Annotated in this window: 44 protein-coding genes and 7 pseudogenes; 28 read left to right on the plus strand and 23 right to left on the minus strand. The window is 61.2% G+C overall.

Annotation, left to right across the window (positions count from 1 at the left end):
• Positions 1-634: 634 nt before the first annotated feature.
• The 6 genes from tig (at position 635) to IQK56_RS21880 (ending at position 9,164) form a co-directional block, all read left to right on the plus strand.
• The gene (gene tig, locus IQK56_RS21855; RefSeq protein WP_099586642.1) at positions 635-1,945 is read left to right on the plus strand and encodes a trigger factor; all 1,311 of its coding nucleotides are present in this window, start codon (positions 635-637) and stop codon (positions 1,943-1,945) included.
• 91 nt (positions 1,946-2,036) lie between these two features.
• Entirely contained in the window at positions 2,037-2,672 is a 636-nt protein-coding gene (gene clpP, locus IQK56_RS21860; protein WP_083357884.1) for an ATP-dependent Clp endopeptidase proteolytic subunit ClpP, read from the plus strand.
• 111 nt (positions 2,673-2,783) lie between these two features.
• On the plus strand, positions 2,784-4,067 hold the full coding sequence (gene clpX, locus IQK56_RS21865) for an ATP-dependent Clp protease ATP-binding subunit ClpX (protein WP_003238279.1): 1,284 nt from the start codon (positions 2,784-2,786) through the stop codon (positions 4,065-4,067).
• Between the two features lie 173 nt (positions 4,068-4,240).
• Positions 4,241-6,637: an endopeptidase La gene (gene lon / locus IQK56_RS21870; protein WP_122306535.1), complete on the plus strand. Its 2,397-nt coding sequence runs from the start codon at positions 4,241-4,243 to the stop codon at positions 6,635-6,637.
• Positions 6,638-6,786: 149 nt separating this feature from the next.
• Positions 6,787-7,059, plus strand: a complete 273-nt coding sequence (locus IQK56_RS21875; RefSeq protein ID WP_099586644.1) for an HU family DNA-binding protein — start codon at positions 6,787-6,789, stop codon at positions 7,057-7,059.
• A gap of 230 nt (positions 7,060-7,289) precedes the next feature.
• Positions 7,290-9,164, plus strand: coding sequence for a SurA N-terminal domain-containing protein (locus tag IQK56_RS21880; protein WP_122306536.1), 1,875 nt, complete (start codon positions 7,290-7,292; stop codon positions 9,162-9,164).
• Positions 9,165-9,228: 64 nt separating this feature from the next.
• Here the strand turns inward: IQK56_RS21880 and IQK56_RS21885 are convergent, their stop codons facing one another.
• Positions 9,229-10,395, minus strand: a complete 1,167-nt coding sequence (locus tag IQK56_RS21885) for an MFS transporter (protein WP_193864230.1) — start codon at positions 10,393-10,395, stop codon at positions 9,229-9,231.
• A 119-nt stretch (positions 10,396-10,514) separates the two neighbouring features.
• Here IQK56_RS21885 and IQK56_RS21890 point away from each other — a divergent pair, with 119 nt between their 5' ends.
• Positions 10,515-11,414 carry a LysR family transcriptional regulator gene (locus IQK56_RS21890; protein ID WP_150760607.1) on the plus strand — a complete coding sequence of 300 codons (900 nt, stop codon included), beginning with the start codon at positions 10,515-10,517 and terminating at the stop codon, positions 11,412-11,414.
• Positions 11,415-11,503: 89 nt separating this feature from the next.
• Positions 11,504-12,289, plus strand: a complete 786-nt coding sequence (locus tag IQK56_RS21895) for a DUF2242 domain-containing protein (protein WP_122306538.1) — start codon at positions 11,504-11,506, stop codon at positions 12,287-12,289.
• Position 12,290: 1 nt separating this feature from the next.
• Here the strand turns inward: IQK56_RS21895 and IQK56_RS31435 are convergent.
• From IQK56_RS31435 to IQK56_RS21905, 3 genes and pseudogenes are all read right to left on the minus strand, one after another.
• Positions 12,291-12,392, minus strand: a pseudogene (locus tag IQK56_RS31435) (transketolase-like TK C-terminal-containing protein); the annotation flags it as partial.
• A gap of 283 nt (positions 12,393-12,675) precedes the next feature.
• Positions 12,676-13,710, minus strand: coding sequence for an AraC family transcriptional regulator (locus tag IQK56_RS21900; RefSeq protein ID WP_122306539.1), 1,035 nt, complete (start codon positions 13,708-13,710; stop codon positions 12,676-12,678).
• 4 nt (positions 13,711-13,714) lie between these two features.
• Complete coding sequence (locus IQK56_RS21905; protein WP_150676650.1) at positions 13,715-14,845, minus strand: carbon-nitrogen hydrolase family protein; 1,131 nt, start codon at positions 14,843-14,845, stop codon at positions 13,715-13,717.
• A 212-nt stretch (positions 14,846-15,057) separates the two neighbouring features.
• On the opposite strand from IQK56_RS21905, the gene IQK56_RS21910 reads away from it, so the two are divergent.
• Both IQK56_RS21910 and IQK56_RS21915 read left to right on the plus strand, forming a co-directional pair.
• Complete coding sequence (locus tag IQK56_RS21910; protein WP_193864231.1) at positions 15,058-17,097, plus strand: NADPH-dependent 2,4-dienoyl-CoA reductase; 2,040 nt, start codon at positions 15,058-15,060, stop codon at positions 17,095-17,097.
• A 57-nt stretch (positions 17,098-17,154) separates the two neighbouring features.
• A complete protein-coding gene (locus IQK56_RS21915) occupies positions 17,155-18,045 on the plus strand; it encodes a 1-aminocyclopropane-1-carboxylate deaminase/D-cysteine desulfhydrase (protein ID WP_193864232.1) in 891 nt (296 codons plus the stop codon).
• Here IQK56_RS21915 and IQK56_RS21920 read toward each other — a convergent pair.
• The 3 genes from IQK56_RS21920 to IQK56_RS21930 form a co-directional block, all read right to left on the minus strand.
• Positions 18,035-18,592 (minus strand): cytochrome b, encoded by a 558-nt coding sequence (locus IQK56_RS21920; protein WP_150676647.1) that lies wholly within the window; start codon positions 18,590-18,592, stop codon positions 18,035-18,037. The two genes, IQK56_RS21915 and IQK56_RS21920, sit on opposite strands and share 11 nt — an antisense overlap.
• Positions 18,593-18,706: 114 nt before the next feature.
• The gene (phnX, locus tag IQK56_RS21925) at positions 18,707-19,534 is read right to left on the minus strand and encodes a phosphonoacetaldehyde hydrolase (protein ID WP_193864233.1); all 828 of its coding nucleotides are present in this window, start codon (positions 19,532-19,534) and stop codon (positions 18,707-18,709) included.
• Positions 19,531-20,658 carry a 2-aminoethylphosphonate--pyruvate transaminase gene (locus IQK56_RS21930; protein ID WP_150676645.1) on the minus strand — a complete coding sequence of 376 codons (1,128 nt, stop codon included), beginning with the start codon at positions 20,656-20,658 and terminating at the stop codon, positions 19,531-19,533. Before IQK56_RS21930 ends, phnX begins: the two co-directional genes overlap by 4 nt.
• A 113-nt stretch (positions 20,659-20,771) precedes the next feature.
• Here IQK56_RS21930 and IQK56_RS21935 point away from each other — a divergent pair, with 113 nt between their 5' ends.
• Complete coding sequence (locus IQK56_RS21935) at positions 20,772-21,632, plus strand: LysR substrate-binding domain-containing protein (RefSeq protein ID WP_150676644.1); 861 nt, start codon at positions 20,772-20,774, stop codon at positions 21,630-21,632.
• Here the strand turns inward: IQK56_RS21935 and IQK56_RS21940 are convergent.
• Positions 21,602-22,497: pseudogene (locus tag IQK56_RS21940) on the minus strand (LysR substrate-binding domain-containing protein). The gene IQK56_RS21935 and the pseudogene IQK56_RS21940 sit on opposite strands and share 31 nt — an antisense overlap.
• Positions 22,498-22,753: 256 nt before the next feature.
• Between IQK56_RS21940 and IQK56_RS21945 the strand changes: the two are divergent.
• Together IQK56_RS21945 and IQK56_RS21950 are read left to right on the plus strand one after the other, a co-directional pair.
• Positions 22,754-24,077: pseudogene (locus tag IQK56_RS21945) on the plus strand (MFS transporter).
• 109 nt (positions 24,078-24,186) lie between these two features.
• On the plus strand, positions 24,187-24,894 hold the full coding sequence (locus IQK56_RS21950; protein WP_122306558.1) for a YebC/PmpR family DNA-binding transcriptional regulator: 708 nt from the start codon (positions 24,187-24,189) through the stop codon (positions 24,892-24,894).
• Between the two features lie 121 nt (positions 24,895-25,015).
• Here the strand turns inward: IQK56_RS21950 and IQK56_RS21955 are convergent, their stop codons facing one another.
• Together IQK56_RS21955 and zapE are read right to left on the minus strand one after the other, a co-directional pair.
• A complete protein-coding gene (locus IQK56_RS21955; protein WP_193861820.1) occupies positions 25,016-26,314 on the minus strand; it encodes a protein kinase in 1,299 nt (432 codons plus the stop codon).
• 39 nt (positions 26,315-26,353) lie between these two features.
• Positions 26,354-27,448: a cell division protein ZapE gene (zapE, locus tag IQK56_RS21960; RefSeq protein ID WP_193861821.1), complete on the minus strand. Its 1,095-nt coding sequence runs from the start codon at positions 27,446-27,448 to the stop codon at positions 26,354-26,356.
• 214 nt (positions 27,449-27,662) lie between these two features.
• On the opposite strand from zapE, the pseudogene IQK56_RS21965 reads away from it, so the two are divergent.
• The 7 genes and pseudogenes from IQK56_RS21965 (at position 27,663) to IQK56_RS21995 (ending at position 33,950) form a co-directional block, all read left to right on the plus strand.
• Positions 27,663-28,162 (plus strand): annotated as a pseudogene (locus IQK56_RS21965) (Csu type fimbrial protein).
• Entirely contained in the window at positions 28,156-28,698 is a 543-nt protein-coding gene (locus IQK56_RS21970; RefSeq protein ID WP_122306561.1) for a Csu type fimbrial protein, read from the plus strand. Before IQK56_RS21965 ends, IQK56_RS21970 begins: the two are co-directional and overlap by 7 nt.
• A gap of 18 nt (positions 28,699-28,716) precedes the next feature.
• On the plus strand, positions 28,717-29,259 hold the full coding sequence (locus tag IQK56_RS21975) for a Csu type fimbrial protein (RefSeq protein WP_122306562.1): 543 nt from the start codon (positions 28,717-28,719) through the stop codon (positions 29,257-29,259).
• Positions 29,259-29,750 carry a Csu type fimbrial protein gene (locus IQK56_RS21980; RefSeq protein ID WP_150676641.1) on the plus strand — a complete coding sequence of 164 codons (492 nt, stop codon included), beginning with the start codon at positions 29,259-29,261 and terminating at the stop codon, positions 29,748-29,750. The genes IQK56_RS21975 and IQK56_RS21980 overlap by 1 nt, the downstream gene beginning before the upstream one ends.
• A 26-nt stretch (positions 29,751-29,776) precedes the next feature.
• Entirely contained in the window at positions 29,777-30,565 is a 789-nt protein-coding gene (locus IQK56_RS21985; RefSeq protein ID WP_150676640.1) for a fimbrial biogenesis chaperone, read from the plus strand.
• Between the two features lie 71 nt (positions 30,566-30,636).
• A complete protein-coding gene (locus IQK56_RS21990; RefSeq protein WP_193861822.1) occupies positions 30,637-32,982 on the plus strand; it encodes a fimbria/pilus outer membrane usher protein in 2,346 nt (781 codons plus the stop codon).
• A gap of 47 nt (positions 32,983-33,029) precedes the next feature.
• On the plus strand, positions 33,030-33,950 hold the full coding sequence (locus tag IQK56_RS21995; RefSeq protein ID WP_122306591.1) for a Csu type fimbrial protein: 921 nt from the start codon (positions 33,030-33,032) through the stop codon (positions 33,948-33,950).
• Here the strand turns inward: IQK56_RS21995 and IQK56_RS22000 are convergent.
• Both IQK56_RS22000 and IQK56_RS22005 read right to left on the minus strand, forming a co-directional pair.
• Complete coding sequence (locus tag IQK56_RS22000) at positions 33,947-34,684, minus strand: anti-sigma factor family protein (RefSeq protein ID WP_193861823.1); 738 nt, start codon at positions 34,682-34,684, stop codon at positions 33,947-33,949. The two genes, IQK56_RS21995 and IQK56_RS22000, sit on opposite strands and share 4 nt — an antisense overlap.
• Positions 34,681-35,187, minus strand: coding sequence for a sigma-70 family RNA polymerase sigma factor (locus IQK56_RS22005; protein WP_193861824.1), 507 nt, complete (start codon positions 35,185-35,187; stop codon positions 34,681-34,683). The genes IQK56_RS22000 and IQK56_RS22005 overlap by 4 nt, the downstream gene beginning before the upstream one ends.
• Positions 35,188-35,384: 197 nt before the next feature.
• Between IQK56_RS22005 and IQK56_RS22010 the strand changes: the two genes are divergently transcribed.
• From IQK56_RS22010 to IQK56_RS22030, 5 genes are all read left to right on the plus strand, one after another.
• A complete protein-coding gene (locus tag IQK56_RS22010; protein ID WP_193901829.1) occupies positions 35,385-36,992 on the plus strand; it encodes an amino acid adenylation domain-containing protein in 1,608 nt (535 codons plus the stop codon).
• Positions 36,985-38,277: a hypothetical protein gene (locus IQK56_RS22015; RefSeq protein WP_193861825.1), complete on the plus strand. Its 1,293-nt coding sequence runs from the start codon at positions 36,985-36,987 to the stop codon at positions 38,275-38,277. Before IQK56_RS22010 ends, IQK56_RS22015 begins: the two co-directional genes overlap by 8 nt.
• A 45-nt stretch (positions 38,278-38,322) precedes the next feature.
• Positions 38,323-39,087, plus strand: a complete 765-nt coding sequence (locus IQK56_RS22020) for an enoyl-CoA hydratase-related protein (protein WP_193861826.1) — start codon at positions 38,323-38,325, stop codon at positions 39,085-39,087.
• Between the two features lie 122 nt (positions 39,088-39,209).
• Positions 39,210-40,292 (plus strand): catalase family peroxidase, encoded by a 1,083-nt coding sequence (locus IQK56_RS22025; protein ID WP_193861827.1) that lies wholly within the window; start codon positions 39,210-39,212, stop codon positions 40,290-40,292.
• Positions 40,289-40,828, plus strand: coding sequence for a cytochrome b (locus IQK56_RS22030; protein ID WP_150676635.1), 540 nt, complete (start codon positions 40,289-40,291; stop codon positions 40,826-40,828). Before IQK56_RS22025 ends, IQK56_RS22030 begins: the two co-directional genes overlap by 4 nt.
• Before the next feature lie 21 nt (positions 40,829-40,849).
• Here IQK56_RS22030 and IQK56_RS22035 read toward each other — a convergent pair whose 3' ends face one another.
• A complete protein-coding gene (locus IQK56_RS22035) occupies positions 40,850-42,001 on the minus strand; it encodes a M14 family metallopeptidase (RefSeq protein WP_150676634.1) in 1,152 nt (383 codons plus the stop codon).
• A gap of 466 nt (positions 42,002-42,467) precedes the next feature.
• Positions 42,468-42,818, minus strand: coding sequence for a DUF6124 family protein (locus IQK56_RS22040; protein ID WP_122306574.1), 351 nt, complete (start codon positions 42,816-42,818; stop codon positions 42,468-42,470).
• Positions 42,819-42,949: 131 nt separating this feature from the next.
• Here IQK56_RS22040 and IQK56_RS22045 point away from each other — a divergent pair, with 131 nt between their 5' ends.
• A complete protein-coding gene (locus tag IQK56_RS22045) occupies positions 42,950-43,585 on the plus strand; it encodes a LexA family protein (protein WP_193861828.1) in 636 nt (211 codons plus the stop codon).
• Here IQK56_RS22045 and IQK56_RS22050 read toward each other — a convergent pair.
• From IQK56_RS22050 to IQK56_RS22065, 4 genes and pseudogenes are all read right to left on the minus strand, one after another.
• A pseudogene (locus IQK56_RS22050) lies at positions 43,582-45,506 on the minus strand (acetyl/propionyl/methylcrotonyl-CoA carboxylase subunit alpha). The gene IQK56_RS22045 and the pseudogene IQK56_RS22050 overlap by 4 nt on opposite strands.
• Entirely contained in the window at positions 45,503-46,309 is an 807-nt protein-coding gene (locus IQK56_RS22055) for a gamma-carboxygeranoyl-CoA hydratase (RefSeq protein WP_122306577.1), read from the minus strand. Before IQK56_RS22055 ends, IQK56_RS22050 begins: the two are co-directional and overlap by 4 nt.
• A gap of 14 nt (positions 46,310-46,323) precedes the next feature.
• Positions 46,324-47,931: a carboxyl transferase domain-containing protein gene (locus IQK56_RS22060; RefSeq protein WP_122306578.1), complete on the minus strand. Its 1,608-nt coding sequence runs from the start codon at positions 47,929-47,931 to the stop codon at positions 46,324-46,326.
• A 12-nt stretch (positions 47,932-47,943) separates the two neighbouring features.
• Positions 47,944-49,106: pseudogene (locus IQK56_RS22065) on the minus strand (isovaleryl-CoA dehydrogenase).
• A 150-nt stretch (positions 49,107-49,256) separates the two neighbouring features.
• Here IQK56_RS22065 and IQK56_RS22070 point away from each other — a divergent pair.
• Positions 49,257-50,893, plus strand: a pseudogene (locus IQK56_RS22070) (AMP-binding protein).
• A gap of 597 nt (positions 50,894-51,490) precedes the next feature.
• On the opposite strand, the gene IQK56_RS22075 reads toward IQK56_RS22070, so the two are convergent.
• From IQK56_RS22075 to IQK56_RS22085, 3 genes are all read right to left on the minus strand, one after another.
• Positions 51,491-52,390 carry a hydroxymethylglutaryl-CoA lyase gene (locus IQK56_RS22075; RefSeq protein WP_193861830.1) on the minus strand — a complete coding sequence of 300 codons (900 nt, stop codon included), beginning with the start codon at positions 52,388-52,390 and terminating at the stop codon, positions 51,491-51,493.
• 16 nt (positions 52,391-52,406) lie between these two features.
• On the minus strand, positions 52,407-52,799 hold the full coding sequence (locus tag IQK56_RS22080) for a MerR family transcriptional regulator (RefSeq protein WP_122306582.1): 393 nt from the start codon (positions 52,797-52,799) through the stop codon (positions 52,407-52,409).
• A 76-nt stretch (positions 52,800-52,875) separates the two neighbouring features.
• Positions 52,876-53,811, minus strand: a complete 936-nt coding sequence (locus tag IQK56_RS22085; protein ID WP_150676630.1) for a LysR family transcriptional regulator — start codon at positions 53,809-53,811, stop codon at positions 52,876-52,878.
• A gap of 165 nt (positions 53,812-53,976) precedes the next feature.
• Here IQK56_RS22085 and IQK56_RS22090 point away from each other — a divergent pair, with 165 nt between their 5' ends.
• A complete protein-coding gene (locus IQK56_RS22090) occupies positions 53,977-55,206 on the plus strand; it encodes an acyl-CoA dehydrogenase (protein WP_193861831.1) in 1,230 nt (409 codons plus the stop codon).
• 133 nt (positions 55,207-55,339) lie between these two features.
• Here the strand turns inward: IQK56_RS22090 and IQK56_RS22095 are convergent, their stop codons facing one another.
• Entirely contained in the window at positions 55,340-56,674 is a 1,335-nt protein-coding gene (locus tag IQK56_RS22095; protein ID WP_193861832.1) for a substrate-binding domain-containing protein, read from the minus strand.
• Positions 56,675-56,795: 121 nt separating this feature from the next.
• On the minus strand, positions 56,796-57,608 hold the full coding sequence (gene xthA / locus IQK56_RS22100) for an exodeoxyribonuclease III (RefSeq protein ID WP_193861833.1): 813 nt from the start codon (positions 57,606-57,608) through the stop codon (positions 56,796-56,798).
• Between the last annotated feature and the right edge of the window lie 63 nt (positions 57,609-57,671).

Consider the following 57,671-nt stretch of genomic DNA (forward strand, 5'->3'; position numbering starts at 1 on the left):
CGAGGGTTCGATCCCCTTCGTCCACCCCATATTCCGAGAAAGCGCCAGATTAATCATCTGGCGCTTTTTTTTGCATCCCAAAAAGCCGGGGCTTGTTTCTGCAGGCATTTGCGGGCATTGAGTCGCGTGAGGGGTTCGCGGATTCGGGGTGTCAAGAAAAAAACAAGCATTCTCAATGCCTTGGCGTTAGAATCGTTGCCGGTTTTGAACGTGTAGAACTGATGCTCGGCTATATAGAGGTCAGCACCGCTATTAAATAGCGATAACGGCGCAGTACCTGGAAAAGGGCTGTGCCGTTTTTGTTTGAGCGTTTCGAGTTTCCAGGGCAGGGCGCTTCGTCGTATTTGTGTTTCGCGATGCTGCGGCCGGCCTGTCGATCTTGTTCGCAAGATCGGCGGCCAGGGTTTGTTTGCGGACCCTTCTATATATAGAAGGGCTGGCGCAGAGCCCTGGCGTGATGAGCTGTATTTGCTAATGGGCGCAGGTGCATGCGTGCACTTGAACCTACAAATGGCCTGCTGTTTTTTTACCCGTTTCCAGTAGGGTGACTTCTTGAGTTTGACCCTCTAGAATGCATGCCCTTGATTCTGGGGTCGGAAACGGCCGGCTAACGTCTGTGCAACGAGGAATATTCATGCAAGTTTCTGTTGAAAATACTACTGCTATTGAGCGCCGCCTGAGCATCACCGTGCCGGCAGAGCGTATCGAAACTGCGGTCAACAAGCGTCTGCAGCAGACTGCCCAAAAGGCCAAAATCGCTGGTTTCCGTCCGGGCAAAGTGCCAATGAGCGAAATCAAGCGCCGTTTTGGTGCTGATGCGCGTCAGGAAGCGGTAGGCGACGTGATCCAGGCTTCCTTCTACGAGGCCGTTGTTGAGCACAAGCTGAACCCGGCTGGTTCGCCTTCGATCGAGCCTAAGTCCCTGGAAGCTGGCAAGGACCTGGAATACGTTGCCGTATTCGAAGTGTTCCCAGAGTTTGAAGTGGCCGGTTTTGACGGTATCGAAATCGAGCGCCTGAGCGCTGAAGTTGCCGATTCCGACCTGGACAACATGCTGGAAATCCTGCGCAAGCAGAACACCCGTTTCGAAGTGGCCGATCGTGCCGCCCAGAACGAAGACCAACTGAACATCGATTTTGTTGGCAAGGTTGACGGCGAAGTATTCGCTGGCGGCTCCGCCAAGGGCACTCAGCTGGTGCTGGGTTCCAACCGCATGATCCCTGGTTTCGAGGACGGCCTGGTTGGCGCCAAAGCCGGCGAAGAGCGTGTTCTGAGCCTGGCTTTCCCTGCTGACTACCAGAACCTGGACCTGGCTGGCAAAGCCGTCGAGTTCACCGTGACCGTCAACAGCGTTTCCGAGCCTAAGCTGCCTGAGCTGAACGAAGAGTTCTTTGCTCAGTTCGGTATCAAGGAAGCCACTCTCGAAGGTTTCCGCACCGAAGTTCGCAAGAACATGGAGCGCGAGCTGCGTCAGGCGATCAAGTCCAAGGTCAAGAACCAGGTCATGGACGGTCTGCTGGCCGCCAACCCGATCGAAGTGCCTAAGGCTCTGCTGTCCAACGAAGTGGATCGCCTGCGCGTTCAAGCGGTTCAGCAGTTTGGTGGCAACATCAAGCCTGACCAGCTGCCGGCCGAGCTGTTCGAAGAACAAGCCAAGCGTCGCGTTGTGCTGGGTCTGGTCGTGGCCGAAGTGGTCAAGCAGTTCGACCTCAAGCCTGACGAAGACCGCGTTCGCGAAATGATCCAGGAAATGGCTTCGGCCTACCAGGAGCCTGAGCAGGTTGTGGCTTGGTACTACAAGAACGACCAGCAACTGAACGAAGTACGTTCGGTTGTGCTGGAAGAACAAGTTGTGGATACTGTTCTGCAGAAGGCTAAGGTGACCGATAAAGCGGTCTCTTACGAAGAAGCAGTCAAGCCGGCAGAAGCAGCACAAGCCGACTGATTGTCCAACTCGTTGGAAATTCAACCATAAGCCAGCCTCGCGCTGGCTTATGCGTTTTCAAGACATGACTATTTGGGAGTAACTGCAGAGCATGTTCCGTAATTCCTATATTCAGCAGAACTCTGATATCCAGGCCGCAGGCGGCCTGGTCCCGATGGTTGTCGAGCAGTCCGCTCGTGGCGAACGCGCCTACGACATCTACTCGCGCCTGCTCAAGGAGCGAGTGATCTTTCTGGTGGGCCCGGTAGAGGACTACATGGCCAACCTGATCTGTGCGCAGCTGCTGTTCCTTGAAGCGGAAAACCCGGACAAGGACATCCATCTCTACATCAACTCGCCGGGCGGTTCGGTGACAGCAGGCATGTCGATCTACGACACCATGCAGTTCATCAAGCCGAATGTCTCGACGACCTGCATTGGCCAGGCCTGCAGCATGGGCGCGTTCCTGCTGACGGCGGGTGCCGAGGGCAAGCGTTACTGCCTGCCGAACTCGCGCGTGATGATTCACCAGCCACTGGGCGGCTTCCAGGGCCAGGCGTCGGACATTGAAATCCATGCCAAGGAAATCCTCTTCATCCGCGAGCGTCTCAACACGCTGATGGCCAAGCACAGCGGGCACACGCTGGAAGAAATCGAGCGCGACACCAACCGCGACAACTTCATGAGCGCCGAAGCCGCACGTGCATACGGGTTGATCGACGCAGTGATCGAAAAGCGCCCCGCTTAATATAAGCCGCTCAAAATAGGGCTGGTCGGCGTGTCCGATCATCGGCGGCTTGAAAAAGCCCGCATAAGCCTTCATCTTGTGTTGCAAGCCTATCGGATTTGGATCGAACGAATGACTGACACCCGCAACGGCGAGGACAACGGCAAGCTGCTCTATTGCTCCTTCTGTGGCAAAAGCCAGCATGAAGTACGCAAGTTGATTGCCGGCCCCTCGGTCTTTATCTGCGACGAGTGCGTCGACCTGTGCAATGACATCATCCGTGAGGAGGTGCAGGAAGCCCAGGCCGAAAGCAGCGCGCATAAATTGCCTTCGCCTAAAGAAATCAGCGGCATCCTTGATCAATACGTGATTGGTCAAGAGCGTGCAAAGAAGGTTCTGGCCGTAGCGGTGTACAACCACTACAAGCGTCTGAACCAGCGTGACAAGAAAGGCGACGAAGTCGAACTCGGCAAGAGCAATATCTTGCTGATCGGTCCTACAGGCTCGGGTAAAACCCTGCTTGCAGAAACCCTCGCTCGTCTGCTGAATGTTCCGTTCACCATCGCCGACGCCACCACCCTCACCGAGGCTGGCTACGTGGGCGAGGACGTTGAGAACATCATTCAGAAACTGCTGCAGAAGTGCGACTACGACGTAGAGAAGGCCCAGATGGGTATTGTCTACATCGACGAAATCGACAAGATCTCGCGCAAGTCGGACAACCCGTCGATCACTCGGGATGTTTCCGGTGAAGGCGTGCAGCAGGCCCTGTTGAAACTGATCGAAGGCACGGTAGCTTCCGTACCGCCACAAGGCGGCCGCAAGCACCCGCAGCAGGAATTCCTTCAGGTAGATACGCGCAACATCCTGTTTATCTGTGGCGGTGCATTCTCCGGGCTGGAAAAAGTTATCCAGCAACGTTCTACCCGGGGCGGTATCGGTTTCAGTGCAGAAGTGCGCAGCAAGGAAGAAGGCAAGAAGGTGGGCGAGTCCCTGCGTGAAGTCGAGCCTGACGATCTGGTCAAGTTCGGTCTGATCCCGGAATTCGTTGGCCGTTTGCCGGTCCTGGCCACGTTGGACGAGTTGGATGAGGCTGCTCTGATTCAGATCCTCACCGAGCCGAAAAACGCGCTGACCAAGCAATACGCCAAGCTGTTTGAGATGGAAGGTGTGGACCTCGAGTTCCGTACTGACGCACTCAAGTCGGTAGCCAAGCGGGCGCTGGAGCGCAAGACCGGTGCACGTGGTCTGCGTTCTATCCTTGAAGGCGTGTTGCTCGACACCATGTATGAAATCCCCTCGCAGTCCGAGGTGAGTAAAGTGGTGATCGACGAAAGCGTTATAGAAGGTAAGTCCAAGCCACTGTATATCTACGAAAACAGTGAGCCGACTGCCAAGGCTGCGCCAGACGCGTAAGCGTTTCGCAGTTTCGGTACAAACAAGGGGCCCTAGGGCCCCTTTGTTTTTTGTGCAGGTTTTTATCCTGACGCGTTTACTGCGTTTAACTGCTGGCAATAAGCTTGTTTTTTTTGCATGCAGCCCCCATCTTGGTTTCAAGCTTATTTTTGAACTGTCATAGAGGCGAAATCATGAAGACAACCATTGAATTGCCTCTCCTGCCGTTGCGTGATGTCGTCGTCTATCCGCACATGGTTATCCCGCTGTTCGTGGGGCGCGAGAAGTCTATCGAAGCCCTTGAGGCAGCGATGACGGGCGACAAGCAGATCCTGCTGTTGGCCCAGAGAAATCCTGCCGATGATGATCCAGGCGAAGACGCCCTGTATCGCGTCGGTACCATTGCCACTGTTCTGCAACTGCTCAAACTGCCTGATGGCACCGTCAAGGTGCTGGTGGAAGGCGAGCAGCGTGGGGCGGTAGAGCGTTTCATGGAGGTGGATGGTCACCTGCGCGCCGAAGTGGCGCTGATCGACGAAGTCGAAGCCCCTGAGCGCGAATCCGAGGTTTTTGTACGCAGCCTGCTCTCGCAGTTCGAGCAGTATGTGCAGTTGGGCAAGAAAGTCCCGGCTGAAGTCCTGTCTTCCCTCAATAGCATTGATGAGCCAAGCCGCCTGGTCGACACCATGGCCGCGCACATGGCGCTGAAGATCGAGCAGAAGCAGGACATCCTCGAAATCATCGACCTGTCGGCCCGTGTTGAACACGTGCTGGCGTTGCTGGATGCCGAGATCGACCTGTTGCAGGTTGAAAAGCGCATCCGTGGTCGTGTGAAGAAGCAAATGGAGCGCAGCCAGCGCGAGTACTACCTGAATGAGCAGATGAAGGCCATTCAGAAAGAACTTGGCGACAGCGAGGATGGCCACAACGAAATCGAAGAGCTGAAAAAGCGCATCGATGCCGCCGGCCTGCCGAAAGACGCCCTGACCAAGGCCAATGCGGAGCTGAACAAGCTCAAGCAGATGTCGCCGATGTCCGCTGAAGCCACTGTGGTGCGTTCGTACATCGACTGGCTGGTGCAGGTGCCGTGGAAGGCTCAGACCAAAGTGCGTCTGGACCTGACCCGTGCCGAAGAAATTCTCGACGCCGATCACTATGGCCTCGAAGAAGTCAAAGAACGGATCCTCGAATACCTCGCCGTGCAAAAGCGCGTGAAGAAAATTCGTGGTCCGGTGTTGTGCCTGGTCGGTCCTCCGGGGGTCGGTAAAACTTCCCTGGCCGAGTCGATTGCCAGTGCCACCAACCGCAAATTCGTACGCATGGCCCTCGGCGGTGTGCGTGATGAGGCGGAAATCCGTGGTCATCGCCGGACTTACATCGGTTCGATGCCAGGAAGATTGATTCAAAAGATGACAAAAGTGGGGGTGCGCAACCCGCTGTTCCTGCTCGATGAAATCGACAAAATGGGCAGCGACATGCGTGGCGATCCGGCATCGGCATTGCTGGAAGTGCTCGACCCTGAACAAAACCACAATTTCAACGACCATTACCTGGAAGTCGACTACGACTTGTCCGACGTAATGTTCCTGTGCACCTCCAACTCCATGAACATTCCACCCGCGTTGCTGGACCGGATGGAGGTGATTCGTCTGCCGGGTTACACCGAAGACGAGAAGATCAACATCGCGGTCAAATACCTCGCGCCCAAGCAGATTTCGGCCAATGGCCTGAAGAAAGGCGAGATCGAATTTGATATCGAAGCGATCCGCGACATCGTGCGTTACTACACCCGCGAGGCCGGTGTACGGGGCCTTGAGCGCCAGATCGCGAAGATTTGCCGCAAGGCGGTCAAAGAGCACGCGCTGGAAAAACGCTTCTCGGTGAAGGTGGTGGCCGATTCCCTGGAGCACTTCCTGGGCGTGAAGAAATTCCGCTACGGCCTCGCCGAGCAGCAGGATCAGGTAGGGCAGGTGACTGGCCTGGCGTGGACCCAGGTGGGCGGCGAGTTGCTGACCATCGAAGCCGCGGTGATTCCGGGTAAAGGCCAACTGATCAAGACCGGTTCCCTGGGTGACGTGATGGTCGAATCCATCACCGCCGCGCAGACCGTGGTGCGCAGCCGCGCCAGGAGCCTGGGGATTCCCCTGGACTTCCACGAGAAGCACGACACCCACATCCACATGCCGGAAGGGGCGACGCCTAAAGACGGCCCTAGCGCTGGCGTAGGCATGTGCACGGCCCTGGTGTCGGCATTGACCGGCATTCCGGTGCGTGCCGATGTGGCCATGACGGGGGAAATCACCTTGCGTGGTCAAGTATTGGCCATCGGTGGTCTGAAAGAGAAATTGCTTGCCGCACATCGGGGTGGTATCAAGACCGTGATCATTCCTGAAGAGAATGTTCGCGACTTGAAGGAAATTCCTGACAACATCAAGCAGGATCTTCAGATTAAACCGGTTAAATGGATTGACGAGGTCCTGCAAATTGCGCTGCAATACGCGCCGGAGCCCTTGCCGGATGTGGCTCCGGAGATAGTTGCCAAGGACGAAAAACGAGAGTCTGATTCCAAGGAAAGAATTAGCACGCATTAATGTGAATAAGCCTGGTGGCTTCCTTGACAGCTTTTTAGAGCCCTTGTTATAAAGCGGCTCTTAAGTGTCTGTAGGCCATTCAGCACTGATTTTTGCTGTTTACCAAAAAACTTAGAATCATACTCAATAGATATATAAGGGGACTTAGAGTGAACAAGTCGGAACTGATTGATGCTATCGCTGCATCCGCTGATATCCCGAAAGCTGCTGCTGGCCGTGCGCTGGATGCAGTAATCGAATCCGTCACTGGCGCTCTGAAGGCCGGCGACTCCGTGGTACTGGTAGGCTTCGGTACTTTCTCTGTGACTGACCGCCCAGCTCGCACTGGCCGCAACCCACAGACTGGCAAAGCACTGGAAATCGCTGCTGCCAAGAAACCAGGTTTCAAAGCCGGTAAAGCCCTGAAAGAAGCCGTCAACTAAGCTTCGATCAAGCCTTTGCTACCCGGGTCGGACGCAGGTCTGGCCTGGCAGCGGAGCGGCAGCTGACCCACCTATCCATTGGGTCGCCACGCCGGGGGTGCAGGTTCAAACCCCCGTCCGCTCCGCCAGTTACGAGAAGGCGCATCCTCGGATGCGCCTTTCTTCTATCCGGACTCTACCCACGCTCCACGGTTGCCAATTTTTGAAGTTCAACCGTTTCTGGGGGACGCATGCTGCAAAATATCAGGGACAATTCACAAGGCTGGATTGCCAAGACCATTATCGGGATCATCGTCGCATTGATGGCGTTCACCGGTATCGAGGCCATTTTCCAGGCTTCGGGTACTAACAAGCAGGACGTGGCCAAGGTCAACGGTGAAGAAATCACCCAGACCGAGCTGAGCCAGGCCGTCGACATGCAACGTCGCCAGCTGATGCAACAGTTGGGCAAGGATTTCGATGCTTCGCTGCTGGACGAAAAACTGCTGCGCGAAGCGGCCCTCAAAGGCCTGATCGATCGCAAGCTGCTGCTGCAAGGCGCCGCCGATTCCAAATTTGGCTTCTCTGAAGCTGCATTGGACCAAGTGATCCTGCAAACGCCGGAATTCCAGGTCGACGGCAAGTTCAGCGCCGAACGCTTTGACCAGGTGATCCGCCAGTTGGGCTACAGCCGTCTGCAGTTCCGTCAGATGATGACCCAGGAAATGCTGATCGGCCAGGTTCGCGCAGGCATTGCCGGCAGCGGTTTCGTCACCGATGCCGAAGTGCTCGCATTCGCCCGTCTGGAAAAACAGACTCGCGATTTTGCCACCGTCAACATCAAGGCCAACCCTGCGGCGGTGAAACTCACCGACGACGAGGTCAAGGCTTACTACGACCAGCACGCCAAAGAGTTCATGACCCCGGACCAGGTGGTCATCGACTATCTGGAATTGAAGAAGTCTTCCTTCTTCGACCAGGTCAACGTCAAGGACGATGAGCTGCAGGCGGCCTACCAGAAAGAAACCGCCAACCTCGCTGAACAGCGTCGTGCGGCGCACATTCTGATTGAGGTCAACGACAAGGTCACCGAGGCGCAAGCCAAGGCGAAGATCGAAGACATCCAGGCACGCCTGGCCAAAGGCGAGCAGTTCGAAGCCCTGGCCAAGGAGTTTTCCCAGGATCCAGGCTCTGCCAACAATGGCGGTGACCTCGGGTTTGCCGGCCCTGGCGTCTACGATCCGGATTTTGAAACCGCCCTGTATGCGTTGAAACAGGATCAGGTCTCGGTACCGGTGCGCAGCAGCTTCGGTTGGCACCTGATCAAGTTGTTGGGCGTTGAAGCACCGCAAGTGCCGACGTTCGCCAGCCTGAAAGACAAGCTGACCCGTGAGCTCAAGACCCAGCAGGTAGAGCAGCGTTTTGTCGAAGCGACCAAGCAATTGGAAGATGCGGCATTCGAAGCGTCGGACCTGGCTCAACCAGCCTCCGACCTGAAGCTCACCGTGCACACCTCCGCGCCGTTTGGCCGTGAAGGTGGCGAAGGTGTTGCGGCCAACCGTGCCGTGGTCACTGCTGCATTCAGCCCGGAAGTGCTGGATGAAGGTGCCAACAGCACCGCCATTGAGCTGGACCCGGAAACCATCATCGTGCTGCGTGCCAAAGAGCACCGCAAACCGGCGCAATTGCCGCTGGAAAGCGTTGCTGCGGCGATCCGCACCCAGATGGCCAAGGAGCGCGCCAGCGCGGCTGCCAAGACTCACGCTGACGAGCTGATCGCCAGCCTGCGTGATGGCAAGACGCCGCTGAACCAGCCGGTTGACGGCCAGGCATGGAAAGTCACTGAAGCGGCTACCCGTAGCGCGGAAGCGATCGATCCTGCCGTGCTGCAAGCCCTGTTCCGCATGCCTAAGCCTGCGGCCAAGGACAAGCCGACCTTCACCACCGTGACCCTGGCTGACGGTAGCCTGGCGATCGTGCGCTTGAACGGTGTAAATGAAGCAGCAGCCCCATCGGACGAAGAAAAGGCGCAATACCGCCAATACCTCGCTTCCCGTGTCGGCCAGCAAGACTTCGCGGCGTACCGCAAGCAGCTGGAAACCCAGGCTGACATCAAGAAGTTCTGATGGCGGTTTGAATAAAAAGCCCCCGGCCTGAAAAGACCGGGGGGCTTTTTTATGTCCGCGTGTTTTATCGGTGCCTGGCCACGGCCAGTAGCATCAATCCCACCACCGCCCACGGGAACGCGCTGACGCCCCAGCGTTGAAGCAGTAGACCGCCGATCAGGCCGCCTCCGGCAATTCCCAGGTTCCACACGGTCACCAGCATCGACTGTGCGGCATCCGCCGATTCCCCTGCTGATTTGGCCAGCGCCGTTTGCAGCAATGCCGGCAGACCGCCGAACGCGAGGCCCCATAACGCGACAGCGATGTAGACCGCCGCTGGCACGTCGATCCAGAACACCAGCGCCAAGCCGATCAGGCCGAACAATGCGCAGCTGATCAGCAGCAGTGTGCGCAGCCACCGGTCAATCAATATCCCGGTCAGCCAGATGCTCAACAGCGCGGCGAGGCCAAACACCAGCAGTACCCGGTCGATGTCGGTGGCAATTGCGGCGGGCACCAGTAATGGAGCGATGTAGGTATAGAGAATGTTGTGGGCCAAGACGTAGGTAAAGGTCACCCACAACACGGGGCGGATGCCGGGCAATGTCAGTACTTGGCGTAATCCCTGGCGCTTGCCCGTCGGTTGACCCGCGAAGTCGGGCAGTTGCCAGCGAGCCCATATCAGCAGCACCAGCGTGAGGCCGGTCATGATCGCAAAGCTCAGTCGCCAGCCAACGGCCGCACCGAGCCAGGTTCCCGCTGGCACGCCCAGGGACAAGGCCAGTGGTGCGCCGAGCATTGCCACCGCGATTGCCCGGCCTTGCAGATGTGGCGCGACCATTCGGCTGGCGTAACCCGCCAGCAGCGCCCAAAGCAGTCCGGCAAACACCCCGGCAAAAAAACGCGCCACCAGCGTCAGCCCATAGTGGCTGGAGAAGGCCGTCACGCTGTTGACCAAGGCAAAGCCGCCGATGGCGATCAGCAGCAGCGGGCGTCTGCGCCAACCTCGGGTCAGCAGCGTAAGAGGGATGGCTGCCAATAACGATCCGATGGCGTAGAGGGTGACCAACTGGCCAACCAACGCTGGCGACACGCCGAGGCCTTCGCCCATCTGCGGTAGCAGCCCGGCGGGCATGGCTTCGGTGAGGATGGTGATAAATCCCGCCGAGGCCAGTGCCAGCAGGCCGCCCACAGGCAGCGATTCATGTCGGGCTGTGGCGGCAGCGTCAGCCAGTGAAGCGTTAGAACTCATAGCGCTGTTTCCATGCAAAAGGGCAAGCCCGCAGAGTAGGGGGCTGTGACCGAAGGAAAAACAGGCTAAGGTTCCGAACTTATCGGACGTGGATGTCCGTAATCAGCTGGGGCAAAATCATGGACAGTTTGGGCAGCCTGTCGGTATTTGTGCAGGTGGCGGAGACCCGCAGCTTCACCGCCGCCGGGCGGGTATTGGGTGTGTCGTCTTCGGCCGTGGGCAAAAGCATTGCGCGGATGGAAGACCGTCTGGGCGTGCGGCTGTTTCACCGCAGTACACGCAGCATTACCCTGACGGGCGAGGGCGCGCTGTTCCTTGAGCGTTCACGGCGGATTCTGGCCGAAGTCGAGGCCGCGGAACGCGAGTTGACCGAAGCCAGCGCCACGCCTCGGGGCAAGTTGCGCATCAGCGTGCCACAAGTGCGCGGCTTGCTGATGCCGGTGCTCAGTGACTTTATGCGTGCGTACCCGGATATCGAGTTGGATGTGGATTTTTCCGACCGCATGGTGGATGTGATCGAGGAAGGTTTCGATGCGGTGATTCGTACCGGCAAGCCGGAAGATTCACGCTTGATGGCCCGTCATCTGGGGCATTACCAACTGGTGCTGGTGGGCACGCCGGCGTACTTCGCGCAGCACGGCACACCGCAACAACCCGAGCATTTAAATGAACACGCCTGCCTGCGTCACAAGTTCTGCGCCACCGGCAAGCTGGAACCCTGGCCGTTGCGCCTGGAACCCGGTGCTGCCGAACTGACGTTGCGCACTCCGCTGGCCAGCACCACTATCGAGTCGCTCAACCATGTGGTCCACGAAGGGCTGGGGATCGCTTGTTTGCCCGACTACATGGTCAACCAGGCGGTGCGCGAGGGACGACTGCAACGGGTGCTGGATGATTATCTGGAGCACCGTGGCAGTTTCTGGATGTTGTGGCCATCAAGTCGCCATGCTTCGGCCAAGTTGCGCGTGTTTATAGACCATATGTGCGCAGGGCTTTTTCCTGCAGCCGCCGTACTGTAGCCCTGTGACGTTTTACCGACAGGAATGTGCGCGCCAAGGCCTCGTTCTGTTGCACAATAACGCCCGGACTGTTTTCTTCAGGATTATCGATGTCGACATCATTTCACTTGCGTAGCCTCGGGCTGGCGCTGGTGTTGGCGGGCGCCGCGGGCTGCTCGTCACCCAAACCCGCTATTTATGAACATGAGAGTTTCGACGACTCCGGCACGTTTTCCAGGGATTACCCGGTCAGTGATGCCGCGGCGTGCGAAGCTGCGCGGCGTGCCTTGCTGAGCCAGGGCTACATCATCACCAGCAGCGATCCCAAGGTTGTCGTCGGTAACAAAAGCTTCCAGCAGACCGGTGAAACCCATCTGCAGATCAGCTTCAACGTGGTGTGTGCCGATGATGGCAAAGGCACCAACCATTCGACGATGTTCGCCAACGCCCTGCAGGACCGTTACGCGCTGAAGAAGGTCAACAACTCCGCGAGCCTGGGTGTGGGCGTACTGGGATCGGTGTCGATGCCGATCGGCTCCACCGATGACTCGATGGTCAAGGTGGCCAGCGAGACGGTGTCCGCGCCGAAGTTCTACGAGCGTTACTTCGCGCTGGTGGACGTGTTCCTGCCCCAGGAAGTGAAGAAGGCGGAGCATATTCCCGAGCAACCCAAGGCTGAATTGGGTGTGCCGGAGCCCAAGGCGGCACCGCTGGTCGAGAAGGTCGAAGCGCCAAAGGAAGCGCCTGCTGCGTCGGAACCCGTGGCACCACCGGCAGAGCCTGCGCCCATTGCGCCGCAGGAAGAGCCGGCACCGACGCCAACGCCAGCACCGACCAATCCGGACCTGCCGGCACCGACCGAAGCCATTCCGCCCCTGCCGACGCCTGCGCAGTAAATCAGACTGCTACGGGGTCGGCCTTGTCGACGTTGATCCCGTAGCGCTTGATCGCCTCACTGACTTTATCGCGACCGATCACGTTGTCATCGGCCAGTGCCTTTTCAGTGCCTACCTGATGGCAATCGCGCTTCAATCTCCCCAGTGCTAAATCCGTATAACGCTGCTACGTTTAATCCTGGAGTGCAGGAACGTCATGACGTCGACATTTTTTCGTCATCACGGCACTTTAGGCTGGCTGTGCAGGTCATTTATTGGCAGCCGCTTTTAATTCAAGACAAGGAGCCCACCATGGACGATTACCAGGAAGAACTGCTTGAGTACCACGCAATTGAGCTGGACCCGCTGGAACCTGCAGACGACGCCACAGAGCTGTAAGACCGACGTCAGGCGGAATGCCGCTGACTGCGGCGAAATTCCCCTGGGGTCTGGTTGTTCCACCGCCTGAAGGCCCGTTGGAAGGCTTGGGCTGAGGCAAAACCGAGCAAGTAGGCGATCTCGCCGAACGCCAGTTCCGTATCGCGAATGTAAGTCATGGCCAGGTCGCGGCGGGTATCGTTGAGAATCGCCCGGAACTGAGTGCCTTCTTCGGCCAGTTTGCGGCGCAGTGTCCAGGTTGGCAGCTTCAAGCGTGCCGCCACTTCTTCCAGGTCGGGTTCCCGACCGCCATTGAGCATCGGCCCGAGCAACCGGGTAATGCGCTCGCGCAGGCTGCGGGTGCGGGTCAACTGCTCCAATTCCCGTTCACACAATTGCAGCAGCAACTGCCAGGTACTCGGGCAATGCTGTGGGTTGCGCAGGCCCAGGGTCGATTGACTCAGGCGCACCTGGTTGGCTTCGGCCCCGAAGTGCACCGGGGTTGCACCCAGTTGGCTGTACTGCTCGCTGTAGTCGGGAGCGTCAAACTCGATCTCGATGCGTTGCACCTGCAACGGTTGTTGAGCCAGGCTGGCGAGCTGATGCAGCCAGCTGGAAATGATCGAGTCCACCACGAAGCGGTTGTAGGCGTTGTAGGGGCTGATGGAGTAGAAACGCAGCCAGGCGCCTTCGGCATCCTCGTGGAAACTCGATTGCCCGCGATAGTTGGCGCCATACAGCGGCTCAAAGCGTGTCAGTGTGCGGGCGGCTTCGCGGACGTTGGGCGCCTGGGCGGCGGTGACGCCGGCCAGGCCCGCCTGGCTCATGCGGCTCAGTTGACCCATGCGCAAGCCCAATCCGGGGTCGCCGGTCAGTTGGATGGCCGCATGGCCCAGGCGCATATAACGTGGGATCGACAAGCGCGCGCCTGCTTCGGCGAGGCGCGCCGGGTCGAGGCCGTATTGCAGCAACAGCGGCTGCGGGTCCAGGCCGTGGCTGTGGATCGCATCGGCCAGGGTGTGCACGAAGCCTACCGACAGATCCCCAAGGCGCACCGGCTTCACCGCGTTACAGCCAGATGTTCAGCAAGCGCGCACCACGGGCGTCGCCGTCGGCGCTGATCTGTCCGTTGTGGCTCAGGAAACTCTGCCCGGCAGTGCCCAAATCCCAGAACTGCCCGCGCAGGAATACGCTCATGCCGGCGCTGGCCTGGCTGATCGGTTGTTGGCTGATCAAGGTCAGGCGGCGCCACGCTTCGCCTTCGCTGAGTTCCTCGGGCTTGAGGCTGATTTCCTGGGGTGTGGAAACACTTTTAAAACCGCGCCATGGGCGTTCCCAGGTGTCGCGGCCGAGCACAAAGGCTGGCACCGCGATCAACTGCGCGCCTTGTTCATTGAGCTTGCGGTAGTTGTCCGGGTACCAGCTGTCACTGCCCACCAGCACGCCGAGGCGCCCGGCCGGGGTGTCGACCACGCTGACGACATTTTCATCACCAGGCTCGATAAAACCGCGCTCGTCGTAGATCGGGTAGAGCTGGCGTTGCAGATCGCCGATGGGCAAGCCATCCGCTGCAAACACCACGCTGGCGTTGAACAGCGCGCCATGGCCGACCTGGAGTTGCCCCTGGCTCACACTCGGGTTGGGCAGGGCGATGGAGCCGGCCACCACCGTGACCCCGAATTCTTTGGCCAGGCCACCGAACAGCACCTGGTAGTCACGCGCCATGGCCGGGGCTTTCATGCGCAGGTAGGCGTCGTTGGTGCGGTCATCGCCCGTGGCGCTGATCCAGGCTCGCAGGAACTGCAGCGGATTGCTGATCGACAGCCAATGCATCGCCTCCTTCACATGCAGCGCCTGGTACACCTCGTTTTTCTCGCCAGTGAGCATCAGCCAGGTGCCGATGTGTTCCGGCAACACGACGATGGTCTTGTCGTTGATCAGGCCTTGGTCCCGGGCGTTTTGCAGGTAGGCCGCGAGTTTCAGGTGCAGACGTTCCAGGCTCTGGTAGTCGGCGGGGAACAGCTCCGGCTGGATACCCAGCAGGTTGCCGCGGTCGGCAGGCTGGCCTTCGTTGACGGCGACGGTGCTGCGCAGGTCCGACAGGTAATGCGCCACAGGGCGCTCCTGGGTCCAGACCAGATAGGCGGCGACGGCGGCAGCCAGGGCCAGGGTGACGGTAAAAGCTAGAAGTTTACGCATGGGGGAACAGACAACAGACCGGGTGCAGGGTTCGCTGACTAGGGTAGGGCCCCGGCAGCGGCTTGCCAAGAGGCGCTGTACATTTGGATCAATAAGTTGTGAGTTTCGGTCATTGAGCGGTAGGGGATGGCCTCTTAGTCTGTGGGACATAAACCGATGGCAGGCCATTCGAGCCTTCCACGTCCCGTGATGATCCGTTGTGGAGCTGTACCATGAGCGCTGCTGCCTACCCGCACCTGCTGGCCCCGTTGGACCTGGGTTTTACCACGCTGCGCAACCGCACCCTGATGGGCTCGATGCACACCGGCCTTGAAGAAAAGCCCGGTGGTTTCGAACGCATGGCCGCTTATTTTGCCGAGCGCGCCCGTGGCGGCGTGGGCCTGATGGTCACCGGCGGGATTGGCCCGAATGATGAAGGCGGCGTGTACGCCGGTGCGGCGAAGCTGACCACCGACGAAGAAGCACAAAAGCACAAGATCGTCACCCACGCTGTGCACGAAGCGGGCGGCAAGATCTGCATGCAGATCCTCCATGCCGGCCGTTATGCCTACAGCCCCAAGCAGGTCGCGCCCAGCGCGATCCAGGCGCCGATCAACCCGTTCAAGCCCAAGGAATTGGACGAAGAGGGCATCGAAAAGCAGATCCAGGATTTTGTCACGTGCTCGCTGCTGGCTCAGGTCGCCGAGTACGACGGCGTGGAAATCATGGGTTCCGAAGGTTATTTCATTAACCAGTTCCTCGCCGCCCACACCAACCACCGCACCGACCGTTGGGGCGGCAGCTACGAAAACCGCATGCGCCTCGCCGTGGAAATCGTGCGCCGTGTTCGCGAAGCGGTCGGCCAGAAATTCATCATCATCTTCCGCTTGTCGATGCTCGACCTGGTGGAAGGCGGCAGCACCTGGGAAGAAATCGTGCAGTTGGCCAAGGCCATCGAGCAGGCCGGTGCAACCCTTATCAATACCGGGATCGGCTGGCACGAAGCGCGTATCCCGACCATCGCCACCAAAGTGCCACGCGGCGCGTTCAGTAAAGTCACGGCCAAATTGCGTGGCGCGGTGCAGATCCCGTTGATCACCACCAACCGCATCAACACCCCGGAAATTGCCGAGCAGATCCTCGCCGAAGGCGATGCCGATATGGTCTCGATGGCGCGGCCGTTCCTTGCCGACCCGGAGTTCGTCAACAAAGCCGCTGCCGGCCGCGCCGATGAAATCAACACCTGTATCGGCTGCAACCAGGCCTGCCTGGACCACACGTTTGGCGGCAAGCTGACCACCTGCTTGGTCAACCCTCGTGCGTGCTATGAGACCGAGCTCAATTACCTGCCGGTCAAGCAGATCAAGAAAATCGCCGTGGTCGGCGCCGGCCCTGCGGGTCTGGCCGCGGCCACGGTGGCGGCTGAGCGCGGTCACCAAGTCACGCTGTTCGATTCGGCCAGCGAGATCGGCGGCCAGTTCAACATCGCCAAGCGCGTGCCGGGCAAGGAAGAGTTCTTCGAAACCCTGCGCTACTTCAAGCGCAAGCTGCAGACCACCCACGTTGAGCTGTGCCTCAACACCCGCGTGGATGTGGCGCAACTGGCGGCCGGCGGCTACGACGAGATCATCCTGGCCACCGGCATCGCACCGCGTACCCCGGCGATTCCTGGCGTAGACAATGCCAAGGTGCTGAGCTACCTGGACGTGATCCTCGAACGCAAGCCAGTGGGCAAGCGCGTCGCGGTGATCGGCGCGGGCGGTATTGGTTTTGACGTGTCGGAATTCCTCGTGCACCAGGGCGTGTCCACCAGCCTGGACCGCGAAGCATTCTGGAAAGAGTGGGGCATCGACACCCAACTGCAAGCCCGTGGCGGCGTGGCCGGGATCAAACCCGAGCGCCATGCGCCGGCACGTGAAGTCTTCCTGCTGCAACGCAAGGCCTCCAAGGTCGGCGACGGCCTGGGCAAAACCACGGGTTGGATTCACCGCACCGGCTTGAAGAACAAGCAGGTGCAGATGCTCAACAGCGTTGAGTACCTGAAGATCGACGATGACGGCCTGCATATCCGCATCGGCGCCGAGGGTGAGCCAAAGCTGTTGGCGGTGGACAACATCGTCATCTGCGCCGGCCAGGACCCGTTGCGCGAATTGCACGACGGCCTCGTCGCTGCCGGCCAGAACGTGCACCTGATCGGCGGTGCTGACGTGGCGGCCGAGCTGGACGCCAAGCGCGCCATCAACCAGGGCTCGCGCCTCGCCGCCGAGCTGTAAAACCCCCAGCGGGGCGGTGTTAGACTACCGCCCCGTTTTCCATACAGTTCCCGTCCGATGGGCCCCTTCGATTGGTTTCCCTATGCACCCCTTGAGCCCTTGGCGCTGGATTGGCTGAACGGCGTCGAGTTGGCCGTGCTGCGCCTGGACCGCATCGACCCGCTGATCAGCGGCAACAAGTGGTTCAAACTCACCGAGCATCTGACCCAGGCGCAACGGGCCGGGGCCAGCGGGGTTATCAGCCTCGGCGGCGCCTATTCCAACCATCTGCACGCACTGGCGGCGGCGGGCAAGCGTTTTGGCTTTGCCACCGTCGGCCTGCTGCGCGGCCATCCGCAAGACACGCCTACCGTCCAGGATTTGCAGGCGTTCGGTATGCAGCTGCATTGGCTGGGTTATGGCGGCTATCGTGCGCGCAATGAACCGGACTTCTGGTTGCCTTGGCGTGAGCAATATCCCCAGCTGTATCCCGTGCCGGAAGGCGGCGGCGGGTTGCAGGGGGCAACGGGCTGCGGGGTGCTGGTCGAACAGGCCCGTGCGCAATTGAGCAACCTGGGCTGGGCCGATTACGACGGGTGGTGGCTGGCGGCGGGCACCGGCACCACGCTGGCGGGTTTGGTGCTGGCAGAGGCGGGTGCCCATCCGGTGTACGGCGCACTGGCCGTGCCGGACGATCATGGTGTGGCGCAAAACGTGAGTGCCCTGGTGGCGGGCGGCTATCAATTGCGGGACGCCAGCCGGGGCGGCTTCGCCAAGGTCGACCCGGTGTTGCTCGACTTTATTGAAAATACGGAGCAGGCCTGCGGCGTGCCGCTGGAACCGCTCTACACCGGCAAGGCATTGCTGGCCTTGAAACAGCAGATCGAGGCCGGCCACATCGCGCCCGGCACTCGCCTGATCTTCGTGCACACCGGCGGCCTGCAAGGCCGGCGAGGGTTTACAGACTAGCGCGCTTACCCGGCATCATCCGCAGCGCCGTGTTATCGCGCATCACATAATGATGAAAGATCCCCGCCAAGGCATGCAGCCCGATCAGCCAGTAGCCGATCTTGCCGAACAGCACGTGCCAGCTTTCAATCTCTTTGGCCAGGGCCTTGTTCTCGCCAATCAGCGGCGGCAATTCCATGCCATAGAACATCACCGAATGCCCCTCGGCGCTGACGATCAGCCAGCCCGCAATCGGCATGCCGATCATCAGGGCGTACAGCGCGGCGTGCATCAGGGTGGCCAGCAGGCTTTGCCATTGCGGCGGTGCCGGTACGATCTTCGGCGCCACCCCCAGGCTGCGCGCAAACAGGCGCAGCCACACCAGCACAAACACCGTGAGACCGAACATAAAGTGCATCTCGACGATCAGTGTGCGGGCGCCGCTGCCTTTGGGGAACTGGCCGCGTAACTCTATGCAGGCGTAGACCACCGCCAGCAGCACCACCATCAACCAGTGCAGCGCAATCGACATGGTGCTGTAGCGCGTATCGGAATTTTTCCACGGCATCGCTGGGTTCCTCATTCATCAGGGCAAGCCTCCGTTCTTTGGCGACGGAGTCCTTTTACTCTATGCCTGTTTTGAACGATTTGCCCGGTGCGAATGCCGTTGTATTGACCTCTATCAGTGGCTTTGCGGCATTTCGCCGCGTGCCAGGCGCTGGTTGATATCGGCGATCACCGCCGGCAGGTCGGTGATGGTGTCGATCAGGTAATGCGGGCGCGAGCCTTCGAACATCGCTTCGATGCGCGTGCGTTCGCTGGCCAGGGTGGTGGCATCCAGGGCTTGGAACTGGTCATGGGTCAGGCCCAGGGCGTTGCCGGAGCAAGTCAGCGCCACGGTCCACATTCCGGCGCGACGCCCTTCAAGGATGCCGGGCACGGTGTCGTCGACCTTCACGCACGCCGCTACATCGTCAATCCCCAGTGCAATCACGTTGGCCAGGGCCTGGGCTGGCCAAGGGCGGCCGTTGGGCACTTCGTCGGTGGCGACGACATGGTCGGCGACGTAGCCATTGGTGGCAGCCAGGGCGACGACCTTGTCCATTACCTGCTTGGGATAGCCGGAGCAGGAGCCGATCTTGATACCTTGCTTGCGCAGTTGCGCAATGGTGTTGAGGGCGCCAGGAATCAGCGCCGAGTGTTCGGCGATCTTCTCGATCTGCAACGGCATGAAGCGCTGGTAGATCGCGGTGACGTCGTCGTCAGTGGGCGTGCGGCCGAACGCCTTGCGGTAACGCTCGGCAACTTGCGGCTGGTCGCAAAGGGTGCGGATGTGGTCCCACTTGCCCATGCCCATCGGGCCGCGGGCTTCTTCGATGGAGACTTGCACGTCGAACTCGGCAAAAGCCTCGACAAAAATCTGTGTCGGCGCGAAGGAGCCGAAGTCGACCACGGTGCCGGCCCAATCGAGGATCACGGCCTGGAGGGTGTTGGGGTTTTGATAGTTCATGCGGGCGCTCCAATGGATGAAAGGGTGATGCCCATGGCCTGCAAAGCCTGAGCGATGGCACTGACGGCGGCGCCCATGTCGGCGGCGTCGACGTGGCCGATGCAGCCGACGCGGAAGGTCTCCACCTGGGTCAATTTGCCGGGGTACAAGATGAAACCCTTGGCCTTGACCCGTTCGTAGAAGTCCTTGAACTGGTAGTGCGGGTCTTGCGGGGCGTGGAAGGTGACGATGATCGGCGCCTGGATGGCGGCCGGCAGGAAGCTGCGCAGACCAAGCTCGGCCATGCCGTCCAGCAGCGCCTGGCAGTTGTCGGTGTAGCGCTGGTTTCGAGCAGGCAGGCCACCTTCTTCCTGATATTGCAGCAGCGCCTCGTGCAGGGCGGCGACCACGTGGGTCGGCGGGGTGAAGCGCCATTGGCCGGTCTTGACCATGTAGGTGTGCTGGTCGAACAGGTCCATCGCCAGGGAATGGCAGTTGCCTTGGGCAGCGGCCAGCGCCTGCTTCTCGGCGAAGACAAAGCCCATGCCGGGCACGCCTTCCAGGCATTTGCCCGAGGCGGCGATCAGGGCTTCGAACGGCACCTCGCGAGCATCGATGGGCAATGCGCCGAAGGAACTCATGGCGTCGATGATCAGGCGTTTGCCGTGGTTTTTGACGACCTGGGCGATCTCCGGTAACGGATTGAGAATGCCCGTGCTGGTTTCGCAGTGGATCAAGGCGACGTGGGTGATGCCCTTGTCGGCTTGGAGCAAACGGTCCACATCGGCGGCAGTGGTGGGCTCATCTTCAGCGGTTTCAAAGGTGCTGAAGTCGCGGCCCAGCACTTCGCAGATCTTCGCCAGGCGCTTGCCGTAGGCGCCGTTGATCAGTACCAGTACCTTGCCGTTGCGTGGAACCAGGGTGCCGATGGCCGCTTCCACGGCAAAGGTGCCGCTGCCTTGCAAAGGCACGCAGTGATGGCTGTCCGCGCCGTGGAGGATCGCCAGCAGTCGGGTGCAGGCGCTGGCGGTGAGTTGGTTGAAACGGTCATCCCATGAACCCCAGTCCACCATCATTGCCTGACGGGTGCGGCTGGATGTGGTCAGGGGGCCTGGGGTCAGCAGGATCGGCGCGGCAGTGGTCATCTCAAGTCCTCGCAAGGCATCGGGGTGTGAAGCTACGGGGCCTAAATTGCAGTTTGGCTTGTTATCAATCAAATTGTTTGTTGTTATGCGAGCTATCAGTGAGGCCGATAACCATGAACCTGTTTCAATTACGCGCATTCGATGCGGTCGCCCGCGAAGGCAGCTTTACCCGAGCTGCTGCGCGGCTGTTTATCAGCCAGCCGGCGGTGACCGGGCATATCAAGGCGCTGGAGGAGTACTACCAGATTCCACTGTTGCGTCGTACGGCACGGCGGGTGGAATTGACCGAGGAGGGCGCACGCCTGGCGGCGATCACCCGGGCGATCTTCGGCCTGGTGGACGAAGCGCAGGCGCTGTTGGAGGCCAATCGGCAGTTGCTCACCGGTCGCCTGGAAGTGGCGGCGGACGGTCCGCACCTGGTGATGCCGATGATCGCCAGCCTGCGTGCGCGCTACCCCGGCATTACGGTCAACCTGCGCCTGGGCAATGCCCAGGAAACCCTGGCGGCCTTGCTGTCCGAGCATGCGGATGTGGCGGTGCTCACTGAAGTGGAGCCGCGCAATGGCCTGCACCTGCAACCCTTGAGCGAGTCGCGTATTTGCGCACTGGTGCCGGCCAGTCACCCGTGGGCGATGCTGCCCGAGGGGATTCGCCTGGCGCAATTGCACGAGGTGATCATGGTGCTGCGTGAGCCCAGCTCCATCACCCGGCGCACCTTCGACGACGCCTGCCTGGCTGGCGCTGTGCAGCCCAAGGTGTTGCTGGAGCTGGACAGCCGTGAAGCGGTGACCGAAGCCGTCGCCGCCGAGTTGGGCGTGGGGGTGGTGTCGTCGATGGAGGTCAGCCAGGACCCACGGGTGCGGGCGGTGCCGATCCAGGGCGACGGGCTGCTGAACCGGCACATGCTCGGCTGCATGGAGCGGCGTCGGTCGTTGCGCTTGATTCAGGCGTTCTTCGAGTTGGCGCCGGGCTGAAGGCTGTCGCGCACGATGTCCAGGAACGTCGCGACGATCCGGCGTGAACTCTGTTCCTTCAGGCACACCAGGGTTTCCTTCATGCGCTGGGTGCAATCACGGATCGGCATGGCGTACACCCGTGAGTCGCGCCGAATTCCGCCGCCGAGACCACGCCTACGCCAATCCCTACCACCACCGCTTCACGGGCGGCTTCGCGGCCTTCCACCTGGATCGCCGGGCGAATCCGCAGCCCGGCCTGGCTCATTTCCCGTTCAAGGGTCTGACGGGTGACCGAGCCGATTTCCCGCAATACCAACGGCGTGTCATCCAGATCGGCCAGGCAGATCGACTCGCGCCCGGCCCACGGGTGGTTGCGCGACACAAATGCCAGCAGTTGGCCGTCGGGCAGCGGCAGGGACAGCAACCGTTCATCGTCGACATCCCGCCCGAGCAGCGCCAGGTCGGCCTGGTAGCTGTACAGGCGAAGCAGCGACTCATCGGTGTTGCCGGTCTCGATCTTCACGGTGATGCCGGGGTACAGCTGACAGAAACGCGCAATCTGCGGCAGCAGGTGCACGGGGGCGTCCACCGCCAGGGTCAGGCTCCCGGTTTGCAGGGCGCGTGAGTCTTGCAGCAGCTCCTCGGCTTCGGCTTCGATCACGAACAGGCGCTGGGTGATGCCCAGCAAGCGCTCGCCCAAGTCGGTCAGGCGCACTGAGCGTTTGTTGCGATGAAACAACAGCACACCAAAGCGTTCTTCGAGCTTGCGCACCTGGTCGGAAATGGCCGGCTGCGTGAGGAACAGCCGTTCGGCCGCCTGGGTAAAGCTGCCGTGTACGGCCACGGCATGGAAGGCTTTGAGCTGGGCGTGGGAAACCGACATGGCAGATCCTCTTACAAGCTGAGCTTATATTTGAAATACGATAAATCGATTTTACCTATTAGTCAGCCATTGCTTTGATACCCCTCAGCCGCCGTAGGTTGAGTCCTACAACTTCCGCGGTCATGGAGGCTGGCCAACAGCATCCATCTGACCAATACCGCGCCGTCTCAGGCCGCTATTGCAGTGCTCAACAATAAAAAAACAGGCGTTTTCCTTCGATTCTGCCGGCACACTCACACCTGAGGTCAGAACCACCATGAATATCCCTATGGGTAGCATCAAGCGTTGGCGCGTGCAGATTTTCGCCATCACCTGGCTGGCGTACGCAGCGTTCTATTTCACTCGCAAAGCGTTTTCCGTGGCGAAGCTGGGGATTGGCGACGACCCGAGCTTTCATCTCGACAAAATGACCATGGCCAACCTCGATGGCCTGTACCTGGCGGCGTACGCGTGGGGCAGTTCACCTGGGGCATGCTGGCGGACCGCTTCGGGCCACGGGTGGTGGTGCTGGGCGGCTTGCTGATTTCCGCCGCAGCGGCGTTGGTGATGGGCTCTTTCGCCACGTTGCCGATTTTTGTGACCTGCATGTTGATCCAGGGGCTGGCGCAGTCCACTGGTTGGTCGGGGCTGTGCAAGAACCTGGGCAGTTTCTTCCCGGCGCAGCAGCGCGGACGGGTGCTGGGGTTGTGGAGTTCGTGTTATGCGTTCGGTGGTTTGGTGGCGTCGCCCTTTGCCGGGTGGTGGGCCTACACGCTGATCGGCAGTTGGCATGCGGCGTTTATTTCCAGTGCGGCGGTGGTTGCGGTGGTCGCGGTGCTGTTCTTTATCTTTCAGCGCAACACGCCGCAGGATGTAGGCTTGCCGCCGGTTGAGCCTGAGCCGGTACTGAGCGCCGAAGAGGCCGCCGCCGAAAAGCGCATCAGTGTGCTGGAGCCACTGCGGGCGATTTTGCGTAACCGCACGGTGCTGACCCTGGGGCTGGCGTACTTCCTGTTGAAGCCGGCGCGTTACGCCATCCTGCTGTGGGGGCCGGTCATCGTGTATGAGCAGATGCCGTCGGTGGGCAAAGTGGGGGCGGCCATCGTGCCCACCGCGTTCGAGTTGGCCGGTTTGCTGGGGCCGGTGCTGATCGGCCTGGCGTCCGACAAACTGTTCGGCGCCCGGCGCATGCCGGCCTGCGTGCTCAGCCTGTTGGCGCTGACGGTGGCACTGGCCTTGTTCATGGGCGCGCTGCACACCGGCAGTGTGGTGCTGGTGATGGCGCTGCTGTTTGTCATGGGCCTGACGTTGTACGGGCCGGACTCGATGATCAGCAGCACGGCGGCCATCGACTTCGGCACGCCAAGGCCGGCGCCACTGCGGCAGGCTTCGTCAACGGCTGTGGTTCAGTGGGCGCGATCCTCGGCGGATTGCTGCCGGGCTACTTCGATACCGTGACGGTGTTTATCGTATTTGCCGGCGCCGCACTGTTTTCCTCACTGGTACTGATGCCCTACTGGAACGCCAGGCCTGCGGTGCTGGCCCAGGTCGGGGATTTCGTGCCGGACCGCAACGTGGCGATCACCCCTTTGCGTAGCTGAAGGACATGGCCGGTTTTTTGGTGGAACGATGCGTTCTCGCGCTATAAACTCTGCCCCCAAAGCGCCGGCCAGTAGACGTCTCGGCGCTATGGATATCAGAGAGTGAGTCATGGGCGCACAGTGGAAAGTCAAACATAAAGAAGCGGCATCCAATGCCAAGGGCAAGATCTTCGGCAAGCTGGTGAAAGAAATCACCATTGCCGCCCGCAACGGCGCCGATACCGCGACCAACGCTCACTTGCGTCTGGTGGTGGAGCAGGCCAAGAAGGCCTCGATGCCCAAGGAAACCCTGGACCGCGCGATCAAGAAGGGCGCCGGTCTGCTCGGTGAAACCGTGCAATATCACCGCGTAACCTACGAAGGGTTCGCCCCGCACCAGGTCCCGTTGATCGTCGAGTGCGTGACCGACAACATCAACCGCACCGTGGCGGAAATCCGCGTGGCGTTCCGCAAGGGCCAACTGGGGGCTTCGGGCTCGGTAGCCTGGGACTTCAACCATGTCGGCCTGATCGAAGCCTCCCCGGATACCCCTGACGCCGATCCGGAAATGGCCGCGATTGAAGCCGGTGCCCAGGACTTTGAAGACGGCGAAGAAGAGGGCACCACCCTGTTCATCACCGAAACCACCGACCTGGACGCGGTACAGAAAGCGTTGCCGGAGCAGGGTTTCACCGTGTTGTCGGCCAAGCTGGGCTACATCGCAAAAAACCCGGTCAGCGGGTTGACCGATGAGCAGATGGCTGAGGTCGAGGCTTTCCTGGAAGGCCTGGACAACCATGACGACGTGCAGGACATGTTTGTCGGTCTGGCCGGCTGATACCTGACAGAACAAACGCGGTCAGAATGTGGGAGCGGGCTTGCTCGCGAATGCGCAGTGTCAGTTGATAGAGGTTTGACTGATACACCGCATTCGCGAGCAAGCCCGCTCCCACTTTGGTTTAGTGGCGTTGGATAGAATCCAGTACGGTTTCGATTTCGTCGAACCCCGGCCGCGCCAATACATCCGGCTGACAGCATCGTCGCTGCAGTGCCAGCAAGGTTTCGTCACGGGTCTCTACCCGCTCCAACAACTCCCCCAGCAACACCCCGAACGCCCGCACTTCAATTCGCTGCAACGCCCGTGTCTCCGAGGTATCCGCCATGGCATGGAACGACGCCGCGCCAAAGTCCCCGAGCAGGCAATCGCCCGCTGCATTCCACAGGATATTGTGGCCATACAGGTCGCCATGGGTGATGCCGTGCCGGTGCAAATGCGCGGCCACCGAGGCGATGCCCCGTGCCATGCGCAAGACCACATCGGCACTGAAACGAGCGGTTGGTTCGTAGATGTCGCGGGTGCACGACGCCAGGCTCGGCAGGGCGGCGAGGTTGCGGTAGCTGGGGTCGATCAGGTCCATCACCAGGGCGGCCTGGTCATCCGGGTGGCCGACCACGCGGCCCTCGATCCTGATCAGGTTGGGGTGCAGGCCGGCGGCAATGCAGGCCTGCATTTCGTGCAGCGGCGAGCCGTCGCTGGTGATGGTGCCTTTGTAGAGTTTGACGGCAACCGGCTTGGCGTGTGCTTTCCACAGGGCCTTGCGGATCACCCCCGAAGCGCCTTCGCCCAGCACTTCGCCCAATTCCAGCGCTGTCCACGCAATATCCGGTGTTGTGTCGTCTGCCACCACCTCCACGGCCATTTCCACCGGGTTACCGGCATAGGCCAGCCAGGTCAGGCTTGGCAGGGCTAACAGCCATTGCGGCAGGCGGGTCAAGCAGTTGGACGCGATGCGAAGCAATTCGAGGTTGTGACAGTTGGCCAGGCTTTCCGGCAGGGCTGCGAGCTGGTTGCCGGCCAGCATCAGTTTTTGCAGCAGTGGACGCTCGCCCAACGCATCAGGCAATTGGCTGATGCGGTTGTCGGTGAGGATCAGCCAGCGCAGCAGCGGCGGCAGGGCGGTGGCAGGGACGTGGCTGATCTGATTGGCCTTGAAGCCGACCATGCTCAACTTTGCGCATTGGCCCAGGCATTCCGGCAGTTCGGTAAAGGCGTTGTCCGAGCAGAACAGTACACGTAGGTGTTGCAGGCGGTGCAGGTCGTCGGGCAAGCGGCTCAGGGCGTTACCGCTGAGGTTGAGAATTTCCAGGGAGTCGGCCAGCCCGAAGATTTCCTCGGGGAATTCGGTGAGCCCGCAGGACAGGTCCAGGCGCGTAATGCCGGCCAATTGGCCGGCCTTGAGTTGGGCGAGGGTATTCATAAACGGCGCGGTCACTCGGCAAAGGGGCGTAAATGGCGCTCATGATACCGGGTCGTGGAGGGGTTGCGGGCTGGCTTGTTGCAGTTGGTTCAGGCGGCTGGCGGTGCGCGCCAGGTCGATGGCCTGGCCGCTCATCGCCTGCTCCAGGGTGTGTTCGCCGATCAGGATCAGGTGCTTGTCCTTGTCGTAGAGCACGTCCACCAGGTTGATAAACCGTTGCTGCACGGCGATCGGGCATTCGGCCAGTTGCGGCAGGCCGTCGATGATCCAGTGATCGAAATCCTCGCACAGCAGCAGGTAGTCCATCACGGCTGTCAGCTGTTCACAGAGGTCGCTGAAGGTGAAGGCGACGGTGCGGGCGTGATGCTGGCGGCAGATGAGTTGTCGGTTGCCCACTGTAAGGTGCTGCGCCGGGCCATCGGTGGCAGGCAGGCCGAGCGCCGCCCGCTGGGCCGATGTGCCCGGCCACACGTACCGACCGGTGGTAAAACGCTGCACGGCATGGGCCTGGGGCAGGCTGCGAAAATCCTGGGGCGAGCTGACTTCCAGCACTTCCATGCGCGTGGCGATCAAGTCGATCACCGGCTTGAACCGCTCGTGGTACAGCGGGTTGGGCAACAGCTCTTCTGGCGCATAGTTGGAGGTGACGAGCACCAGCACGCCGCGTTCGAACAGCGCTTTGAACAGCCGCGTGATCAGCATCGCATCGCCGATATCGTGGACATGGAACTCGTCGAAACACAGCACGCGACAGCTATCGAGCAGTTCATCCAGGGTCACGGCCAGCGCATCGTCGGCCTGCTGGTGGGTAAACATGCCCCGATGCAGGCGGGCAAAAAACTCATGAAAGTGCACGCGCCGCTTCTGGGCGATGGGCAGCGCCTGGAAAAAACCGTCCAGCAGCCAGCTTTTGCCGCGACCTACGGGGCCGTGCAGGTACAGGCTGCGGGTGGGTTGGCCGGCGAGCAGGTGCCGGGTTGCGCGAGCCATGGCGGCGATTGCCTGGGCCTGGCCGGCGCTGAGGGTGTAGCCCTGTTGCCGGGCTTTGTTGTCAAAGAACGTCTGGATGGGCGAGTCGTCGTGGCCGTCGGTGGGTTTACCGAGCAAACGACGGATCAAGGCAAGCACGGCCAATGGAAGTCACTCTGTGTGTCGAGGTCGCTTACTTTAGGGCGCTCGCCGCGATTTGACCAATGCAGAAGGGCGCGGCCGGCTATCTCGAAAAGGCATGGAATGCAGGAAATCCTGTCCAGACTGGCAGATTCTCCCTCAGTGACTACCCTTCTACAAAGCAGTCACCCCTGTATAAGGATTTGGGGCAGTGAAGGGACGAGCAGTATTGACAGTGATGGGCGCGATGCTCTGCGGCACGGTTTACGGAGCGCAACTGCAAGTGGTGGTGCGCATCGACGTGCAGCGCGGCTGCCAGTTGGTGGGCACGCCCGCAGCGCTGGCATTGAGCAACTGGGCGTATTGGATTTCGGCAGCGGCCCGCGTCTGGATGACCCGGCCGGGCCCTTGAGTGCGGCGCTGATCAGCCAGCGCCAGCCGCGCCTGGAATGCAACCCCGACACCCCCTACCAGATGCGCGTCGATGGCGGCCTGAACGGCGGCGCCGGCGAAGTGCGTTACCTGAGCACGGGCATCCCCTCCGGCAAACCCATTCCTTATCGCATTTACGCCGACGCCGCACGGCGCGTGCCCTTGCCGGTGAATGTGCCGCTCAGTGGTCGTGTGCCGGACTCCGGTTCCGTCGACTTGCCGCTGTATGGCCGGATCGAACCGCTAAAAGACATCCCGGCGGTCGGTCGTTACACCGACCTGCTCAAGGTCACGGTCACATGGTGAGCCGGGGCTGGACCCTGGTGGCCATGGGTGGCTTGTTGCTGCTTGCCGAAGATGCCTACGCGGCGGTGGCCAGCGGGTTTATCCAGGCGCGCATGGTGATCACCGCCAGTTGCGAAGTGAGCAAGGGTAATGAAACCGCCCCGGTCAGCCCGACGGGCGGCACGGCCATGCTGGACTTCGGCAGTCAGGGGCCGACGTGGAGCAACCCCTTGGGGGCGGGTATTTCGGACGGCAGTAATGCGCCGCTGACAGTCTCGTGCAACCCGACGGTCGCCAGTTTCACCGTAACCATCGACGGCGGCAGCAACGCCGTCGGCACCACCCGGCGCCTGAGCAACGGCCGCCAGACCATCCCTTATCAATTGATGGCCGACCCGCTGGGGCGCATCCCGTACACCATCGGCCAGCAACGCAGTTTTGTAGCCACCAACGGCACGCAAATGACCATCCCGGTGTGGGGCGCCGTGGTGGCCAATACCACGGCCCTCCCGGCAGGAACCTATACCGACACATTGACCGTGACACTGGATTGGTAAATCAAAAGGATGACAATCATGCATGCACTTGTATCTCGACTCGGCGTTTGCGCACTGGGTCTGGCGATGGCCTCCAGCCTGAATGCGGCCACCACGGTGACCGGCCAGATCACCTCCAGCCTGACACTGATTGCCAGTTGCCAGGTCAACGGTTCCGGAGCGGCCACCGGCCTCAACTTCGGTAGCCTGAACTTCGGTACCACCAACAGCCTGTTCACCAATGCCGACGCCCAATTGCTCGGCGGCACCGGCACCGGGGGCGCGCTGTCGATCCTGTGCTCCAGTGGCACCACGCCAGCGGTGAAGGTGCGTGCCGGTGCGAATGATGGTGCGTCTGACGGGGGCACCCGTGCGCTGGCCGACGGCGCGGGCAACTTCGTGCCGTACGACTTCTACACCGACAGCGGCCACTCGGCGCTGCTGGCGATTGACGGCGTGATCACCCTCGCCACCAGCACCGGCGTGGCGCAAACCGTGAACCTCTATGGGCGGGCGGTGGGCAAGGCCGGGCTGCCGGCGGGCACGTACTCGGACACCGTGGCTGTTGAACTGACGTTCTGATGCGCTGGCTTTGCGCCTTGCTGGCCTGTGGGCTGGCGGTGCCGCTGCCGTTGTCGGCGGTGACCAGCCAGAGCTTTCAGGTGAGCGCGACGATTACGCCGGGCTGTTTGATCGTTGGCGGCAGCGCCAACTACGGCGCATTGAATTACGGCAGTTACTCGGCCCTGGCCACCAGCACCGTGACTGCCGCGCTGACCGGCGGTGTGACCCTGCAATGCACGCCGGGGGTGGCGTTGAGCATGAGCGTCGACGGCGGCCTGCATAACAGCAGCGGGCGCAACTTGCAGCTCAACAGCGGCAGTGCGCGGGTGGCGTACCAGCTGTTTCGGGACGCGGCGTTCAGCCAGAGCCTGGGCGTCAGTCAGAGCGTCAGCGTGACGTACAGCGACGCAAACAACATCAGCCTGCCGATCTATGGGCGGGTGGTATTACCGGGCAATCAGCCTGGGGGGACGTACAGCGACACGTTGCAGGTGCAACTGACGTGGTAGGGCTTATCGGTATAAGGAGTGGTTTTATGCGTTCACCTTCCCGGCGGCTGTGGGCCGCGGGTATGGCCCTGGGGGCGTTGTGCACGGCGGGGTTGGCGCAGGCCGCCAGTTCGGTGCTGATCTGGCCCATCGACCCGGTGCTGGAAGCGGATCAACAGGCCAGCGCGCTGTGGCTGGAGAACCGCGGCACGGAAACCGCGAGCCTGCAGATTCGCGTATTTGCCTGGAGCCAGAGCGGCTTCGACGAGCAGTACCAGAACCAGCGCGATGTGATCGGCAGCCCGCCGGTGGCCAGGATCGAGCCGGGGCAGAAGCAACTGGTGCGCCTGACCCGCACCCGTGAAGTGCCGCCGGGCCAGGAGCTGGCCTATCGCATCATCATTGATGAAATCCCTTCGCCATTGCAGGTGCCCACGCCGCCGGAAGGCAAGAATACGGCGGCGGCGATCCGTTTCCAGATGCGCTACTCGGTACCGTTGTTCGCCTACGGCGCGGGGCTGTGGAGCAAGGAGGACGCCACGCGTCAGCGCGATCCGGCAGGCGCGGGCAAGCCGGACCTGAGCTGGCACAAGGTCACGGTGGCGGGGCGCAACTACATCGAGGTGCGAAACCAGGGCGCGGTGCATGCGCGGCTGACGGACGCGTCGTTCAAACAGAGCGGGCAGGCCCGGCCGCTGGTGGAGGGGTTGCTGGGTTATGTGCTGCCCGGCGCGACCATGCGCTGGCCGGTTCCGGATGCGCTGTCGGCTGATCAGCCATTGCAGGTTCGTGTCAACGGTGCAGCGCAGTTGGAGAGCCTCGCGCCGAAGCGTTGAGGGTGGTGTAGCGGGGCTGGGAAGCTCCGGGTGTTAAGCGGATGGAGATGTCCATTGAAGGACACAACGCCATGGTGAGTCGTGGTCGGGCTCGTCATCTATGGCTGTCGGTGGTGGTCAGCGGGCTGTGGGGCGTGGCAGTGGCGGGCGACCTGCCGCCGCCGCCGAGCAGTATGGAGGCTGTCGCCGATGCACAGCTGTTTCTGGAGTTGGTGGTCAACCAGATGGACACCGGCCGCGTCATTGCCGTCGACCAGCGCGCCGGGCAGTTGTACGTGCCGGCGGGCGCGCTGCAGGACGTGGGCATGAAGCTGCCCGGTGAACTCAGCGGCAGCGTGGCGCTGGACGCAATCCCCGGCCTGCACAGCGACTACGATAGCAACGGCCAGCGCCTGTTGATCGACGTGCCGCCGTCGTGGTTGCAGGAGCAGTTCATCGGCAACCGCAACACCTACCCGCGCACCCAGGCCATGAGCAGCTTTGGCGCCTTGTTCAACTATGACCTGTATTTCAACGACACCGACGAAGGCGGCAGTTACCTCGCGGCCTGGAACGAAGTGCGGCTGTTCGACAACTGGGGCACCTTGTCCAACACCGGGCAGGTCCGCCAGACCCTGGCCGGCGGTATCAACGACAGTACCCTCAACAATGGCTACCGGCGTTACGACACCACTTGGCGCTTCTCTGACGATGAACGGATGCTCACCTATGAAGCGGGTGATGTGATCAGCGGTTCGCTGCCCTGGAGCAGCTCGGTGCGCTTGGGCGGGGTACAGTTTTCCCGCGACTTTGCGGTGCGCCCCGACCTGGTCACTTATCCCTTGCCGCAATTTGCCGGCGAGGCGGCGGTGCCGTCGTCGGTGGATTTGTTCATCAACGGCTACAAATCCGAAAGCGCGCTGCTGCAACCTGGCCCTTACACCCTGACCAACGTCCCATTTATCAACGGCGCGGGTGAAGCCGTGGTGGTCACCACCGATGCCCTGGGTCGCCAGGTGTCGACCACGGTGCCGTTCTACGTCACCAGCACGTTGTTGCAACAAGGCTTGACGGATTTTTCGGTGGCGGCCGGGACGTTGCGCCGCGACTACACCGTGCGGGATTTCTCCTACGGGCCAGGGGTGACCAGTGCGACATTGCGTTACGGTTATTCCGACAACCTGACCCTGGAAAGCCACGTCGAAGCGTCCAGTGACCTGACCCTCGGCGGGCTGGGCGGCAACGTGCGACTGGGCAATTTCGGCGTGCTCAACACGGCCCTCAGCCAGAGCCAGTTCGAAGGCCGCAATGGCCAGCAACTGAGCCTGGGTTATCAGTACAACAGCAGCCATTACAGCCTGTCCTACCAACGGGTCGAACGGCGCGCCGACTACGCCGACCTGACGCTGGTCGACACTCCCTACGCGAGTTTGAGCAAGCGCAGTGAACAGGTGACCTTGAGCCTTAATCTTGAGCGTTTCGGCAGCCTGGGCCTGGGCTATTTCGACGTGCAGGCCGCGGACGACTCGCGCACGCGGCTGCTCAACCTGAGCTGGAGCAAACCGTTATGGCGCAACACCAGTTTCTACCTGTCGGCCAACCGCGAGATCGGCGACAGCAACTGGGCCATGCAGGCGCAACTGGTCATCCCGTTCGACCTCAACGGCAGCCTCGCGTTGAGCACAGAACGCGGCAAGGACGGCACTGGCCGCCAGCGGGTCAACTACAGCAGCGCCGTGCCCAGCCAAGGTGGGTTCGGCTATAACCTGGGCTATGCCCAGGGCGACGCACCCAGCTATCGACAGGCTGACTTGACCTGGCGTTTGCAGTCGGTGCAATTGCAGGCCGGGGTGTATGGCAGCAGCGATGCCGAGACGCGTTGGGCGGATGCCAGCGGTTCGTTGGTGTGGATGGGCGGCGACACGTTTGCCGCCAACCGCATCAATGATGCGTTTGTGGTGGTGAGCACTCAGGGCTTTGCCGGGATTCCGGTGCGTTACGAGAACCAACTGGTGGGCGAGACCGACCGCAACGGGCATTTGCTGGTGCCCTGGAGCAGTGCGTATTACCGGGGCAAGTATGAAATCGACCCACTGAACTTGCCGCTGAATGTACAGAGTCCCAACGTGGAACAACGGGTCTCGGTGCGCCGTGGCGCGGGTTATCTGCTGGAGTTTCCGCTGCGCCGCGTGCTGGCGGCGAGTGTCACGCTGGTGGACAGCCAGCACCAGGAATTGCCCCTGGGCAGCCTGGTGGTGCATGAGCAAAGCGGCCAGCAGGCGGTGGTGGGCTGGGATGGTTTGGTGTACCTGGAAAACCTGTCGGCCCATAACACCTTGCAGGTGACGCTGGGGCAAGGGCGTACTTGCCAGGCGACCTTCGATGTGGACGAGCAACAACAAGGCGTGCCGCTGATCGGGCCGTTGGTGTGCCAGTGAGGGGCAAGGCATGCTTGCTGCTTGGGCTGCTGCTGTCAGGCCCGGCGATGGCGGCGTGCTCGGTGGTCACCAGCGCGCCGGCCAGTTTCGGCTCGATCAGTTCGATGACGGTACGCACGGCCGCACAAACCAGTTCGACCACCAACGCCGGGTTGAGCTGCACATCGGCGCTGATTTCGCTGCTGGTGTCGTCGGACCACTTCTACGCCACCATCACCTCGACCCAGAGCGGCATGGTCGGGCCGACCGGTGACGTGATCGGCTACACAATCTACGGCAACAACAGCAGCAGCTATCCGATCACCCGCGGCACGCAGTTTGATTTTGGTGGCGCCGGGGGGATTGCCCAGGCGTTGGGGCTGATCGCGGGGCCAGGGGCGAAAACCGTGCCGCTGTACCTGAGCAGCATCACCGGCAGCAATGTGGCGGCGGGGCTGTATACCGAGACGTTGAACATTGCCTGGAACTGGAACTATTGCTCGGGCATCGGCATTGGCGGGATCTGCCTGGGGCGTGATATTGGCAATGCCGTCGCGACCCTGACAGTCAGCATGACCGTCACCAACGACTGCCAGATCACCGCGCCCAATATCAGCTTTGGCAGCGCCCCGGTGATCAGTGGGTTCACGGCCGTAACGGGGCAGACGGTCAATATCGCCTGTACCAAAGGCAGTGCCTACACCGTGGGCCTGAGCGATGGCCAGAACCCGCTGAGTGTGGGCGGGCGGCGGCGCATGATCTCGGGCAGCAACTATCTGGCCTACGACATTTTCAAAAGCGCTGGCACCACGCGCTGGGGCAGTGTCGGCGCGGCGCGGCGGGCCAGCTCAACGGCCGAGGTCAACCCCGGTAATGGCTTGGGCACCGGCAGCCAGGTATTCAACTACAACGCCAGAATCTACACCGACCAGACCACGCCACCTGCCGGCACCTACCTCGACAACGTGGTGCTGGACGTGGGCTTCTAGAACGGCTGCATGGGCGGCGGCGGCTGATCCATCGGGCTGACCATCGCATAGTTGTAGCCGCCGCCAGACCAGTATTGCGCCTGCAACCCATCCGCCGAGCGCTGGCCACGGGGCAGGAAACCGTTGTTGGGACCCGGTGGGCGAATGTAGAAACTGATGCGCCGACCGTGCGGGTCTTCGTACAGCACCATGGCGGCGGCGCCTTGCTCGGTGGTGAGCAACCGGCCGCTGACCGGCTTGAAGCCTGACTGGCTCAAGTCCGGCAGGCGATGGGCCTGGTTGAAGTAGCGGTCGAGCCAGGCCTGCATCGTGCCGCTGTCCTGGCCGTTGTAGTCGGCGGGCATGATGCCCTCCTGGGCAAACAGGCGGAACGCTTGCATCGCGTCGGCCATGGGCAACATCGACGCTTGCGTGGCTTCGCGGGCGTGCCAGCCGCCGAGGCCGCCGAGGCTCACGGCAACCAGCAACACCGCCGCCGTGGCGAAGTGACGGCGCGATTGCTGCTTGATGCGCTGGCGGATCAGCGCCGGGTCCAGCGCCGGGTTGGCCGGCTGTTGCAAGGCACCGCTGAGTGACGCGCGCAGCAATTGCGCGTCGTGCTGCCAGGCCTGTACCTGGGCCGCGACCTCAGGGTGGGCCGCCAAATAAGTCTCGAGCAGGCGCCGGTCACTCTCCAGGAGTTGGTGATCGACGTAGGCATGCAGGTCGCGTTCGCTGGGGGGCAGGCTGATCATTTGAGTATCCGCAGGGAAGGGCTGGCAATTTCGCCATCGCTGAGTTGGCGCAAGGCTTGGCGTGCCCGGGACAAGCGCGACATCACGGTGCCTATGGGCACGTCGAGGATGTCGGCGACCTCCTTGTAGCTCAAGCCTTCTATCGACACCCATAACAGCAGGGCACGCTGTTCGGTGTTGAGCTGATCGAAGGCTTGCAGGGTCGACTGAGCGATCACCGTGCGCTCCACCGACGGCTGTGCATCGTCGCGGCCGGTAAAAAATTCCAGCATGCGTGCATAGCGGCGGGTGCGGCGGTGGGCGTCGAGGAACTGCCGGTAGAGGATCGAGAACAGCCACGCACGCAGGTCGCCCTCGATGCGCTTGTCGGCCCAACGGTTGATTGCCCGTTCCAGAGTGGCCTGCACCAGGTCGTCGGCGCTGCTGGCGTTACGGGTCAGGGACACGGCAAAACGCCGCAGCCTGGGGATGAGTTCACGTAACGGTTCGTCGAGTTCATGCATCGGCATTCAAGTCTGGCAGGGTGTGCTGAGGTAGACGCTTGCCCCTGTAGGTTATTCCACTCTTGGAGAAAAGAAACCTGACAGGTGCTGGTAAGAAGATTCTGCATAGTTTGTGAGCCTGTAATCTCGTGTTCGCCCCTCAATCGACACCTGTACTGCCAGAACTGTTTTGGCAGTGAACCTACGAGGGTGTGTCCATGACGTTTTCACCGATCGATAAGCCGTTTCTCCCCCCTCCCGCGCTCGCGCATTTGCCGGCCTTTCAGCAGGTGTTGTTTAAGCAATGGGGAAGCGGCCCGTCAACCCAGGTTGCGTATGGCTGTGTGCACCACGCCATTGAGGTGCAATCGGCGCTGGTGCCGCAAGCCACGGCGGCGGTGTGCGCAGGCCGGCGCATCAGCTATGAACAGCTCAACCGACAAGCCAATCGGTTAGCCGTGCGCTTGATTGAGCAGGGTGTGAAACGCGGTGACACGGTGGCGTTGTTTGTCGAGCGGTCGATTCCGATGCTGGTGGGGTTGTTGGCGGTGTTGAAGGTGGGGGCCGCGTACGTGCCGCAGGACGCCAGAATCGTTCCGACCCTGCAGTTGGCGATGATCCTCGATTCATTGAGCAGCCCCGTGATTCTCACTTTGTCGCACCTGCTGGATGGCATTCCGCAAGAGGCGGTCCATCGCTGTCTGTGCCTGGACGTGTTCCTTGCCGAAGAACCCCAGGTCGCAGAGAACAATGACCGGGTATTTGCCGCTGCCGCCCCTGAAGACCTGTGTTTCGTGTTGTTTACCTCCGGCACGACAGGGCGTCCCAACGGCGTGTGTGTCACGCATCGCAACGTCTGCAATATCTTGCTGACGTCGCCGGGGCGCATGGGCATGGCGCCAGGCCGCAATGTCGGGCAGATCCTCAATATCGGTTTTGATATGGCCGCCTGGGAGATTCTCGGCTGCCTGGCCCAAGGGGCGACTCTGCTGATTCGTGGCAAGGACATCGCCCAGACGGCTGCACAGTGCCATGTGTTGATCGCGACGCCCTCGATACTCTCTACGCTGGATCCCAGGCAGTGTCCCGAACTCGATGTGGTCGCCGTGGCCGGAGAGCCCTGTTCCCATGCGCTTGCCGAACAGTGGGCGGCACACTGCACGTTCTACAACGGCTGCGGCCCGACTGAAACCACCATCATCAATACGCTGCACCGGCATGTACCGGGCGCGTTATTGACCATCGGCCAGCCGACCGCCAATAACACCGTGTATGTGCTTGACGAACAGGGACGTGCCTGTGAGCTGGGCGAAATGGGTGAAATGTGGGCCGGCGGCGCGGGGGTGACGGCTGGTTATCTCAATAACCCGGCGTTGACCTTGGAGCGTTACCACCCGGACCCCTTCCTTGGCGGCGATGCCATGATGTTTCGCACGCGGGACCTGGGGCGCTGGACGACCGACGGGCAACTCGAACATTTGGGGCGAGTGGATGACCAGGTGAAAATTCGCGGTTTTCGGGTGGAACTGGACGCCGTGTCTGCAGCCTTGGAAGCCGCCGACGGTTGTGCGCGGGCGGTCGCGCTGAAGCTCGACGACCGCAGCCTGGTGGCGTTTGTTTCGCCGGCCAGCGCCGACATTGACGCCTGCCGCATCCAATGCGAGCAGCGCCTGGCTTACTACTGCGTGCCGTTGCTGATTTTCGCCGTGGAGCATTTTCCACTGACCGCCAGGGGCAAGATCGACAAGGCGCTATTGCTGCAGCGAGCCCGGAAACGGTGTGAGGCATTGCTGGCGCTCTCGCAAGCGGAGGCCTGCCATGATTGATGCGCTGACCCACACCGTTGTACCGCCCAAACTGTCGCTTTGGCGCCGCTGGTCTGCGTTGCCGTTATTCTCTTATTACAACCGCCTGGTGGCCCTGGTATTGATGGGAAACGCGGTCTATGTGTGGTTGACCCTGCAAGGCATAACGGTTCAGGTGCTGTCGGACATGGTGTTGGTCAATCTTTCGGTTGTCATCTTGATTCGCCAGCAATACGTCATAAATGCGCTGTTCTGGCTGGCGACGCGGATTCCGCGCTCATGGCCGCTGCGCGTGCGGCGCAGCGCGGCCAAGGTGTACCACATTGGTGGGTTGCACAGCGGCGCAGCCCTGGCGGCCACTGGTTGGTTTGCGGCCCTGTTCGGGGTGCAGGTCACGCGTTATTTGCATGAGCCTGGCAGCGTTTCGTCTGCCTGGCTGTGGGTCTGCAGCACGCTGCTGAGCCTGTTGCTGCTGATGGTGATCATGGCTCAACCGGGCATTCGTGGCAGGTTTCACAACGCGTTCGAGCGGGTTCATCGGTTTGCTGGCTGGGGCGCGTTGCTGTTGTTCTGGGGGCTGACGCTATCGGCATCCGTCGAGCACGCATCGAGCCTGCTGCACAGTGGGGCGTTCTGGATGCTGGTGCTGCTGACTCTCAGCATCGCTTTGCCCTGGCTGCGGCTGCGCAAGGTCGCTGTTGAGCACACGCGACCTTCCAGGCATGCGGTCATCACGCGCTTTAAGCACACCACACCGTTCCCGGGCTCGTCCAATGCGATCAGCCGGCATCCGCTGCTGGAGTGGCATGCCTTTGCCAATATCCCCGCACCCGGTGAGGCAGGTTTTCGTCTGATCATTTCCCGGGCAGGGGATTGGACTGGGCGGTATATCGAGGACCTGCCTGAGCATGTATGGGTAAAGGGCATCACGACCGCTGGCGTGGCCAATGTGGAGACCCTGTTCAAGTCTGTGGTGTACATCGCCACCGGCAGTGGCATCGGGCCGGTCATGCCGCATCTGCTCGCCGCGCAGGTGCCTATCCGGTTGATCTGGTCTACCCGTAGCCCGCGTAAAACCTACGGTGACGCGCTGGTCGAAGAAATTCTGCTGGCCCAGCCAGACGCGGTGATCTGGGACACCGATGAGCGCGGCAAACCTGACCTGGTGCAACTGGCCTACGGCGCTGTGCAGCTCTTTGGGGCGGAAGCGGTGATCTGTATTGCCAACCAAGGGTTGACGCAGCGGGTGGTGGCAGAGCTGGAGGCCAGGGATATACCGGCCTATGGCGCTATCTGGGACTCCTGAAACAGCGCTTTGTTAGTCGAGTGATATCGATCTGTGGAGGTGTTTATGCATGTAGTGTTCGAGCGTCATGGGCGGGTGGCTCTGGTCAGGTTGAACCGCCCCGAAGTCAAAAACGCGCTGAGTTCGGCACTGATGACGGAGCTGGTTTCGTGCCTGGCTGCCCTGGATCAAGATCCCCAGGTCGGGTGTTTTGTGATCACTGGGAGTGCGGCGTATTTCGCTGCGGGGGCTGATATCAAGGAGATGAGTGGCAAGTCCTACCTGGACATGCTGAATGAGGACTACTTTGTTGGCTGGGAGGGTTTTGCCCGTTTGCGCACCCCGACGATCGCTGCAGTGTCTGGCTACGCGTTCGGAGGTGGCTGTGAGCTGGCGCTGATGTGCGACATGATTTTCGCTGCCGACACCGCCACCTTTGCCCAGCCGGAAATCAAGCTGGGCGTAATCCCTGGCATGGGGGCGACCCAGCGTTTGACGGGTTTGATCGGCAAGGCCAAGACCATGGACCTGGTGTTGACCGGGCGGCCGATGTCCGCCCAGGAGGCGGAACAGGCAGGGATGGTGTCTCGCATCTACCCGGCGGCGACCTTGCTTGAGCAGACACTGGCGGTCGCCGGGCAGGTTGCCGGGTACTCCCGGTTAGCCACCCGCGCGGCGCGGGAGGCGGTAGCGCAATCCCTGGAGATTGGTTTGCATGACGGTGTGCGCCTGGAGCGTCGGCTGTTTCACGGCTTGTTTGCCACCGCTGATCAACAGGAGGGGATGCGGGCGTTTCTGGACAAGCGGCCAGCATTGTTTAACCAGGCGTAGGAGGGCGCTCGGCCCGGTGCGCGCTCTGCTCTGAAAAAAACTACAGTGAATGGGGAATAAGCCTACATGAGATTCGTCTTATAGCTCATTTCCCCTGTGGCCTAGTGCCCTGGAGCTTTTTCATGGTAGATCACTCATCGCCGCCTCGGGCTCCACTGAGCGCTGGCAGTCTGCTCGTCAGGTTGGCGGGTATCGGCGCTGTGGTTGCGGTTGTGGCGGGGGCCTTTGCCTACGTCAATGGCACCCTCGACCCACAGCGCCTGCGCCCGAAAACCTTGGTCAATGCCTTGGAAACCAATAACGGCGTGCATCCTGGCTTTCGCCGTAACCATGCGAAGGGTGTATGCGTGGCCGGGTATTTCGAGAGCAGTCCCGAGGCGCGTGCGTACTCCAGTGCCCAGGTGTTCAGCGAGGCCAGGACGCCGCTGGTGGGTCGGCTTGCCTTGCCCAGTGGCAATCCTTATGCGCCGGACAGCAGTGTGCCGATCCGCAGCTTCGCTGTGCAGTTCAGCCAGGCCAACGGCCAGCAATGGCGCACCGGCATGAACAGCATGCCGGTGTTCCCGGTGGGCACGCCCGAGGCGTTTTACCAGATGCTCAAGGCCGGCGCGCCCGACCCGGCCACCGGCAAGCCGAACCCGGCGAATATGCCGGCATTTTTTGCCTCACATCCCGAAACGGCGGCGTTTTTGGCGTGGGTCAAGACCGCCAGGCCATCGGCCAGTTATGCGACTGAAACCTACAACGGCATCAACGCGTTTTACCTGGTGAGCGCCGATGGCACGCGCCGGGCCGTGCGCTGGGGCGTGGTGCCGCAGAGCGAGGGCGCGGCGGGGGATGCGGCACCGGCCGGTGCGGACTTTCTTGAGAAAGACCTGGTGCAGCGCCTGGCGTCAGGGCCGTTGCGCTGGCAGTTGAACATGACCCTGGCCAACCCCGGCGACCCGCTCGACGACGCGAGCAAGACCTGGACCGGCGAGCACAAAGTGTTGAACGCCGGCACCCTGGTGCTGCAAAGCAGCCAACCCCAGGCCGATGGCGATTGCCGTGACATCAACTTCGACCCGCTGATTCTGCCCAGTGGCATCGAAGCCTCCAATGACCCGCTGCTGGCCGCCCGTTCGGCGGCGTATGCCAGTTCATACCTGCGCCGTGCCGGTGAAGTCAGCCCGTTGCACAGTGCCCCTCAGGAGTCGAAACCATGAATGCCCAACCTCGGTTTTTCGCGCCCGTGGCACGCCTGCTGCACTGGTTGATGGCGCTGATGGTCATCGCCATGTTGTTTATCGGCGCAGGCCTGGCGGCGTCGGTGTCAGAGCGGCATGAGTGGTTGATCCACCTGCACAAGCCGCTGGGAATTGCGATCCTGGCGTTGGTGATCGTGCGTCTGGCGGTGCGCTTTTCCACCCGTCAGCCGCCATTGCCGTCTGACTTGCCGCTGTGGCAAGTGCTGGCGGCCAAGGCCTCTCATCTGCTGCTGTATGGGTTGATGCTGGTGTTGCCGCTGCTCGGCTGGGCGATGATCTCGGCGGCGGGTGACCCGGTGATGCTCAGCAGTTCGGTGCAATTGCCCGCGCTGGTGGCGGCCAATGCGCCGCTGTTTGCGCTGCTGCGCAAGGCCCATGGGTTTCTGGCTTACCTGCTGTTTCTGACGGTGCTGGTGCACCTGGCGGCGGCGTTGTTCCACGGGCTGATTCGACGGGATGGAGTGTTGCAGAGCATGACCGGCACCAAGGACTGATGCCGGCCGTGGGCAGGGTGATCAGCGCAGGACCGTGACCATATCGGCCACCGTACTCAGTACAGCCTTGCCCAGTTGCTTGGAGCGCTCACCCGACCAACCGGTTTTCGGGTTGGGGCTGTCGTTGTTGTCCTTGAATGGCATTTCCAGGGTCAGGGACAGGCAGTCGTACTTCTCGCCGACGGCATTACAGGCCAGGGTCATATTGGCTTCGCCCGGCAAGTCGCGGGTGTAGCCGTGGGCGGTCTGGAAGTCGCGGGTCAGTGCACTCAAGTGCTGGCGGAAGTGCTTTTCCAGCGCTTCGATGCGCGGGGTATAGCCGGGGTTGCCTTCACAGGCGGCGGTGAACACGTAGGGGATTTCTTCGTCGCCGTGGATATCGAGGAACAGGTCGACACCGTAGTGTTTCATCTGTTGCTGCACAAACAGCACTTCCGGGCTGGTTTCCTGGCTGGCGGTTTGCCAGGCACGATTGAGGTCCTGACCCATGGCGTTGGTGCGCAAGTGCCCGTGGAAGGCGCCGTCGGGGTTCATGTTCGGCACCAGGTACAGGTCGGCAGCGGCCAGGAGTTTTTTCATCTCGGCATCGCCGTCCTGTTGCAGGCGCTCGATGATGCCTTCCATAAACCATTCGGCCATGTGTTCGCCGGGGTGCTGCTGGGCGATGATCCAGACGTTGCGACGGTCTTCGCCGCCGTTACCGCGGCGCAGCAGTTGGATGTCGCGGCCTTCGACGCTTTTACCGGTGGCCAGCAGTTTAGTGCCTGCGTATTTCAGCGCCTGATCGATCAGCCAATCATGGCGTTCGCGGCTGTAGGGTTCGAAGTAGGCAAGCCAGGCGTGTTTCTCGCGGGTTTCGAGGCTGATGTGCAGGATCTCGCCGTCAAAGCGTGTGGGTACTCGGAACCAGTTGATGTGGTCGTAGGACGCGACAGCGTTGTAGCCGCTCCAGGCATGACTATACGAGGAGCCTCCCGCGTTACTCAGGCGAAAAGTGTGGGTGTGGCCCACGTGCATGCCTTCGGCCTTGAAGTGGAACCACTGGAAATGAGGGCTATGCGTGTCGGGTTTGATCGCCAGCAGTAACTGATAGGCATCGCTGGCGTCGAGCACCTGGATATTGCCACTGTCGAAGTCGGTGCTGATTTTGATGGAGGTCAAGGCCACGGTCATAGTCTGGTTGCCTGAATATGAGTGTTGTGGCGGCTATATTACACAGGAGTCTGGTAAAGCCTGGATGCAAAATTGTTGCAGGGAGGAGGGGGGCGTCGTCCATGACGCCGCCGCAGGTTAGAATCTATGAGATTGATTCTCAAGCGCTATTTCGCAGAGATGTGAACCAGAGCGCCCGACTGACTTTCTTTCGGCGATGGTCTTTTGCTACCATGCGCGCCATCGAGCAACACACAGTCTTCATTAGCCTGAAGCCATGCCAGGGAAACTGGCAAAAAAAAGACCCGGCCAAAGAGCCGGGTCAAAAACCGTGATTAGCCTGATGAGGAGATATTCCAAGAGTCCGACCTAAGGTCCCTTGGTCTATCGACTGATCTCGCGATCAGCTGGGTCCAATAATAATCATTATCATTTGCAAGTCAAATGTTTTTATCCATGGGATAGAAATATTTTTCTTTCGCGCCTGTTATACGTTCGCCCGGGCCTCATGCCCTTGCAGCGATCGCTCCACCATCGCCTTCGCCATATCAATCAAATACACCACTGAAAACGCCAGGTCGCGCTGATTGCCCTGATGGTTGCTCGCCGATTCGTAGGCGGTGGCGGCAGCGCTGCGCAACAGGTCTGAGGCATGCACCAGGGCTTCCTCGTGGCTGATACCTGGCTTGATGGCGAAAAAACGCTCTTCCGGGGCTGGTGTCGACATATTTTCTTTCAAGTAAAAGTCCAGCGCACGCTGGGCTGCACCGCTGCTGCGCAGGTTGTACACGTCATCATTTTCAGGTGTTTCAGGCAGTAGATACGGGCTCGTCGTCATAAGGGGCGATACTCTGGGTGGGGGGCGAAAACCTTATGTCTGATGATAGTACTTATCGTATTCATGTCGTTTTATGGATTACTACAAACTGTTTATTGCCCTGGAAAATACCTGCCGTATTGTCTGGCGCCATGGATAACTGGATCGCGTTGGTCAAGGCCAACATGAAAGACCGCAAGGTCACACAGAGTGAGCTGGCTGAACGCATGGGCATGTCCCAGGGCGGTGTGGGCCATTGGCTCAGCAAGCGCCGTGTGCCGAGCCTGGCGGATATGAACCGGGTCCTGGAAGAACTGGGGCTGGGCGACTTGGAAGTGGTACAGGAGGTGCGTGAAAAAACCGACGACGCACTGATCCCGGCTAAACAGTACACCCCGTATTTTCGTTACCCGGTCGGCGAGTGGAGGGGCCTGTGCGAAGTCCGCGAAGAGCGCCCCGATTATGGCGCCGTGCGCTTCGAATTGAGCGACTACCATGCCCACGGAAACGCCTTCTGGCTCCCTGTGACGGGGGATGCGATGACGGCGCTCAGTGGCCTGAGCATCGCTGCCGGCATGCTGATTCTGGTGGACCCAGCCATCGCCGCCGAACCCGGCAAACTGGTGGTTGCCCAATGGGCGGACAGCCCACAGGCAACTTTTCGCCAGTTGATGGAAGAAAGCGGCGAACGCTATCTGGTGCCGCTCAACCCGACCTACCCGAAACGGCTGTTCACCGACGATTGCCACATCCTCGGTGTGGTCGTACAGGCCACGGCGAAGTTCTAATCGGCGGTGTCGAGTTCCACCAGCACGCAACCTTCGGCAACCATTTCGCCTTCCTGGCAGAATAGCGCCTTGACCACCCCCGCCTGGGGTGCGCGGATGCTGTGTTCCATCTTCATCGCTTCGAGCACCACCAGTTGCGTGCTCGCTTCGACCGCTTGGCCGACCTCCACCAGAACTCGGACAATGCTGCCGTTCATCGGCGCCGTGAGGCCGCCCTGGTGAGACTGGTTCGCCTCCACAGCGGCAATCGGGTCGAACAGGCTCACGCCATGCATCTCGCCATCCCAACGCAAGAACACGCTGCCCTCGCGGCGTACTGCCAGGTGTGAGCGACGCACACCGTGATGTTCGATCAGCAGATGTTCCCCGCGCAGTTGCGGAGCCTCTTCGCCCAGCGTCACCCGGCGCTCCTGCCCATTGCAGCTCAAATGCAGGGAAACCTCGGCGGGCAGCCCTGCACGAAAGCCACGGGTGTCCGCCCACGGTCCGTCACCGGTCGGCAAGCTCTGCATGAAGGCCGAGCCCGCCGCCTGCCAGAATGCATCGCTCAGCTCGCCGGGTGCCGGCAGCAATTGATCCTGATAACGCGGAATAAACCCGGTATCCAACTCGGCCGCGGCAAATGCCGGATGGCCAATGATGCGCCGCAGGAAACCCAGGTTAGTCTTCAGGCCACCCACGGCAAATTCATCAAGCATGCTCAGCAAGCGCAGACGTGCCTGCTCGCGGTCCTCGCCCCAGGCAATCAGCTTGCCGAGCATCGGGTCATAGAACGGCGACACACGGTCCCCTTGTTCGACGCCGCTGTCCACCCGGCGCCCCGTGCCAGGCGCAGATTCGCGGTACAGCGCCAGGTGCCCGGTGGCAGGCAGAAAATCATTGGCCGGGTCTTCGGCATACAAGCGCACTTCAATTGCATGGCCGATCAGCGGCACCTGTTCCTGGGTGATCGGCAGCGCTTCGCCCTGAGCCACACGAATCTGCCAGGCCACCAGGTCCAGGCCGGTAATCGCTTCGGTTACCGGGTGTTCCACCTGCAGCCGCGTGTTCATCTCCATAAAGAAGAACTCGCCGCGCGCATCCAGCAAAAACTCCACGGTACCGGCGCCCACGTAACCAATGGCCTGCGCCGCACGCACGGCGGCTTCGCCCATGGCCCTGCGCTGTTCAGCGCTCAGCCCAGGCGCTGGCGCCTCCTCGACGACTTTTTGGTGCCGACGCTGGATCGAGCAGTCACGCTCATTGAGGTACAGGCAATGCCCCTGCTGATCGGCAAATACCTGGATCTCCACATGGCGCGGCTTGAGCAGGTATTTCTCCACCAGCATCTGGCCGTTGCCAAACGACGACAGCGCTTCACGCTGGGCCGAGGCCAGGGCTTCAGCCAGTTGACTGACGTGCTCAACCACCTTCATGCCTTTGCCGCCGCCGCCCGCCGTGGCTTTGAGCAGCACCGGGTAGCCGATACGCTCACAGGCGGCGCGGAAGGTCTCCAGGTCCTGGGCTTCGCCGTGATAACCCGGCACCAACGGCACACCGGCGGTTTCCATCAGCGCCTTGGCGGCGGATTTGCTGCCCATGGCGTCGATGGCCGAGGCGGGCGGGCCGAGGAAGATCAGGCCGGCGGCTTCAATCGCTCGGGCAAAATCGGCGTTTTCCGACAAAAAGCCATAGCCCGGATGAATCGCCTGGGCGCGCTGGCGCGGGCGGCGGCGATGATCTTGTCGATTTGCAGGTAACTTTCCGTGGCCTTGCTGCCGCCCAGGTCGACGCGGATATCCGCCTCGCGACTGTGCCGAGCATCGCGGTCAATGGCGCTGTGCACGGCCACGGTGGTCAGGCCCATGGCCTTGGCGGTGCGCATCACCCGGCAGGCAATCTCCCCCCGGTTGGCTACCAGCAGCGTCGTCAGTGTGCTCATGGGCGCGGCTCCTGGGATTGCCAGCTCGGTGACCTTTTTTGCAGGAACGCCCTCAACCCTTCCTGGCCCTCGGCGCTGACGCGAATCCGTGCGATGGCATTTTCGCAGTAGCGGCGCAGTGCCGGGGTGAGTGCGCCGTTGCCCACTTCACGCAACAGGTCTTTGCTGGCGCGCATCGCCGCCGGGCTGTTTTGCAACAGGTTGGCGATCCACTGCTCCACCTGGGTATCCAGCTCACCGGCAGGGTAGCTTTCCGCCAGCAGGCCGATCTCCCGCGCACGTTGGCCAGCAAAGCGCTCGGCCGTCAGGGCATAACGCCGCGCCGCCCGTTCGCCGATCGCCTGGACCACGAACGGGCTGATCACCGCCGGAGCCAGGCCAATGCGCACTTCCGACAGGCAGAACTGCGCATCATCGGCACCTATCGCCATGTCGCAGCAACTGATCAAGCCCAGCGCCCCGCCGTAGGCCGCGCCTTGCACCACCGCCAGGGTCGGGATTTTCAGCTTGGCCAGGTTGTACATCAGCTCGGCCAGTTCGCGGGCGTCGTCCAGGTTGGTGTGGTAATCCAGCTCGGCCGACTGCTGCATCCAGGCCAGGTCCGCACCGGCGCTGAAGTGCTTGCCGCGTCCGCGCAGCACCAGAAAGCGCAGGGCCGGGTCGCCTTGTACGTGGTCGAGGGCAATGATCAGTTCGCGGATCATTTCGGCGTTGAACGCGTTGTTCTTGGCTTCACGACTGAGCCACAGCGTGGCAAAGCCACGGCTGTCGGTGATCAGTTCGAGGGTATTGAAATCGCTCATGGGTACAGCTCCAATTACATGCGGAACACGCCGAAGCGGCTCGGCTCGATAGGGGCATTCAAGGAGGCGGACAGCGCAAGGGCCAGCACCTCGCGGGTCTGCTGCGGATCGATGACCCCGTCGTCCCACAGGCGGGCGCTGGAGTAGTAGGGATGGCCCTGGGTTTCATATTGATCGAGGATCGGCTGCTTGATCGCGGCCTCTTCTTGCGCGCTGAACGCATTGCCCGCACGCTCGGCCTGCTCACGCTTGACCTGCACCAGCACGCCCGCAGCCTGCTCGGCGCCCATCACGCCGATGCGCGCATTCGGCCACATCCACAAAAAGCGCGGGTCATAGGCGCGGCCGCACATGCCGTAGTTACCGGCACCGAAGCTGCCGCCGATGATCACGGTGAACTTCGGCACCTTGGCACAGGCCACGGCAGTGACCAGCTTGGCGCCGTGCTTGGCGATACCGCCGGCTTCGTATTTCTGGCCAACCATAAATCCGGTGATGTTCTGCAAAAACAGCAGTGGAATCCCGCGCTGGCAGGCCAGCTCGATAAAGTGCGCGCCTTTTTGCGCGGCTTCGGCGAACAAAATCCCGTTGTTCGCCAGGATGGCCATCGGGTAGCCGTGCAAGTGCGCAAAGCCGCATACCAGCGTGGTGCCGAACAGCGCCTTGAACTCATCGAACACCGAACCGTCCACCAGCCGCGCAATCACTTCGCGCACATCGAACGGCTGCTTGGCATCGGCCGGGATCACGCCGTACAGCTCATCGGCGCTGTACAACGGGGCTAACGGTGCGCGTTGCACCAGTTGGCCCTGCTTGCGCCAATTGAGGTTGGCCACACTGCGGCGGGCCAGGGCCAGGGCGTGTTCGTCGCTGTCGGCGTAGTGGTCGGCCACGCCGGAGATTTTGCAGTGCACATCGGCACCGCCCAGGTCTTCGGCGCTGACCACTTCACCCGTGGCCGCCTTCACCAGCGGCGGCCCGGCGAGGAAGATGGTGGCTTGCTGACGCACCATGATCGCCTCATCGGCCATGGCCGGCACATAGGCACCACCGGCGGTGCACGAGCCCATCACCACGGCGATCTGCGGAATGCCTTGGGCGCTCATGTTGGCCTGGTTGAAGAAGATCCGCCCGAAGTGCTCGCGGTCGGGGAACACTTCGTCCTGACGCGGCAGGTTGGCGCCGCCGGAGTCCACCAGGTAGATGCATGGCAGGCGGTTTTGCTCGGCGATAGTCTGGGCGCGCAGGTGTTTTTTTACCGTCAGCGGGTAATAGGAACCGCCTTTCACCGTGGCATCGTTGGCGACGATCATGCATTCGACACCTTCCACGCGGCCGATCCCGGCGATCACCCCGGCCGCAGGCACATCTTCGCCATACACCTGATAGGCGGCCAATTGGCTGAGTTCAAGGAACGGCGAGCCTGGATCGAGCAGGCGATTGATGCGCTCGCGGGGCAGCAGTTTGCCCCGTGAGGTGTGCCGCTCCTGTGCCTTGGCGCCGCCACCTTGTTGCACATGGGCGAGCAGGGTGTGCAGGGCGTCGACCTGTTGGCGCATCGCCGCACTGTTGGCGGCAAACTCCGCCGAGCGGGGGTTGAGTTGAGTGTGCAGGGTGGCCATGGGCGCGCTCCTTCAGCGGGTTTCGTTGAAGAGTTCGCGACCGATCAGCATCCGTCGGATCTCACTGGTGCCGGCGCCGATTTCGTACAGCTTGGCGTCACGCAGCAGGCGTCCGGCAGGGAATTCATTGATGTAGCCATTGCCGCCGAGAATCTGGATCGCGTCCAGGGCCATTTGCGTGGCGCGTTCGGCGCTGTAGAGGATCACCCCGGCGGCATCCTTGCGCGTGGTCTCGCCACGCTCGCAGGCCTGGGCCACCGCGTAGAGGTAGGCACGGCTGGCGTTGAGTTGGGTGTACATGTCGGCGACCTTGCCCTGGATCAGCTGGAATTCGCCGATGCTCTGGCCGAACTGCTTGCGGTCGTGGATGTACGGCACGATCAGGTCCATGCAGGCCTGCATGATCCCGGTAGGGCCGCCGGACAGCACCACACGCTCGTAGTCGAGGCCACTCATCAGTACTTTTACGCCGCCGTTGAGCACGCCGAGGATGTTTTCTTCGGGCACTTCGACGTCATCGAAAAACAGCTCGCAGGTGTTAGAGCCGCGCATGCCCAGCTTGTCGAACTTGCCGCTGCGGCTGAAGCCTTTCCAGTCCCGCTCGACGATGAATGCGGTGATGCCGTGGGGGCCTTTTTCCAGGTCGGTCTTGGCATAGATCACGTAGGTGTTGGCGTCGGGACCGTTGGTGATCCAGGTCTTGCTGCCGTTGAGTACGTAGCGGTCGCCGCGTTTGTCGCGCGCAGTTTCATCGAGACCACATCGGAGCCGGCATTCGGCTCGCTCATGGCCAGCGCGCCGACGTGTTCGCCGCTGATCAGTTGCGGCAGGTACTTGAGTTTCTGTGCGTGATTGCCGTTGCGGTTGATCTGGTTTACGCAGAGGTTGGAGTGGGCGCCGTAGGACAACGCCACCGACGCCGAGCCACGGCTGATCTCTTCCATGGTCACCACGTGGGCCAGGTAACCCAGGCCCGCACCGCCGTATTCTTCCGCGACGGTGATGCCCAGCAGGCCCATGTCACCGAACTTGCGCCACAGGTCGGCGGGGAACAGGTTGTCACTGTCGATCTGAGCCGCGCGGGGCGCGATCTCCTTGGCCACGAAGGACTGCACCTGGTCGCGCAGCATGTCGATGGTTTCACCGAGGGCGAAGTTCAGGGACGGGTAACTCATGGACAGGCACCTTAATGTGAGCTTTGTTGTTGTGTAGATGGCGCGCCAGGGAAGGGCGCTCACCTTTACGTTAACGTAAGCTTGCGTTGCGGTGCTGTCAATCGTAGTTTACGTATACGTCAACCTACAAAAAAGACAACAGGGGTCGTTATGCATCAACCACACCCGAGCTACAGCCGTGGCGCTCAAGACAAGCCCTTACTGGCCATGACCATTGGCCAGGCGTTCGACCACACCGTGGCGCGCCATCCCGAGGGTGAAGCCCTGGTCGTACGGCATCAGCAGCGCCGCTACACCTGGCGGCAACTGGCCGAAACGGTTGAGTTGCACGCCCGTGCATTCCTGGCCTTGGGCATGCAGGCCGGCGACCGCCTGGGCATCTGGGCACCCAATTGCGCCGAGTGGTGCATCACCCAGGTCGCCAGCGCCAAGCTCGGCGTGATCCTGGTCAATATCAACCCGGCGTATCGCAGCAGCGAGCTGGAGTACGTGCTCAGGCAATCCGGTTGCCAGTGGCTGGTGTGCGCCGGATCGTTCAAGACCTCCGATTACCACGCCATGTTGCAGGCCCTCAACCCCGACCTGCGCGGCCTGATCAGCCTCGACCCCAGCCCGCCTGCCGGGTTCCTGCCCTGGTCGCAGTTGGCAACCCTGGGCGCAGGCGTCCCGCCAGAACAATTGCACAACCGCCAAGCCAGCCTGCACTTCGATCAGCCCGTGAATATCCAGTACACCTCCGGCACCACGGGTTTCCCAAAGGGCGCCACCCTCAGTCACCACAATATCCTCAACAACGGCTACATGGTCGGTGAGAGCCTGGGCCTTACCGCGCAGGATCGCCTGGTGATCCCGGTGCCGTTGTACCACTGCTTCGGCATGGTGATGGGGAATCTGGGCTGCATCACCCACGGCACCACCATGATCTACCCCAATGACGGTTTCGACCCGCTGCTGACCCTCACCGCCGTCGCCGAAGAACGGGCGACCGGCCTGTACGGCGTACCCACCATGTTCATCGCCGTGCTCGACCACCCCCGCCGTGGCGAGTTTGAACTGTCCACCTTGCGCACCGGCATCATGGCCGGCGCCACGTGCCCCATTGAAGTGATGCGCCGGGTCATCGACGAGTTGCACATGGGCGAAGTGCAGATAGCCTACGGGATGACGGAGACCAGCCCGGTGTCGTTGCAGACTGGCGCGGATGACGACCTGGAGCGCCGCGTGACCACCGTCGGCCGCACCCAGCCGCAACTGGAAAACAAAATAGTGGACGAGGCGGGCAACACCGTCGCACGCGGCCACGTGGGCGAACTGTGCACCCGTGGCTACAGCGTGATGCTCGGCTACTGGAACAACCCCGAAGGCACCCGCGAAGCGATCGACGACGCGGCTGGATGCACACCGGCGACCTGGCGAGCATGGATGAGCAGGGTTATGTGTGCATCGCCGGGCGCAACAAGGACATGATCATCCGCGGTGGCGAGAACGTTTACCCACGGGAGTTGGAAGAGTTTTTCTTCACCCACCCGGCGGTGGCTGACGTGCAGGTCATTGGCATTCCGGATGAGCGCTACGGCGAAGAGATCGTCGCGTGGGTCAAGTTCCACCCCGGCCAAATGGCCAACGAGCTTGAACTGCAAACCTGGTGCAAAGGGCGCATCGCCCACTTCAAGACGCCCAGGTATTTCAAGTTCGTGGAAGATTTTCCGATGACGGTGACGGGCAAGATCCAGAAATTCCGCATGCGCGAGATCTCTATCCAAGAGCTGGGAACGCCGCCTGATTAACGTCAGATGAACCTGTGTGGGGGGCAATCTTTCTCCCACATTACTGATTAGCAAATCCCGAAAAGCACAAAGGGAACCCGAAGGTTCCCTTTAATTTGTCGTTACGTGCTCTTTTTTTATTATTGAGGGGCGGTCTATTGTTGTTTTTGGCAACCGTTACCCTTTACCGCTGTTTTTTTGCGACCCCCATTCAGGGTCAAGAGCAAACGTATTTTTTTGAGCGCTGATCTGCTTCTTCGCACGCGATCCAACCAGTGGGTAGCTACCTGAGGTAGTTTTATTTTTCTCTAACCGGTTGCGGGTTTCGGCACGCCGTACCCTGCAAAGCACATCTTCTCCAAAAAAATCTGTTAGCTGCGTCTCTGCCGTGTTGTTTTTGTTATGTCAGAGTCGTTTCGTCTTATTTTTATTAGGTTTGGCGCTTTTTATTCTTGTTATGCCATAGAGATAGCAGAAGCCGTGCCAACTTTTAAAACCCCTTTAAAATCAATGGTTTGATTTTTTCGTAGGAAATATCTGGCGGTAAACACTACAAAATATGTTCCCGTGTTACTCGATGTGTAGGCGTGCGGTAACACATTGTCACGGCTACGCTACTCAACCGGCTGACCGCGCCTTGGCTACCCGTGAACCGGTTGGGCGTCCCACTACGTTGCTGATTTGCAGCCCTGCGCGAATCAAGGCCTCCAGGTCGATCCCGGTGTTGATCCCCAGCCCGTCGAGCAGGTACACCACATCCTCGGTGGCGACGTTACCGCTGGCGCCCTTGGCGTAAGGGCACCCGCCGAGGCCCGCGATAGAGCTGTCGAATACGTTGATCCCTTCCAGCAGGCTGGCGTAGATGTTCGCAACCGCCTGGCCGTAGGTGTCGTGGAAGTGGCCCGCCAACCTGTCCCGTGGCACCTGGGCGCCGACCACTTCGAACAACCGCCGCGTGGCGCCTGCTGTGCCGGTGCCGATGGTGTCGCCCAAGGACACCTCATAGCAGCCCATGGCGTACAACTCTTGCGCCACTGCGGCCACCTCTTCCGGGGCAACCGTGCCTTCGTACGGGCAGCCCAGCACGCAGGACACATAACCACGCACACTCACGCCATGCTGCTTGGCCGCCGTCATGATTGGGGCAAACCGCTCCAGGCTTTCACTGATGGAGCAATTAATATTGCGCTGGGAAAACGCCTCGGACGCCGCCGCAAACACCGCGACTTCCTTCACGCCAGCCGCCAGCGCATCTTCAAAACCGCGCAGGTTGGGGGTCAGCGCGCCGTACGTCACACCGGGTTTGCGCTGGATCTGCGCGAAGACCTCGGCAGAACCGGCCATCTGCGGCACCCACTTGGGCGACACAAAGCTGCCGACTTCGATGTAGCTCAAGCCGGCAGCGCTGAGGGCGTCCACCAGTTGCACCTTGTCGGCCACACGGATGGGCTGGGCTTCGTTCTGCAAACCGTCGCGTGGGCCGACTTCGACCAGGCGTACGTGTGAGGGGAGGGGCATGGCAACTACCTTCTTATCAGTGGTCAACCTGGCTCATGGTGTCCGCCAGGGCCTGTGTGCAGCGCTCTTCGGCGGTGTCCAGTTCGAGTTTCATCTGTTCGATATCCAGCAACTGTTGCTCAAGCTGCTCACGGCGCTCGGCGATTTTGGACAGCATGCTGTTGAGCTGGATGTGATTGCCGCTGGTGGGGTCGTAGAGTTCGATCAGTTCGCGGCATTCGGCCAGGGAGAAACCGATGCGTTTGCCACGCAGGATCAGCTTGAGGCTGACCTTGTCCCGCGCTGAGTAGATGCGTTCCTGGCCCCGGCGTTCAGGGGCCAGCAGGCCTTGTTCTTCGTAGAAGCGAATGGCGCGGGTGGTGATGTCCAGCTCGCGGGCGAGGTCGGAGATACTGTAGGTGGTGCTCATGACGGCGCTCAATAAAGTCTTGGCGCTAAGCTACTGTCGGGTTGACGTAAACGTCAAGCTCGCTCGCCACCAACCTTCAAGCCTGCTTGCCATCCAACTTCTTCTCATGAGCCGTAACCTGTTGGCACAACTCGATCATCTGCTCACGCATCCAGCGGTTGGCAGGGTCCTGGTCAGTGCTTTCGTGCCAGTACAGGTGGGTTTCCACCGGCGGTACGTCATTGACTGGCAGGTTGACCCAGTGCAACTCATGGCGCCGGGCGAAACGTTCGGGCACGGTCATCACCATGTCGGTCTGCTGCAGCACCTGGGAGGCCATCAGGTAATGCTGGGAGCGCAGGGCGATCTTGCGTTGCAGGCCCATCTTGCCCAGGGCCAGGTCGACATGGCCCAGGCCGTTGCGGCGACTGGAGATATGGATATGGGTCAGCCCCAGGTAATCATCGAGGGTCAGCTTGTCCTTGCCTGCCAGCGGATGGCCTTTGCGCATGGCGCACACGTAGCGGTCTTCCATCAGCTTGACATGGCGCACTTGCGGGTCGGTGTTGAGCGGCGCGTCCACGGCAAAATCCAGGCGCCCGGCGGCCAGTTCCTTGGTGGTCTCGCGGCGTTTGGACAAGAAGCTCTCAATGACCACGGTGGGCGCCAGGCGGCGCAGGCGCTGGAACAGCAGCGGCAGGATCACCGCCTCGGTGAGGTCGGTCATGCTGATGCGGTAAGTCTTGGCGGCCTGCTGCGGGTTGAAAATCCGGCTTTCCTGCACCGACACCCGCAGCAACGACAGCGCATTGCGCACCGGGCCGATGATGTTCTGCGCCATCGGCGTGGGCACCATGCCTTGGGCGGTACGCACGAACAGTGGGTCGTTGAAGGTCTCGCGCAGGCGGGCCAGGGCGTTGGACACGGCCGGCTGGGTAATGCCCACGATCTGTCCGGCGCGGGTCAGGTTGGCTTCGGTGTAGATCGCGTCGAAGACGATAAAGAGGTTGAGGTCGACCTTGCTCAGATTCATTGGGTTGCGCTCTTATTGTTAGGTGGCGATTTGTTACGTGCTCAGACGCCGATCATATATCGGTGATGAATGTTAATACATGCCGAGAATAGGCTAGGTAAATTATCAACGCTGTTCTAGCATCGATTGCATGACCTAAACAACCTCTCAAAAAGGGAGCTGCTCATGGATTTCGCCTATTCGCCCAAGGTTCAGGAACTGCGTGAACGCGTCACTGCGTTTATGGATGCTTACGTTTACCCGGCCGAGCCGGTGTTCGAACGCCAGGTCAGCGAAGGTGACCGCTGGCAGCCCACCGCCATCATGGAAGAGCTGAAAGCCAAGGCCAAAGCCGAGGGCCTGTGGAACCTGTTCCTGCCTGAGTCCGAACTGGGCGCCGGCCTGACCAACCTCGAATACGCGCCGCTCGCCGAAATCATGGGTCGCTCGTTGCTGGGCCCGGAGCCGTTCAACTGCTCGGCGCCGGACACCGGCAATATGGAAGTGCTGGTGCGCTACGCCAACGAAGAGCAGAAACAACGCTGGCTCGAACCGCTGCTGCGCGGCGAGATTCGCTCGGCCTTCGCCATGACCGAACCGGACGTCGCCTCCTCGGACGCCACCAACATGGCCGCCCGCGCCGAACGCCAGGGCGACGAGTGGGTGATCAACGGCAAGAAGTGGTGGACCTCCGGTGCCTGCGACCCGCGCTGCAAGATCCTGATCTTCATGGGCCTGAGCAACCCCGACGCGCCGCGTCGCCAACAGCACTCGATGATCCTGGTACCGGTGGACACCCCCGGCGTGAAAATCCTGCGCCCGCTGCCGGTGTTCGGCTACGACGACGCGCCCCACGGCCATGCCGAAGTGCTGTTCGACAACGTGCGTGTGCCGTATGAAAACGTATTGCTGGGTGAAGGGCGCGGCTTTGAAATCGCCCAAGGTCGCCTTGGCCCAGGCCGCATCCACCACTGCATGCGCTCCATCGGCATGGCCGAGCGTGCGCTGGAATTGATGTGCAAACGCGCTGTCAGTCGTACCGCGTTCGGCAAGCCGTTGGCCCGTTTGGGCGGCAATATCGACAAGATCGCCGACTCACGCATGGAGATCGACATGGCGCGCCTGCTGACCCTGAAAGCCGCGTACATGATGGACACCGCGGGCAACAAAGTGGCGAAAAGCGAGATCGCCCAGATCAAGGTAGTAGCGCCAAACGTGGCGTTGAAGGTGATCGACCGCGCCATCCAGATCCATGGTGGTGCAGGGGTGTCCAATGACTTCCCACTGGCCTACATGTATGCCATGCAACGTACCCTGCGCCTGGCCGACGGCCCGGATGAAGTGCACCGTGCGGCGATCGGCAAGTTTGAGATTGGCAAGTATGTGCCTCGGGAAATGATGCGCAGCGGACAGTAATACCGCGTCGCCTGCAATCGGGGGCAAGCCCCCTCCCACAGGTGACCGCGTATCTCCAATAGAAATGCGGTCAAATGTGGGAGGGTGCTTGCCCCCGATGAGGCCGGATCAGGCACTGACGATCCAGCAGCCCTCAGTACACCCAAACCTCCACCCGCCGATTCTTGATCCGCCCCTCATCCGCCGTATTCGCCGCCACCGGCATCTGCGCGCCAAACCCACGGATATCGCGCAACACCACGCCGTTCCTGACCAACTCCCGCCGCACCGCCATCGCCCGCAGTTTCGAGAGTAGCGCCGCCCGCTGCGGGTCATTCTTGGCGTCGCCAAACCCCACCAGTGTCACCTGCTTGTCCAGCTTGTCGTGGCTCTTGAGATACGCCACCACCCGCTGCACATCCTGGCGCGCCTTGTTATCCAGGCTGGCGCTGCCCTCTTCAAAACGAAAATTCACCGTCAAGCGCTGGGCGTCCCGGGCGATGGCTTGATAGTCGTCGGGCATGGTCGGGCGCGGTTCCACGGCCATGGCCTGCACCTGCTGCGCGATAAACCCGCTGGCGGCCACAATCGCCTGGCCTTTGCTACTTTGGGCAAAGTCCACCAACGCCTTGGCCCACGGGTTATGGCCCGAGGGCGGCAGGTAAAAGAACAAGCGGCGCGACAGCGGGTAATCCTCTGTGGCGATCAGGCTGTTGAGCGGCAACATCGGTTGCGAGTCGCCATCCACAATCGCCACCGCCTTGGCCTGGCGTACGTAGGGCAGGCCAATAAAGCCAATGCCTTGGGGATCCTGGCTCACCGCGTCGGACAACTGCTCGCTGGACTCGAAACGCTGGGCCGAAGAGGCGAGGGGCTTGCCGCGCAGGCGCAGGACCAATTCCTTGAACGTGTCGTAGGTGCCGGACTGGTCATCGCGGGCGTAGAGATGAATCGCGCCGCCGATGCCGCCCAGCGCCTCCCAGGTGCTGATTTCACCGTTGAAAATCTGCGCCAGTTGCTCGGTGTTCAACGTGTTCAGCGGGTTTTGCGGGTTGAGGATGATGGCGAGGCCGTCGATGGCGATCACCTGTTCGGCTTCGGGGCTTTTGAGGTCGCCGAGGGGTTCCAGGTCCACCAGTTCGCTGTCCTTGATTGGGCGAGAGGAAGCGGCCAGGTCGGCGCTGGTTTTCTTCAAGGCGGCAAAACCGGTGCTGGAGCCGTGGGCCGCGACGTCGATGGTCACGGTCTTGCCCTGGCGCGTCTTGCCGATCACACGTCGTTCATTGGCGCCTTCGCCGGGTTCGATGTGCACGCCCTGTAACCCTTGATATTCCATCAAACCCTTGGACAGCGCCGGTGCCAGGGCCGCGCCAATGGTGTTGGAACCCTGGATGCGCAAGGCAGGCCCTTGGTCGGGCACGGGTAGGGAAGCAGCCACAGCGGGCAGGGAAAGCACACAGCACAACAGGAACAGAACGCGCAGCGTCATGCCGGCACCTTCTCAAGCCAAAGGGAGTGCCGGGACATTAAGTCAGTTGGATTTCAATAATGTGACTGACCCTCAAATGATCAAAAGTTTGGGAGGGGCAAGCCCTCCCCACATTTGATCGTCAGCTCAGTTCCAGCCAGATCGGCGCATGGTCCGACGGTTTTTCCAACCCGCGCAGATCGTAGTCCACGCCCGCATCCTTGACCCGTGACAGCAAGCCGTTGGAGGCCATGATCACGTCAATGCGCAGGCCGCGCTTGGGCTCGTCTTCAAAGCCACGGCTGCGGTAGTCGAACCAACTGAAGCGGTCGGCCACGTCCGGGTTGAGGTGACGGAAGCTGTCCACCAGGCCCCAGTTTTTCAGGCGGGCCATCCACTCGCGCTCTTCGGGCAGGAAGCTGCACTTGCCGGTTTTCAGCCAGCGTTTGGCGTTGTCGGCGCCGATGCCGATGTCGCAGTCTTCCGGGGAAATATTCACATCGCCCATCACCACCAGCGCCTGGTCGTTGCTGAACTGGCTTTCCAGCAGTTGTTGCAGGTCTTCGTAGAAGCGTTGCTTGGCGGGAAACTTGGTCGGGTGGTCGCGGCTTTCGCCCTGTGGGAAATAGCCGTTCATGATGGTCACCGGGTGGCCGTTTTCATCGGCGAAGGTGCCCCAGATAAAACGGCGCTGGGCGTCTTCTTCGTCGCTGGCAAAACCTTTGTGAAGGCTCAACGCCGGCTGACGCGAGAGCAGGGCCACGCCGTAGTGACCTTTCTGCCCGTGGTAATACACGTGATAGCCAAGAGCCTGTACTTCGGCCAGGGGGAACTGGTCGTCGTGGACTTTGGTTTCCTGCAGGCCGATCACATCGGGTTGGTGTTTTTCAATCAGCGCCGCCAGCTGATGGGGGCGGGCGCGCAGCCCGTTGATATTGAAGGAGACGATTTTCATGGTCGGCAGTCCAGTCTTGGCAAAAGGGCGATGCTAGCCGACAAGTCGGACGGGGGCCAGCGT

It is taken from the genome of Pseudomonas cyclaminis (genome assembly GCF_015163715.1).
Classification (GTDB): Bacteria; Pseudomonadota; Gammaproteobacteria; order Pseudomonadales; family Pseudomonadaceae; genus Aquipseudomonas; species Aquipseudomonas cyclaminis.

Bases quoted from the DNA above. Each gene is read 5' to 3' on its own strand.
- lon (WP_122306535.1), top strand. From the start codon at position 4,241: ATGAAGACAACCATTGAATTGCCTCTCCTGCCGTTGCGTGATGTCGTC.
- IQK56_RS21955 (WP_193861820.1), bottom strand. From the start codon at position 26,314: ATGAATACCCTCGCCCAACTCAAGGCCGGCCAATTGGCCGGCATTACG.
- IQK56_RS22060 (WP_122306578.1), bottom strand. From the start codon at position 47,931: ATGGCCACCCTGCACACTCAACTCAACCCCCGCTCGGCGGAGTTTGCC.
- IQK56_RS22095 (WP_193861832.1), bottom strand. From the start codon at position 56,674: ATGACGCTGCGCGTTCTGTTCCTGTTGTGCTGTGTGCTTTCCCTGCCC.
- IQK56_RS22010 (WP_193901829.1), top strand. From the start codon at position 35,385: ATGACGTTTTCACCGATCGATAAGCCGTTTCTCCCCCCTCCCGCGCTC.
- phnX (WP_193864233.1), bottom strand. From the start codon at position 19,534: ATGAACTATCAAAACCCCAACACCCTCCAGGCCGTGATCCTCGATTGG.
- clpX (WP_003238279.1), top strand. From the start codon at position 2,784: ATGACTGACACCCGCAACGGCGAGGACAACGGCAAGCTGCTCTATTGC.
- IQK56_RS21975 (WP_122306562.1), top strand. From the start codon at position 28,717: ATGCATGCACTTGTATCTCGACTCGGCGTTTGCGCACTGGGTCTGGCG.
- IQK56_RS21885 (WP_193864230.1), bottom strand. From the start codon at position 10,395: ATGAGTTCTAACGCTTCACTGGCTGACGCTGCCGCCACAGCCCGACAT.
- IQK56_RS21930 (WP_150676645.1), bottom strand. From the start codon at position 20,658: ATGACCACTGCCGCGCCGATCCTGCTGACCCCAGGCCCCCTGACCACA.
- IQK56_RS22085 (WP_150676630.1), bottom strand. From the start codon at position 53,811: ATGAATCTGAGCAAGGTCGACCTCAACCTCTTTATCGTCTTCGACGCG.
- IQK56_RS22030 (WP_150676635.1), top strand. From the start codon at position 40,289: ATGAATGCCCAACCTCGGTTTTTCGCGCCCGTGGCACGCCTGCTGCAC.
- IQK56_RS21935 (WP_150676644.1), top strand. From the start codon at position 20,772: ATGAACCTGTTTCAATTACGCGCATTCGATGCGGTCGCCCGCGAAGGC.
- IQK56_RS22020 (WP_193861826.1), top strand. From the start codon at position 38,323: ATGCATGTAGTGTTCGAGCGTCATGGGCGGGTGGCTCTGGTCAGGTTG.
- IQK56_RS22055 (WP_122306577.1), bottom strand. From the start codon at position 46,309: ATGAGCGATTTCAATACCCTCGAACTGATCACCGACAGCCGTGGCTTT.
- xthA (WP_193861833.1), bottom strand. From the start codon at position 57,608: ATGAAAATCGTCTCCTTCAATATCAACGGGCTGCGCGCCCGCCCCCAT.
- IQK56_RS22090 (WP_193861831.1), top strand. From the start codon at position 53,977: ATGGATTTCGCCTATTCGCCCAAGGTTCAGGAACTGCGTGAACGCGTC.
- IQK56_RS22025 (WP_193861827.1), top strand. From the start codon at position 39,210: ATGGTAGATCACTCATCGCCGCCTCGGGCTCCACTGAGCGCTGGCAGT.
- IQK56_RS21910 (WP_193864231.1), top strand. From the start codon at position 15,058: ATGAGCGCTGCTGCCTACCCGCACCTGCTGGCCCCGTTGGACCTGGGT.
- IQK56_RS21970 (WP_122306561.1), top strand. From the start codon at position 28,156: ATGGTGAGCCGGGGCTGGACCCTGGTGGCCATGGGTGGCTTGTTGCTG.
- IQK56_RS21895 (WP_122306538.1), top strand. From the start codon at position 11,504: ATGTCGACATCATTTCACTTGCGTAGCCTCGGGCTGGCGCTGGTGTTG.
- tig (WP_099586642.1), top strand. From the start codon at position 635: ATGCAAGTTTCTGTTGAAAATACTACTGCTATTGAGCGCCGCCTGAGC.
- IQK56_RS21985 (WP_150676640.1), top strand. From the start codon at position 29,777: ATGCGTTCACCTTCCCGGCGGCTGTGGGCCGCGGGTATGGCCCTGGGG.
- IQK56_RS22000 (WP_193861823.1), bottom strand. From the start codon at position 34,684: ATGATCAGCCTGCCCCCCAGCGAACGCGACCTGCATGCCTACGTCGAT.
- IQK56_RS21880 (WP_122306536.1), top strand. From the start codon at position 7,290: ATGCTGCAAAATATCAGGGACAATTCACAAGGCTGGATTGCCAAGACC.
- IQK56_RS21890 (WP_150760607.1), top strand. From the start codon at position 10,515: ATGGACAGTTTGGGCAGCCTGTCGGTATTTGTGCAGGTGGCGGAGACC.
- IQK56_RS22015 (WP_193861825.1), top strand. From the start codon at position 36,985: ATGATTGATGCGCTGACCCACACCGTTGTACCGCCCAAACTGTCGCTT.
- IQK56_RS21905 (WP_150676650.1), bottom strand. From the start codon at position 14,845: ATGCGTAAACTTCTAGCTTTTACCGTCACCCTGGCCCTGGCTGCCGCC.
- IQK56_RS21920 (WP_150676647.1), bottom strand. From the start codon at position 18,592: ATGCCGTGGAAAAATTCCGATACGCGCTACAGCACCATGTCGATTGCG.
- IQK56_RS21980 (WP_150676641.1), top strand. From the start codon at position 29,259: ATGCGCTGGCTTTGCGCCTTGCTGGCCTGTGGGCTGGCGGTGCCGCTG.
- IQK56_RS22075 (WP_193861830.1), bottom strand. From the start codon at position 52,390: ATGCCCCTCCCCTCACACGTACGCCTGGTCGAAGTCGGCCCACGCGAC.
- IQK56_RS21915 (WP_193864232.1), top strand. From the start codon at position 17,155: ATGGGCCCCTTCGATTGGTTTCCCTATGCACCCCTTGAGCCCTTGGCG.
- IQK56_RS22035 (WP_150676634.1), bottom strand. From the start codon at position 42,001: ATGACCGTGGCCTTGACCTCCATCAAAATCAGCACCGACTTCGACAGT.
- IQK56_RS22080 (WP_122306582.1), bottom strand. From the start codon at position 52,799: ATGAGCACCACCTACAGTATCTCCGACCTCGCCCGCGAGCTGGACATC.
- IQK56_RS22005 (WP_193861824.1), bottom strand. From the start codon at position 35,187: ATGCATGAACTCGACGAACCGTTACGTGAACTCATCCCCAGGCTGCGG.
- clpP (WP_083357884.1), top strand. From the start codon at position 2,037: ATGTTCCGTAATTCCTATATTCAGCAGAACTCTGATATCCAGGCCGCA.
- IQK56_RS22040 (WP_122306574.1), bottom strand. From the start codon at position 42,818: ATGACGACGAGCCCGTATCTACTGCCTGAAACACCTGAAAATGATGAC.
- IQK56_RS21950 (WP_122306558.1), top strand. From the start codon at position 24,187: ATGGGCGCACAGTGGAAAGTCAAACATAAAGAAGCGGCATCCAATGCC.
- IQK56_RS21990 (WP_193861822.1), top strand. From the start codon at position 30,637: ATGGTGAGTCGTGGTCGGGCTCGTCATCTATGGCTGTCGGTGGTGGTC.
- IQK56_RS21995 (WP_122306591.1), top strand. From the start codon at position 33,030: ATGGCGGCGTGCTCGGTGGTCACCAGCGCGCCGGCCAGTTTCGGCTCG.
- IQK56_RS22045 (WP_193861828.1), top strand. From the start codon at position 42,950: ATGGATAACTGGATCGCGTTGGTCAAGGCCAACATGAAAGACCGCAAG.